This window comes from Candidatus Sulfotelmatobacter sp. (genome assembly GCA_036500765.1).
GTDB lineage: Bacteria > Acidobacteriota > Terriglobia > Terriglobales > Acidobacteriaceae > Sulfotelmatobacter.
The window spans coordinates 1-49,172 of record DASYBM010000007.1 but is presented as its reverse complement, the minus strand read 5'-3'; the positions used below and the strand labels follow the sequence as shown (position 1 = coordinate 49,172).

Genomic DNA, 49,172 nt, shown 5'->3' with positions numbered 1-49,172 from the left:
ATCGACGCTCCGGTTTGGCACCTCGATGTCGGCTCATCGCATCCTGGAGCTGTAGAAGGTTCCAAGGGTTAGGCTGTTCGCCTATTAAAGCGGTACGTGAGCTGGGTTCAGAACGTCGCGAGACAGTTCGGTCCCTATCTGTTGTGGGCGCAGGAGATTTGCGAGGACCTGTCCTTAGTACGAGAGGACCGGGATGGACGAACCTCTTATGTTCGAGCTGTCACGCCCGTGGCACCGCTCGGTAGTGAAGTTCGGTTGTGATAACCGCTGAATGCATATAAGCGGGAAGCACTCCTCAAGATGAGATCTCCCAACCCGTAAGGGATAAGAAGGGCCCAGGTAGACTACCTGGTTGATAGGCTGGAGGTGGAAGCGCAGTAATGCGTGTAGCTTACCAGTACTAATCGCCCGTTCGGCTTGACCATAAAATTTACTCGGTGCAGATGAAGCTTCTAGCTGCTAGCTTCTAGCTCCTAGCTAGAACCTGAGCAGAGGTAAGAAGTTCAGCAGAAGCTTCGCGCCGACGAGCTTTTATAAAGCTAGCCGATGTAATCAGTAACTGAAATCGGAAGTAAGCAAGATGAAAGTAAGTTACACCCAATCTATTCAGTTGTGAGGTTTCGTCCTCACGATCTTTGAAATTCTGCTCTTAGCTTTTGGCTCTTAGCTTTTAGCTCAGCTTCGCTGGGTTCAGGCTTTGGGTGGAAGCTGAGAGAACTCAAGTTTGCAGCGCCGAAATGCTGGAGGGATGCGCACCAAGCGTGCGCCAGCAAGGCAAAGCTAATAGCCAAGAGCTAATAGCTAAAAGCTGCTGAAGACGTCGGTAATCATACCGCGGGGGATCCACCCGTTCCCATCCCGAACACGGAAGTTAAGCCCCGCTGGGCCGATTGTACTGCACGCGAAAGTGTGTGGGAGAGTAGGTAGTTGCCGGCATAAATAAAGGCCACGCTCAGAAATGAGCGCGGCCTTTTCCTTTTTCACGATGGACCTTCCGTTTGCCACTATCGCTTCACTATATCCAGATCCAGAATGACAGTGCCGGTCGTTGCTTTGCCGTCGGTTGTCAGGGTATTCACCACGAACTGCTTGTGACCGGGGATTTTCGTGACCGAGACAGGTACAGGCACCTTTAGGTTCTTAGGCTTCGCTAACGGCCCATTGAGCAATACTGTAGTCTGTTCGAATGTCACATTTACGATGTTGACCTTTGAGAAATCGGCGGTGAATGTGACCGTTTCGCTATCTCCAGCATAGAGAAAGGGGGGCGATGCCGTTGCCTTGGCGGTTCTGTCGGAAGTTCCCGAGTCGGACGGCAGAGACAGGTCCCAAGCGACGGGCAGATTGTCCGTAATTGTGTAGGCTCCCGACGCGGGATACCAACTGATTTTGAGGCTCTTCTTGGGTGCGGATTCGAGATGAAGGAGGGCCGTGGTATCGCTGAGGATTCTGAAGTTCGCTGATGTCAGTGGTAGAGGGCTGGCTTGATCGACGTAAGCATAGAGGTAGTACTCCACTACGCAGACAGGCGCGGGGACGCACGTTTTGTGAAGAAAGGTGCGGAAGCCCGAGCCCGAGACAGCATAGTCAGCCGAACTCGGAGCCGCGCCGGCGGGTGCAGCGACGATGTCTGCTGTCGTCGGCTGAGTAGGGGGTATGGCCCCAGCTCCGGGAGCGCTGTCGTTTGTAGCGGACGAGAGCGAGGTGATGCTGGTAAAAGCCGGTCCGATGTCGATGGTTGATGTTCTGCTGAAATTCCAAGCAGGATCGCGCACGAGAAAAGTTTGCGCGCTCCGCAACGAATCGGTGGTCGCCACGAACTCATAGGTGCAAGTGGCACCGTGGTCATTGTTTGGAGGGCACGGATTGATTTTTGGATCGACCGGTTTCAAGAACGGCTTCGGTTGCACTCCGTAGACATCATTTCCGATCAGCAGCAGCGGACGGATGGCCCCATCGAGCTCCTGACCCTCGGCATCTCTCTCTAGGTAGTGTTCACCGTATTTCAATTTCAATTGAACGTGGGAGTTCCCATCAGGATATGGCACGGCACGCAAAGAAGCCTCAGTAATACCGCATTCGCTTTCTTTCTTGCTTTTCGTTGAAACCGCAAAGTCAGTGGTCTGTCCATTCTCTCCCAAAAGTTGAATGCGACCGTTTTGCAGCAAGTCATGAGCTGGCGCGAAAAACTGAATCGTCTTGCCATCGAACGCGGTGGGAGGAATATTGGTTCCCGCAGTCATTACTGTCATTCCAGAGGCGAAAAAGTCACCGCTGGCGACCATTTTCAGAGTGCCGTTTCCCACGTCATCCCAAGTGACATTGTGTACGCGCAGCGGATTCAAAATGGACACCGCATCCTGAACGCGAGTCCAGCTGCAACTACTCTGAAACACGGGACCCACAACCTGACGCTTCTCGTTATACTCCCGCCATCGTGTCTGGACATATACCGCGGGTGCGAAGCCATCTTCGTTTAGTGTTGTCGGCAGCGCCAGCTGCGCGAATACCTCCCGCGGGCCGGCAGACACGTATTCCGCTCCGAGCACCGGACGAAACTGCCAACCGAACATGATTGATGCATTGTCAAGGTAATTTCGATCACCCTCCCATGTACTGGGGCATTCGTGCAAATATTGTTCCTTCACTATTTCCTCGGTTTCTACGGCAAAACGCTCGGGAAATGGTGGTTTCAGATCGGGGACGGTCAGATTTGGATATTCCAACGCGACCGTATCGGTATCTTTTGCCAGGTAGAGGCGGTCTTTCGATTTACCGGTGCTGAATCCGACGTTAACTTGTTCGATGACAGCCCCGGCGCCGAACGCTTTTTGATTGCTGGTGATCTTGGCAACGTTATAAGTCTTCTGAGAGGGCAAGAGATTGACGACGCTCACGTTTCCGGTACCAGGCACAAAATGCCGGTCTGTCGTCGGATGCGGAACGATCACGACCCGGACTTCAGCGACCGCATGCTTGAATTGCCGCGGAGGGGAAAGGGAGACCTGAAAGCCAATGGTGGTCTGTGCCCGCGCCGCGACAGCCCTCGAATTCTTCAATAAAAACTGGTCCGATTGCGACCCCTGCAAAAGCATCTGGTACATCTGCAATTGAGCGTTGAGTTGCACTTGCTCGGCCAGCATGTCGGCCGCCGAAACGCTCAAATTGGTTGGTGCGGAAAAAGGATTAGCGGTCGGTGCGGTTGGAACTGTGGGCGAAAGTGAAGGACTGGTGGTCACCACCTGCGTGGCTTGTGGAGTACCGTTGGTCGTAGTGAGGGTCGCGTTTGGAGGCGGAGTGCCGGGGGTACCCGTACCTGGAATCTGGGAGCAAATTATGCTTGGAGTAGTTGTGGAGGTCCCAGTAGGCCCCCCGTTTGTGTTAACACTCGAGGCCGCAGAAGTGCTGGACACGTAGTAGCCGGACGGGCACTGGGCAGTGGCGCCCACGATCTGCACCTGTGTAGGCAGTTGTGTGCAGGTCACGCCTGTACTGCTTATTCCTGTGGCCGCAAATCCCGTCGGGCACTGCCCGCTCTGGATCACGCTGGGAGGTAGAATTGTGCTTCCAGTGTTCGTGGTTGTCGCTATGGATGGCGTGGCTGCCGTGGTCACTTGTGCCGCGAGATAGGAGACGTCCCGAGTTACTCCTTGGAGCGTGCCATATGCGTTGGTGATCGCAGTCGCGTTCCATGGGGAGATCGCGGCCAACTGTTGGGCCGCGGCGTTCAACTTACTGCGCAACAGAAACGAGTCGTAAACCTTGGGCGCTCCAACATGGATTCCATTGGCGGGGTCCTCTGTAAGTTTGAGAATCGGAATATCCACATCGATCGATTCAGGCGGACTATCTTTGTCTTCGTATTGCAGAGAATACTCACGGCATCCGGACGCCTCCTCATAAACCTCAACGTGATAGTTGCTGATGTCCCTGGATCCGAAGGTAAGACTGCTCATTTCTTTTTTGACTGGCGTTCCGTTGATGGCGAAGGCGAGGTGTGAGGGTGTGTCAAAGAGTGCGCTCTTGATCTTTAGCCCTTCCTTTGTTGCGCGAAAACCCTCAACCCAGTGAGGGCTGGCAGTGGTGCCAGTATTTACCAGCAGCGTCCGGTAATAGCACAGGGTGGGCCGTTGTATCGGATCATCGTAATCTTGTGCGTGCTTCTCTTGGTCTCCGGGTCTAGGCTGACAGGTCTCTCCCGCCTCAAGAAGCAAAAAATGGCCGAACTGGGGGAGGTTTGTGAGATCAAGAGAACCATCAACTGGCTGTGGCGCGTACTCCCGGTATCGCACCTGGACGAAAGGCCTAGCTTTGTCCTTCTCACCACATGGCGGATACTTCGATGATCTCAAAGGTACCTTCCGGATGGCATTGAGGGGGCGAAGTTGATAGGGGAACTGAAGACCAACGCACTCAGGGGTTAACCCTACTTCTTCTGCGGATTGTCGAGTTATAAAAAGAAGATCGGCCGGACCCGTAGTTATCAAGTTCGCTTCGATTTCCAAGCCGAGTGTTATTTGAATAGTTCTAGTTGGATAATCCGTAGATGGAAGTGTTGAAGTAGCCGTATATACAGGCAGAATCCATGCAGGAAGTTCAGTAATAGGTGCAGTTGGCAAGTCAGGCGGTCCAGCTATTTGTGCTACTAACTGCACGGGAAGAAGAACCAAAGAAGCGATCAAAAGGTGAAATCCAAGTTTCATCTATAACCTCACAGAGCCCGGAGCGCCTCTTTTACCATGACGGGATGTGGTTTGCAAATCCAACTGTAAGATCGGCAGGTGAGTAACAGTCGGGGAAAGACGGGAAGTTCACCGCTCTCTTCTTGAAGGTCCAGGCTGGCGAGTGTGCACTTACTCCCGTTTCTCTGAGCTAGCCGTGTTCGACGCGCGCCTTTATGTCCGAGTAGGCTGCATCGACGAGACTGTTTAGCGCGGAGGCGTTTGTAGGCTTTCCTGGACTCAGCTTCACATGGCGCATGAACCTGCCGGTGCCCTGCAACAGGCGGGCCGGATCGGGCAATGCTGCGCCGTGAAAGAATCCTACGTTTACGTGCGAAGTGAATACGTTGACGTAGCCGAAGGGCGCATCTCCCAAGCATGCAACCGGACAGCCGTCATGCAGAAGCTCGCGGACTTCGTCGCCGCATTGTCGCATCACCTGAAACCACTGATGCGCGATGGCTCCTAATTCACCTGCATGCTGTTTCATCCACGCATCGATCGCGGGATCGCGCTCGACGGCGCCGTTAAAGCGCAGAAATTCCGCTCCTTTCGTCGCTCTGCCTTCTGCCTTCGAGAATCTGTTGCGCAGCACGTTAGCTCCAACCTTTTCGCCCCGACATTTTTTCACACCCCTCCATTTTTTCCACACCCTTCCTATGTTTATCCAGCTTGACTGAGAAATACTTCAGGTCACAGAAATCTGATTAGCTTTTTCTTTTGTGGTAGGCTCCTTTGAAATGATTTTAAGGAGGCGTGCTTGGTTCCCAGCAAGATCCTCGATCTGAAGGCATTCGTTCCGGCCCGGGACTTCGAGCTTTCGCGACGTTTCTATGGCGACTTGGGCTTTCATGAGAACTGGGGCAATGATCAGGTGTGTGAGTTCGAATTGGAGGGTTATCGCTTCCTCTTACAGAACTTCTATGTGAAGGATCATGCCGGGAACTTCATGATGAGCCTGATGGTCGAAGATGCGGACAAGTGGTGGGAGTTCATTCAGAGCGCTGGTCTAGCGAAGAAGTACGATCTTTCGATGGCGAAGCCGCCAGCGTTGCAGCCGTGGGGACTGCGCGTGCTTTATATGAGCGATCCGACCGGCGTGCTGTGGCACATTGCAGATCGACCCAAGCCGCGACCGAAGACTGAGGAATCTACCTGTTGAAATATTCGCGCAGTTAAAACAAGAAGCAGGTTCCTCACCGAGCTTTGCCCGGTTCGGAATGACAAAAATGAAGCAAGTTCCTCCGAAGCGTCGCCCCGCCTGAAAGTCAAACTCCCTCCCTCTCGCGAAGTACGCGAGAGGGACGGGGCAATCGGACTTGTCGAAGGCTCACGCTGCGGTTTGTTGTTGGTAGGCCGGGACGAAGGACTCGGCTACGAAAGTCTCGTAAGTCGTGGGTGTGGTGTTCTGGGGTGTGCGCGGTTCGAGGGGGCGCATGTGTCCGGAGTTCATGGCAGCAGTCATTTCCAGGAGTATGCGAGCAAATTGCTCGGACATTCCCATTTGCACTACGATCGCCCGAAATTGATCGTCGGGCGCCTGGACGTATTTGACATCGGGCTTGCCGATGGCTTTGCCGATAATCGTTGCGACTTCGATGTAGGTGAGATCGCGTTGGCCTAAAAGCTCGCGGGTTTGCTTGCCGCGCGGTTTGTCCGAAGACGATTTGCTCAGCAGGGCTTCGGCCGCAGCGGCTCCAATGTCGCGCGTGGCGATCATGGGAATTTTAAGATCCGGACGCAGAGGAGTAGCGACAAATCCCATCTGCCGAATCGCGTTCGCCTGGGGGAGCGTGTTTTCCATGAAGTAACCGGCGCGCAGACAGAGCACATTCGCGCCTTCGATCTGGTTGAGCTTTTGTTCGAGATTGTGCAGGCCGACGACAGGGCCGGTTCCGCCGGCCTTATCGGCTCCTATGCTGCTGAGGACGACCACATTTTTGGTTCCGGCATTTTTGACGGCGGACGCGATCGCGTCGCTGACGCGATTCGAATAGCCGAGCGGGTCAGTGCTGGTGGTATTGGGTGGAATCAAGACGTAGGCCGAATCGGCTTTGTCGAAGGCTTTGGCGAGAGTCGCGGCGTCGGTGACATCGGCGATAAAGGTCTCCGCACCCTTGGCCGCGAGACCCTGCAAATGGGCTGCGTTTCTGCCCACGACGCGAACTTTCTGTCCGCCGGTGAGAAGTTTGGTCGCTACTACGTGTCCGGTGTTTCCGCTTGCTCCGAGAATGACGTACATAGACTTACCTCCGTGCGAGTTTGGATGCGACAGGCGGGGCGTCGGACTCGCCCTCTCCCGCGACCATGAGACTAGAACTTGGAGCGATCACTCCTGGTGGCTCACCCTTTCACGTAAGAATCGAAATCCACCTTTCACGTAAGAGTCAAAATCCCCATGTCTCGCGAAGGAGGCGAGACATGGGGCACCCGGCTTCAGGTTTTCAGCTCGGACTACTGCGCGGGAGTCGAGGGTGAAGTTGGAGTTGGGCCTTCGGCGGTTACTTCTGCGGTCGCCACCGGATTGATCTTCACCGTCGAGAGAATCTGCTCCAGGCGGTTGAAGACTTTGTCGCGATCTACGTGCCTGGTGACGCCCTGGCCGGACGCGACTGTGGTGACGTTGAGGGCGAATTCGTAGCAGGCTCCATTCTGGAAGACGTGAAAATATTTGGAGTCGCTCTGGCGCGTGCCTTCGCCGCTGACGGCTTCGGTGGCATGGAGTTCGAGATCTCCGAGCATCAGCATGGAGTATGGTGCAACGTTGGTCGTGGGATTCGCAGAACTCTTCTGGTCGGTCCTCGCCTGATCGGCCTTCGCATCCACGCTGTTCGGATCGGTGCTCAGCGTAGGCTGTGCAGAGGCTGACTGAGTTTCCGACTTCGGCGAGTCTTGTTTCGCAGCTTCGGTGGACGAGGTCGACGCCATCGCTGGTTCGGATGAGGCCGGCGGCTTCGGTTGCGGCACCGCAAACTCGGTGCATTGATCGGCGGTGACGTTCTTGTTGACACTGACGTTGAAGAATGCAGACGAGAAGTCGGAGTTGGCGAAGCTGGTCTCGGGCAATTCGACGGCGGCGAGAGCGACTCCGCCGGGCTGTAGGAAGTTCATGGCGATGGGATTTTCGGCCAGCAGTTCGGTAGCGGCGTTTCCGGTTTCAATGGCGTAGCGGCGCGGATATTCGAAGGTCAGGCCATAAGTTTGATCGGTATAGTTCGCGGTTGCGGGCTTCTTGTGAACGATTTTCTTTACCGGCTTCGGAGCGGGCTTGGTCTCGGCCAGCAGGGTTGCTGCGGGCGTTGACGAAATCGGGCTTGCGGACTGCGTGACCGGAATCTGGTTGTTGGAGCTTACGGGCTTCGGTTGATCGTTGTTGCTCGAGCAGCCGACGGTTAGGGAGCAGACGATGAGCACGGCGGCGAAGATGAACGCGCCGACGTGTTTGGTAGCTAATCCTTTGCCCCAGGTTACGGACTTGCGAGTTGCGATGCTGCGAATTGCGTTGATGCGGGTCATGATGGTTGCCTCCTGCCGACTCGCGGCGATTTATGGAATGCATCGCAGGAGCCAGAGTTGGGGCATTGATTTGGCGAGGGTTAGGGCCGAACGCTGCGTTCGTGACGTGGCGTGGCGAACACGCTGTGGGCGCGGCAACACGGCGAAGCGGAGTATTCCGTGATGTAAAGTCAAATTCCCGCTTCTCCCAAAATCGAGGAGAAGAAGTGCGGCACCCGGAGGCTTCCTGAATACTTCGGTGCGCGGAGGGTGGGTTTCCGTTATCGTGGTCGCGACTGGAAACGCTGGAGGGACTCGATGAGATGTGGGCGGATCGGTGCGAGTTTGGGTTTTGTTTTGTATTTGTGTGCTGGCGTGGGGTGGGCGCAGAGTGCTGGGCACGTTTCGGGGCAGGCAGCGGAGAAAATCATAATCGACACTGACATTGGCGATGACGTGGACGATGCGTTTGCGCTGGCGCTGGCGGTGAAGAGTCCGGAGTTGCAGGTGCTGGGCGTCATGACGACGTTTGGGGATACGGAAGCGCGGGCGAAAATTGTCGACCGGTTTTTGGGCGAGGTGGGGCGCGCGGACATTCCGGTGCTCGCCGGGAAGGCGACGGCGACGAAGAATCCGATGTCGCAGAGGAAGTATGGGGATTCGCATTTTGCGAAAGCGACGCATGGCGATGCGGTGGAATTCTTGCTGGAGGAAATTCGGAAATATCCGGGAGAGATTACGCTGATTGCGATTGGTCCGCTGATGAATGTTGGAGCGGCGATCGACGAAGACGCGGCGACGTTTCGGAAGCTGAAGCGCGTGGTGCTGATGGGCGGATCGGTGCGGCGCGGATACGGGGATTTGGGATATACGGTGGCGGTGCCTCCGATGCCGGAGTGGAATATTTTAAACGACGTGGCGTCGGCGCAGAAACTATTCGCCTCGGGCGTGCCTTTGTTTGTGATGCCGCTGGATTCGACGCAATTGAAGATGGATGAAGTGAAGCGGGCGTTTTTGTTCAGCCAGGGGACGGCGGTGACCGATCAACTGACGGTGTTGTATCACTTGTGGGGACAGGAGACGCCGACATTGTTCGATCCGATGACGGTGGTGTTTGTGCTGCGGCCGGAGTTGTGTCCGGTGCTGGGGTTGCATATTCGGGTGGACGAGAAAGGATTTACGCGAGAGGAACTGGGGCCGGCGAATGCGAAGGTTTGCCTGGAGTCGAACTCGGAGGATTTCTTCCGATTTTATTTGAAGAGAGTCGCAGAGAGGTGAGAAAGCCCAAAAGCCTTAACCACAGAGGGCACTGAGGACCACAGAGGTCATCCCGCGCGCGGGTTCCCATATAATCGAGGGACTCCTTATGGGGGCCATTCTGGAGCGGATTATCGCGGCAGCGCGGGTGCGCGTGGCGCAGACCAAGCGCGAGGCGGATTTGCGGGCGATGGAGAAGCGCGCGGAACAGCATGTGCCGCGCGGGTTTCGGCGGGCGCTGGCGGCGAAGAGTCGAGGCGGGATCGCGGTGATTGCGGAGTTAAAGAAGGCTTCGCCATCGAAAGGACTGATTCGGGCGCATTTTAATCCCGCGGAGTTGGCAGCGGAGTTGGAGACCGCGGGCGCGGCAGCACTTTCGGTGTTGACCGATGAGGAGTTCTTTCAAGGCTCTCTGGAGAATTTGCGGATGGCTTCGGCGGCGGTGAAGATTCCGTGTTTGCGAAAAGATTTTATTGTGGATGAGTTTCAGTTGCTGGAGGCGCGTGCGAATTCGGCTGACGCGGTGTTGCTGATTGTCGCGGCGTTGTCGGCCGAAGAGTTGAGTTCGCTGACGGCAGCAGCGCGGCGTCGCGGACTGGACGTTTTGTGCGAGGTGCACGACGCCGGAGAGCTGGCGGCCGCATTGGAAACAGGATGCGATTTGATTGGCGTGAACACGCGGGATCTGCGGACGTTCAAAGTCGATCTGGAGACGGCGTTTACGCTTTCGGAGAAATTCCCTGCTGGCGTGGTGCGCGTGGCGGAGAGTGGAATTCATTCTCCCTCCGATGTGAAGCGGCTGCGAGCGGCGGGGTATGACGCGTTTCTGGTGGGAGAGTCTTTGATGCGGGCGGAGCGGCCGGGAGAGGCGCTGCGGGCTCTCGTTGCAAGTAGTGAGTACCGAGTACCGAGCGAGCGTTAGGGCCGCGCTCACCGTTTCTATAGAGAATTCCTGTTGAGGCCGTAGGCTGCGCACGAGAACGCGAGGTCCTTCGACTGCGGTTTTGCTTCGCGTTCCGCGAAGCAAAATCCTCGCTCAGGATGACAAAGCAGGGAGATCGGCGCGCTGAGGACTGAGGACCGAGAATTGCTTCTATGACGTGGGTGAAGATTTGTGGGATGACGAATGTGGAGGATGCGCTCGTTGCCGTGGAGGCAGGTGCGGATGCGGTTGGATTTGTCTTTTATGAGAAGAGTCCGCGGTATGTGAGCGTGGAGGCGGCCCGAGAGATTGTGGAGAAACTGCCGGAGAGTGTGGAGAAAGTGGGAGTGTTTGTGGACTCTGAGTCCGAGGCGATCCGCGCGGTCGTGATGGGCGCGGGACTCACTGCTGTGCAGTTGCACGGAGAGCGCTCGAAGGAGAGCGTGGTGGGTGATCCACGGAACTTAGCAGACTGCGTGGCGGCTTCGAAAGCCATTCTGGTTATTGACGGGGATTCGTTGATAAAAGAAGGGTTCTTCATGATGGATGATGTCCGTGAGAAAGCCTTTGCGGTGCTGCTGGATTCGCGATCCAACGGAGAGGCGGGTGGTACGGGAGTGACATTTGACTGGGAACCAGCGCGCGCTATGGCGCAGATGGTTAGCCTGCATGTGCCCGTCATTGTGGCCGGTGGATTGACTCCTTCGAATGTTGTCGACGCGATGACGATTTTTCTGCCGTTTGGAGTGGATGTGGCTTCTGGAGTCGAGGCGCGACCGGGGAAAAAAGATCCGGGGAAGGTGCGGGCGTTTGTGCGGGCGGTGCGCGACTTCGATCGGAAGGCGGGTTAGAGAATGGCTACGGTTCCACGAATTACGAGAATCAAACCCCCCGCCCTAGCCGCAAAAAGCGCGTCTAGGATGGGTCACCCTCGCGAGCATCGCAACTCTCGCGTTCCTGTTTCTGCGAATGCGCCGGGGCGGTTTGGGGTTTATGGCGGGCGGTATGTACCGGAAACTCTGATGGCGGCGCTCGAGGAACTGGAGCGCGAGTATGCGCGGGCCAAACGCGATCCCAGATTTCAGGCGCGTCTCACGGAGTTATTGCGAACTTATGCGGGGCGTCCGACGCCGTTGTTTTTTGCGCGGCGGCTTACGCAGAAGTTAGGCGGCGCGAAGATTTATCTGAAGCGCGAGGATCTGCTGCACACCGGGGCGCACAAGATTAATAACTGCCTGGGCCAGGGGCTGCTGGTCGAGCGGATGGGGAAGCATCGCGTGATCGCCGAGACCGGCGCGGGGCAGCATGGCGTTGCGACTGCTACCGTGTGCGCGCTGCTGGGATTTGAGTGCGTCGTGTACATGGGCACCGAAGATATGCGGCGGCAGGAGTTGAATGTATTCCGCATGCGGCTGCTGGGGGCGGAGGTGCGCGGCGTGTCGTCGGGGTCGTGCACTTTGAAGGATGCGATCAATGAGGCGATGCGCGATTGGGTCACCAATGTGCGCACGACACATTATTTGTTGGGGAGCGTGCTGGGGGCGCATCCGTATCCGACGATGGTGCGAGATTTTCATCGGGTGATTGGGCGCGAGGCGCGAGCGCAGATTCTGAAAGCCGAAGGGAAATTGCCGGCGGCGATTATCGCGTGCGTGGGTGGCGGATCGAATTCGATTGGGATTTTCTACGATTTTCTTGAAGATAAGAAAGTTCAACTGATCGGCGTGGAGGCGGGCGGGCGCAGCGAGAAACTCGGGGATCATGCGGCACGGTTTCGGGGAGGGTCGCCGGGCGTGTTGCAGGGCACTTACTCTTACGTGCTTCAGGATTCAGGTGGACAGATTGCGTTGACGCATTCGGTGTCGGCGGGGCTGGATTATCCGTCGATTGGGCCGGAGCACGCGGCGTTGCGCGATGCAGGGCGGGCGGAGTACGTTCCGGCGTCGGATGCGGAAGCGCTGGCCGCGACCACCTTGCTGGCGCGGACGGAGGGAATCATTCCCGCACTGGAGTCAGCGCACGCGGTGGCCGAGGTAGTGAAGCGGGCTCCGCGCATGAAGAAATCCGATGTCGTGATTGTGAATGTGTCGGGGCGGGGCGATAAGGATATCGGAATTATGCGGGAGAACCTAAAGCTCGATTGACGATTGCAGATTGCAGATTGCGGATTGCGGAGTGAAAGACCAGGGGTCTCAATGGTTTCAATCTGTAATCCGCAATCGTCGATCCGCAATCCTTCCTATGCCTTTGACTTTTTACAAGAAGCCGGCGCTGGTGGCGTATGTGACTTGCGGGGATCCCGATCTCGCGACGACGCGGGAGATTGTGCTGGCGGCGATTGAGGCAGGGGCGGATGTGGTCGAGCTGGGAGTGCCGTTCAGCGATCCAGTGGCGGATGGGCCGGTGATTCAGCGCGCGAGTGAGCGGGCGCTGGAGCGGGGGACGTCGCTCGCGCAGGTGCTTACGCTTGCAGCCGAGGTACGCGAAAATGCGCAGTCTACGGGCTTGATCGTGTTTTCGTACTTGAATCCGATTCTGCGAATGGGAATCGAGAAATTTTGCAGGGTCGCGCGCGCTGCGGGTGTGGACGGCGTGCTGGTCACCGATCTTCCGGTGGAAGAGGCCGGGGAATATTTGCGGGCCATGCGGGAGTACGATCTGGCTCCGGTGTTCTTAGCGGCACCGACTTCTTCTGATGAGCGGTTGAGAAGAATTGCGGCGGCTTCTCGAGGATTTGTATATGCGGTATCGCGGACCGGGGTGACGGGAACGCGGCAGGAGTTGGCGGACGATGCGCGCAAGTTGGTGCGGCGGTTGCGGCGAGTGACGAAGTTGCCGCTGGCGTTGGGATTCGGGATTTCGACGGCGGCGCAGTTTGCGGAGGTAGGAGAGTTCGCCGACGCGGTTGTAGTGGGGAGCGCGATTGTCGAGACGATCGAGCGGAATCGTGGGCGGGAGGCGGGGGCCGTAGGGGAGTTCATCAGGGAGCTTTCAGCCATCAGCTCTCAGCCATCAGTTGCGGTGCGGTGAAGAACGCGTACTTGCTTGTGGAAAGAAAAAGCAGGCTCCTCGACTTCGCATGATTTCCCGCTTCGCGGAAAATCAGCCTTCGCTCGGAATAACAAAGTGTGTTTGAGGTCGGTATAGCTGGCGGCGCTGAGAGTTATTTTCATGGATATCGCAGATTGGCGCAAGAAAATCGACGAGCTCGATCGGAAACTGGTGGAGCTTTTGAGTGAGCGGGCACGGGCTGCGGTCGAGATCGGAAAGCTCAAGCGCGACACTTCGATGCCGATCTACGAGCCGGACCGCGAACGGATTGTGTTTGAGAATGTTCAGGAAGCGAATCGGGGGCCGCTGGCGGGGCGAGATCTGGTGCGGATTTATGAGCGCATCATCGATGTGATGCGCAATGTGCAGAAGGAAGAAATTGTGCAGAAGAGCGCGGCGCCGGAGACGGAGTTGGATTCGGAAGTGAATGATTGAGCGGCAGAGTTCTGGCGGCGAGAAACAGCAGGTTCCTCGACTTCGCATGCTTTCCCGCTTCGCGGAAAATGATGCTGCGCTCGGAATGACATTGTGTTGTAAATAGGCTGGAGCCAGAGGCTAGACGCTAGGAGCTGTTTTCTATGATTGTGGCGATGCAGGAAGGCGCGGACGAGCAACTGATTCAGCAGGTGATTGAGCACCTGGTGAAGATGGGATTTGAAGTGCACCGGTCCACGGGAGCGCGAATGACTGTCCTCGGGGCGGTGGGATCGGGCATTGATTTCGATATCCGCATTCTGGAGTTGCTCCCGGGAGTGCAGGAAGTTCACCGCATCAGTTCCCCGTACAAATTGGCGGGGAGAAGTTTTCGTCCTGAGGGGACGGTCGTCAAGTTGCCGAACGACATCAATATCGGCGGAAACGAAATTGTGGTGATGGCGGGGCCGTGCTCGGTGGAGACGCGAGACCAGATATTGTCTACGGCAGAGGCGGTTGCGAAGGCGGGGGCGAAAGTGCTGCGCGGCGGGGCGTTCAAGCCGCGAAGTTCTCCGTATTCGTTTCAGGGGCACGGGGAAGATGCGCTGAAGCTGCTGCGCGAGGCGGGAGAGAAGTTCAAGTTGCTGGTGATCAGCGAGGTGATGGAAATCTCGCAGATTCCGTTGATGCTGCCGTACGTAGATATTTTGCAAGTGGGCGCGCGTAACATGCAGAACTTTAATCTGCTGCGCGAGCTGGCGAAGGTGCGCAAGCCGGTGCTGTTGAAGCGCGGTATTGCCGCGACTTTCGAGGAGTTGTTGCTGTCGGCTGAATACATTATGGCGGGCGGGAATTATGAAGTGATTCTCTGCGAGCGCGGCATTCGGACATTCGAAACGTATACGAGAAATACGATGGATATCTCAGCGATTCCGATTATCCATAAGCTATCGCATTTGCCGATGACGGCCGACCCGTCGCATGGTACCGGACGGCGCGACAAAGTGGCTCCAATGGCGCGGGCATCGGTGGCGGCGGGCGCGGACGCGCTGCTGATTGAAGTGCATTGCGATCCGAACAAGGCGTGGTCGGATGGGGCACAGTCGCTCTTTCCCGAGCAGTTCGCGAAGTTGATGGACGAGTTGCGTATGATTGCGCCGGCGGTGGGAAGAAAGATTGGGTAATTGGGAAATTTAGTAATTGGGTAATTTTAAGACCTGCGAACATTTTGTTTTCAATTCCTCAATTATCAAATTTCACAATTACTCAATGTTTATGGCGATTCGGCAAATCACGATCATTGGGACAGGGCTGATTGGCGGGTCGCTGGGGCTTGCGCTCAAGAAGCGAAAATTTGCGGGACGGATTGTCGGGTGCGATCACGAAGGGACGCTGGAGCGAGCGCGGATGCGAGGCGCGATCGATGCGGGGACGGTGAATCCGGGCGACGCTGTGCATGGGAGTCAAGTAGTCGTGCTGGCCACTCCGGTGCTGGCGATAGTGGATTTAATCGAGCGAGTGGGAGCGGTGCTGCCGGCGAAAACTTTGCTGACCGATGTGGGCAGCACGAAGGCCGCGGTGGTCGACCGCGCGGTGAAGGTGTTTGGGAAAAGTGCGGGGAAGCGGTTTTTGGCGGGGCATCCGATGGCAGGGAAAGAAATGAGCGGAGTAGATTACGCGGACGCGGATTTGTTCCAGAAGGCGGTGTGGTTTCTGTGTCCGCTGCCGGGGCAGAAGTTACTGGGGCGAGACTTGGCAGAGCAAAGCTTAAATGATGGCGTGTTCGCGGAGTTTGCGGGATGGATCGACGCGATCGGGTCGCGGATTGCGATGCTGCCCGCGGAAGAGCATGACCGGCTGTGCGCCTGGATCAGCCACGTTCCGCAGATGATTTCGACCGCGCTGGCGGCCGCGCTGGTCGAGGAGTTTGGAGATGAGGCTCCGCTTTTGCCGGCGGGCGGTCGCGCGCTGCAGGAGATGACGCGGATTTCGGCGAGTCCGTATTCCATGTGGCGAGATATCGCGATGACGAACAAGACGAATCTGGAAAAGGCGCTGTGGAAAGTGGAGCAGCGACTGGCCCACATTCGCGAGAATCTGGCGACGCGGCAGCTGGCGGAGGAATTTGAACAGGCGCATGCGCTAAGGAAGATTCCAGAAAAGAAGAGATAGGGGCGATTGAGTAATCGGGTAATTTTGTAATTGCGTAATTGAAAACCTGAAACAGACTGCCCTTCCTAAATTACTCAATTACCAAATTACACAATTACTCAATTTCCTTTAGAATTCTTCCGCTATGAATAAAGTTGTGGCCAATGCGGATGAGGCGATTCGCGATGTGTTTGACGGCGCGACCATCATGATCGGTGGGTTCGGATTGTGTGGGATGCCGGAGAATCTGATTCGCGCGCTCGTGCTCAAAGGTACAAAGAATCTGCGGACGATCAGTAATAATGTCGGGATCGATGGCGTGGGCAATGGTTTGCTGCTGGCGGCGGGGCAGATTGTGCATCATATAGGGACCTATGTTGGCGAGAACCGGTTGCTGGAAGACATGGTGCTGAAGGGCGCGATCCGGCTTGATCTGGTGCCGCAGGGAACGTTTTCCGAGCGGATTCGCGCGGGGGGCGCGGGGATTCCGGCGTTTTTTACTCCTACCGGCGTCGGCACGATTGTTGCGGAAGGGAAGGAGACGCGCGAGTTTGATGGACGGCTGTATGTGATGGAGCGCGGGCTGACGGCGGACTTTGCTTTTGTGAAGGCCTGGAAGGGCGACCGCGAGGGGAATTTAATTTATCGGAAGACGGCGCGGAATTTTAATCCCATGATGGCGACGGCGGCAAAGGTCACGATTGCGGAAGTGGAGCATGTGGTGGAGGTCGGCGAGTTGGATGGGGATGCGGTGCATACGCCTTCGATTTATGTGAAGAGGATATTTCAGGGGGAGTTGTACGAGCGGAGGATTGAGCGGAGGACAGTGAGGAAAGGCGTCGTTGGCCAGTAGTCGTTGGTCGTTGGCCAAAACGACTGCACCGTCGGCATTGGCTAACGACGAACTGCGAACGACCAACGACTAACGATCAACGACTATCGACAGCCATGAACAAGCCAGGCAAAGACCTCGATAAGCGCGAGCGCATTGTGCGGCGGATTGCGCGCGAGTTGCGCGATGGGTTTTATGTGAACCTGGGGATCGGGATGCCGACGCTGATTGCGAATCATGTGCCGGAGGGGATGGAGGTCACACTGCAATCGGAAAATGGGATGTTGGGAATTGGGCCGTATCCGTTCGAGGGAACGGAGGATTCGGATCTCATTAACGCCGGGAAAGAGACTGTGAGCGAGATGCCGGGGACGTCTTATTTTTCGTCCGCGGATTCGTTTGCCATGATTCGCGGCGGGCATATTGATTTAAGCGTGCTTGGAGCGATGGAAGTGGATGAGGCCGGGAGCATCGCGAATTGGATGATCCCAGGGAAAATGGTGAAGGGGATGGGCGGGGCGATGGACCTGGTCGCAGGGGCGCGGCGCGTGGTGGTCGCGATGGAGCACACGACGCGCGAAGGGGCTCCGAAGATTTTGAAGAAGTGTACGCTGCCGCTCACGGGGGTTCGCGTCGTCGACACGATTGCGACGGAGATGGCTTACATTCGCGTGACTCGCGAGGGGCTTGTTTTAGAGGAAGTCGCACCGGGATTGACAGCCGAAGATGTGCAGCGGGCGACCGAGGCGCGGCTGATTGTTAGTCCGGAGTTGAAGGTAATGGAGAGTTAGAGAGTTCTTCAGCGGCTAAAGCCGGCGAGCGCGAAATAGCTCTCGCGGCACGACTCGAAGTCGTGCCCTTCCCGCTCGTGCTCAACCCTTCTCGTGCGCTCAAAAAGACAACGCTCACGCGGCGCTGAAGCGCCGCTCTTCCACATAATCCTACGAGATTTATGCGGCTGCGATTCTGCGGATCAGATCTTCTTGTTCTTGCTTGCTTTCGGCACCGATGGTGAAGGCGTCGAGGACTCCTAGCGACAGGGCATACTTAAGAGCTTCGTCCCGGCGATTGCGCAGCGTGCCTTGGCCCAGAATTTTCATTCCGACTACCGCCTTCCCTGCCGCTTTCATGGTTCTCAAAACCCCTAAAACAGTCTCAGGGTCGGCGTCCATGTAAGCGCCTACGGGGTTCATGCGAGCCAGGTCGATTTCCACCCACGGAGATTTCGCGGCGGCGCGCAGGGCCTCGATCGAGTGGCAGGAGCAGCCGTGGGTGCGGATGATTCCCTTCTGTTTGGCTTCGGACAGCACGTCCATGGCCGAGCGGTAACGGTCGGTCCAGTCGGACTCGGTGACGCAGTGCATCAGGCAGATGTCGAGATAGTCGGTGCCGAGCTCGCGGCGGAAGCGGTCGAGATCGGCGCGCATGCCGGCCGCGTCGCGGGCCCAGGATTTTGTGAGGACGGTGACTTTGTCGCGGGGCACATGCTTGAGCGCCTCGGCGACGTGAGGATGGCTTCCGTAGGAGTCGGCGGCGTCGAAGAAACGCAGGCCGTGATCGTATCCATTGAGCAGCACGGCCGCGAGGCCTTTGACGCCGAGGTCAGTTTGGTGCGAATGATGGCCGACGCCGACGGTGCCGGTGCCCATGGCGAGGCGGCTGGTCTTGATGCCCGTATTGCCGAGAGTGACGGTGTCGTAGGCAGCGAACTTCTTGCCGAGAGTCTGCTCGCCGATTGCACTGAGGATGGATTTGGAAGTGAGCCAGACGGCTCCCGCGGCTGTGGTGGAACGGATCAGGAATTCGCGGCGACGCATGCGTCCTCCTTGGATGGTGGCGCTGATATGAGGCTACCACCGGTAGGTAGTGGCTGGGAAGCGGGACGGAATGGAGCGGCGGATGCCCTTCGACAAGCTCAGGGCAGGCTCTCGTCGGCGCTGCGAAGCATTGAGCGCCGGCAGCGAATATGCGCTTTGCGCACCCCCGGACGACGGCGTTCCAATCAGATTCGGAATGGCGCGGCTAGCAGGCGGAATGGAAGAGTGATAGCCAGGAACACAACTTCGAGCACGCCGTGTACGGCGACGCCGATTATGCGGAATGGCAGCAACATCAGCCAGACGAACGGATAGGCGATGAGAGCGAACAGGGCCAGCGGCCAGCAGACAACGAATAGGATGCACCAGAGTAAGAATGTGAACATGGCTGAGACCTCCCTCATCGATTGTACGTACGATGTGACGGAAATGTTCCCCCTTCAAGATTCGGGTACTGCGAAAAGGCCGGGCTGCGCTCGGCGGACGGCCGAGGGCGGCCGCCCCCACACATTCTTCTTCCGCTAGTCCACCGAGCTATTACTCGAATTGTTTGCGGAAGGCCGCTAATTGCCGCTGGACTTGGGAAAGCTCTTCGCGGAGGCGGGAGACTTCTGCTTCCAGCGCGGCTACGCGGTCGGCTGTAGGGTTGGTGTCGGCAGTCGCGGGCAGAGCTTGCCCTGAGCCGGTCGAAGGGAGTGCCCGCGCCACACGTGCACTTTCTTCCGATTCTGGCGGTTCGCCGGAGAACAGGTGCGTGTAGCGGGATTCTTTGGTGCCGGGTTGGCGAGCGAGAACTCGGGCCAGCGGTGGCTCCCGCTGAGCGAGGCGGTCGAGAGTTGAGAGTACATCGTCCAGCGCTTCGAAGCGATACATGCGGTCGGTGCGGCTGCGAAGTTCGCCGGGAGTTTGTGGTCCGCGCAAGAGAAGCACGCAGACCACGGCGACTTCGCGGCGATCGAAGTTGAAGGCTTCCTGGAGACGATGTTCAAACTTGGTGACGCGGCTGTCGGCGCCGCTGGCTGGACCGGCGAGACGCTTCTCCTGCAAAGTGGCGAGAGCATCACGCACGGCGGGCTCATCGAGGGCCATGACCGGGTCCCGATTATTTTTCTGGTTGCAGGCGTTGACCAGCGCGTTGAGCGAGAGCGGATAATAGTCGGGCGTGGTGATGTCTTTTTCGATCAGGGAGCCGAGGACACGGGTTTCGATTGTGGTGAGAATCATAAGTTCGGTCGTCGGTCGTCGGTCGTTAGTCGTTAGCTTGAACCATGTCCGGCTGCGGCCGCCCACCCAGGCGAACGACTAACGACCAACGATCAACGGCCAACGACAGAGGACTGACGACCGACGACTTGAATTCTAGAATAGCGCCGTCTCTCTTCGCTTCCAGGGCTTGCCTTTTTCCTGGGTGATTTTTTCCATGTCCCCGACGTAGGCTCCGGCTTGCGTGAGTACGTGGTGCAGGTCGTTGCCGATGCTGATGAAGGTGAAACCCTTCTCCAAGAATTCTCCGACGCGGGCGGTGCCGAAGAGAAACAAGCCGAGGCTGACGTTATTCTTGCGCGCGTGATCGATCAGTTTTTTCGTGGCGGCGTCGAGTTCGGGCGAAGTGTACATGTGGGGGAACTCGTATTTGTTGTAGAGGCCCATCGACATGCAAAGATCGTTCTGGCCGAGAAAAAGAATATCGACGCCGGGGACGGCGGCGATTTCGGCGATGTTCTCGATGCAGGAAGCGGTCTCGACTTGCAAGGCTACGATGCCTTCGTTGTTCCAGCTTCCGGCGTAGCCGAGCAAGCCGCCTTTGTTCATGCTGCGCTGCGGGAAGTAGACCGAGCGCGTGCCCACAGTGGGATATTTCATGCAACTCACTGCGATTCGCGCTTCGTCAGCGGTATTGATGTAGGGGACGAGGACGCCGTCGGCGCCCAGATCAAGCGACTGCTGGATGCCGGGGCGGTCGTCGTATCCACCGACGCGGACGAGCGATTTTGCGCCGCCATTGGAGATGCCGCTGAGCATCGCCGAAAGTTTTTCGTAACCCATGGGGCCGTGCTGGGAGTCGACCAGCAGCCAGTCGTATCCGCTGTGCGCAAGTTGCTCGGCGAGGGTGGGGCTATGGGCGTTGAGGAACAGGCCCATCTTTGGCTGTCCGGCGCGGAGTTGCTTTTTGAATTCGGATCCGCTGAGTGCGGCGTCGGGCATAAGGAATCCTCCTTGGAATCGAATTGAAGAGTGTAACGCATGGGGTGAATCAGGCGGCGAATGCGCGATAAATTTTCGCGGGGTGTGACCGGGGGACAAGAGAAACGGATGTCTCCCTTGCCGTGGCATTCGCTCCGGCCGCGCTCGGAATCACAAAGCCAGGAAGTCGGCTTGGAATGACAAGAGTTCCAGGGTGCGCCTATATTGTGGGTTACGCAAGGAGGTCACCATGCGGCTGCTTTTGAATTGGGTGCTGAGCGCGTTGGCGGTGTGGATTGTGGCGCAGGTTGTGCCTGGAGTCCATGTGAACGGAGCCAGGGCAGCGCTGATCGCGGCGTTGATCATTGGACTCATCAACGCGACGATTGGCGCTGTACTCAAAATTATTACGTTCCCTTTGACGCTGCTGACACTGGGTGTGTTCTGGTTTGTGATCAATGCGCTCATGCTGGAATTGGCTTCGGCGCTGCTGGCTCCAGGATTTCAAGTCCGCGGATTTCTGGCCGCATTTGTGGGAGCGATTGTGTTGAGTGTGGTGAACCTGGTGTTGAAGGCGATCGTGATGCCGTCGAGAGATGAGAAGTAGCGGCTCCGGGTTTCCGCCCAAACGAAAAGCTTGGAACGCAAAGGACGCCAAGAACGGCCGTTCAGAACGTCTGGAAACTTCGGAGACTTGGAGCGCAGGTTTGGTTACGGAGTCGCGCGTTTTCGCGGCTTGAGTGATTCCCAATCTTCATCCGTGAGAAGTCTTCCAAGATTGCTGAATTCGCCGGCGCCTTGTATGAATTCTCCGCCGTCCATGCGAATCACTTCGCCGTTGATGTAGCTGGAGCCGTCGCTCACCAGAAAAGCCGCGAGATTGGCGAGCTCTTCGACCGTGCCGAAGCGGTGGAGCGGATTGCGGTCGAGGGCAAGGGTTTCAAGTTCGGGGCGCGGCAGGACGCGGGAGAACGCGCCTTGCGTGGGAATTGGCCCGGGAGCGATGGCGTTCATCCGGATGTTTCGATTGCCCCATTCGACGGCAAGGCTGCGAGTGAGGGCTTCGACTCCCGCTTTCGAGACGGCGGACGGAACAACGTACGCCGAGCCGACAGGCGCGTAGGTGGCAGAGATACTGAGGACCGTGCCAGAGTGAGCGGACTTGAGCCAGTGGCGTCCGCAGGCCATGGTGCAGTGCAGTGTTCCCATGAGCACGATGCCGATGACGGAGTCCCAGGCGCGCGGGGAAAGTTCTTCAGTGCGGGCGATGAAGTTTCCGGCAGCGTTGTTGACCAGGATGTCGAGCGGAGCGGTGGCCCAGATGGAATCAATCATTGATTCGACGGCGTCGGGATTGCGGACATCGCAGGGAAAGGCGTGGATGATGCCTTTTGCAGAGAGTTCTGCCGAGGTTTCTTGGAGGACTTCTTCGCGGCGGCCGCAGATGTAGACTTCAGCGCCGAGTTCCAGGAAGCGCTGGGCCATTCCTTTTCCCAGGCCAGTGCCTCCGCCGGTGATGAGGATGCGCTTGCTGTTTAGCAGATCGGTACGGAACATAGTTATCCCCGCTAGGAGCCGACGCTGAGAAGATTATGGTTGAACCCGTCCGCGATCCAGCAACAGTATTGTAGCCTTGGCCCCTCCGCCGCCGGATGGTCCGAATACTCCGATAATCATCAAGTCATTCAGACTCCCGCATCGTTTCTGAAAGTGCCGAAAACCTAGGTCAACATATCTCCACTGCGTCGATAAGTCGAATCGACTCGTTTCCTCTCTAAGAAACTTATCTTTATCATCCGGAACAAGATTGCAGTCGAGGGTAAATGTCAGCTGGTCTCCCGCCACGTTCCCCCGGAACCATAAGGTCATCCCATTGGGGGCATGAGCAAAGTTTTGCCCGAACACCTTCGATATCGACACATTCACCCGCGTTACGCCTTTTTTGGCCGGCGGGATTGGTAAACTCACGCATGTAGGCCGATCCGAATGGCAGTCAGTGGCCCGGGGCTTGCGGTCGGTACAAAGGAGCTCTGGGACAGAAGGCGCGGCATTAACAACCTCCGTTGGCCTCTTTGACTCCATAAACTTCGCTGTGGTGCTAATACCCGCATAGGTACCTCCCACAACTCCAAATGCCCCGACGGTCGTCCATACGAGAGCACGCCAAGTCGAGCCAACACTTCCAATGATAGAAGACGCACCTTGTGCCAGCGCGAATACACCAGACGCAGTGAAAATTACTGTAGCGAACAGCACGTGTCCGGGTACTCCAACGCCGTGTCCGTGCTTCCACAAAAAGTATGTATACACGGCTCCGATAATGAGAGTCAGGAAGGCTCCAATCCCGCCTTCGGTCTTGCGAGGGCGATCCCTCTCGTTCTTACCGTATTTTTCAATCTCCCCTGTCGTCGGGATATGGATACGATGATCTTCTTGTCTTTTTTCACGGGCCAATCTCCGCCAAGCAATAACACCACCAACAGCCGCGCCGAACGCGACTGAAAATCCAAAAAGAAATTGGCCCACGACCTTCCACACTTCAGGGTGGGCGAGAAGATGTATTCCTCGATTCAGCAGGGTATGCCACCTCAGGTGCAAGTTGAGCTAGGTCGTCGTCATTGTACGACTCTGAGAAAGATCACCGAAGAGCAATGCCTTGCTCTGAAATTGTTCAGGGAGGCAGCGCAATTGCCGGAGCGGGCGGTGCTAGAAGGCGCACGCGACGCGAAAGCCGTAGTCGGCGTACTGGAAATCCGGCGGGATGCTGGAGCGGGTGGAGCAGCGGGCGACTTTGATGTGGTGGCGCCATGAGCCTCCGCGAGAGGACTTGCGCGCGGGCTTCAACGGGCAACTTTCCGGTCCTTGCGGGTTAAGCTCGGGCGATGTCGCGTAGTAATTCGGATCGTACCAGTCGCTGCACCACTCGTGGACGTTGTCGCAAATATCGTAGAGGCCGAAGGCGTTGGGGGCGTAGCGGGCGACGGACTCGGGACCGGTCTGCCAGCGTGTGGCGTAGTCGGGAAGAGATTGCGGCGGATCGTCGCCCCAGGGGAAATTCTTTTGTTCAAGGCCAGCGCGGGCGGCGAGTTCCCATTCGGCTTCGGTGGGCAGGCGGTAGGGGCGGGCAGTTTGCGCGCTCAACCATTCGCAGTATTTCACTGCTTCGTGCCAGGAGACTGCGGTCACAGGTTGTTGTGGATGATTGAAATTTGAATCATGCCAGAACGGCGTCGTCGTGGTTCCAGTCGCGAAGAGGAATCTGGAGTATTCGGCGTTGGTGACTTGTGTGGCGGCCAACTTGAATGCGTCGACCCAAACGCGGTGGATGGGGCGCTCGCAATCCTGGCCGGTGTTGGAGCCCATCAGGAACCATCCTGCGGGAATGGTGACCAAAGACGGTTCGAGCGCTTGGGATGGAGCTTCTGACTGGGCCGGCGCGATCGTCATGACTGTTTGCCGCATGTGCCGTAAAGTTTATCAGCGCGGGCGGGGATAGAGGGAGGAGGATCACGATGGCGTGGCCCTCCTTCAGAAGCTTGAGCGCGCTCGTCCGACGATTTCCGCGATATTGTTTTCTTGGAATAGGCGGATGGCGGCGATGCCGGCGGCTCCGGCTTCGAGGCAGGGGTGGGCGTTCGCCAGATTAATACCGCCGAGGGCGAGGACTGGGATTTTGGTCTGGCAGGCCTCGTGGAGAAGAGCGAGGCCCGCGGGGCGCACGTCTTTTATTTCGCGCAGCTTTTTTCCGAAGACTGGGGCGAAGACGGCAAAAGTTGCGGAGTTCGCCGCGGCTCGCGCTACTTCCTCCGGGGTGTGACAGGAGACGGCGATCAGCGGATCTTGTGGCGAGACTTGACCGACGGAAGTGCCCGCTCCACACTTTTTCCAGATCAAGCTTACATCTTGCGGTGAGATATCATCAGATCGAAGGTGAATGCCGTCGGCTCCGACCGCTAGTGCAACGTCCGTGCGCGAGTTGATTAAGAGATTAGTTCTCAGTTTTCTGTTCTCAGTTCTACATTGCCTGATGATGGCGACAGCTTCTCTGGCCAGAGATTCCAGATCGCGCGCGGATAGATCTTTTTCGCGAAGCTGGATGTAGTCAACGCCGGCGCGGGCGGCTTCGGAGATCTTGCCCAGCAGGCGTCGACATCGAACGGATTCGTCTCCGGGAAAAGCGGTGCGGTCGGTGATGTAGTAGAGAAGGCAGGTCGCCGACATCGGCATTTCAGTTTAATGCAGTCGCGAGATACTGAGGAACAGCAGATTCCTCGGTTGCCGTCGTATTCGCTCCGGTTGCTCTCGGAATGACAAAGAATACTCGTCTTTTCGCGGCGCTAAGCGCCGCTCTTCCACAGGATATTGCCCTACGGTCTGGTCTTCGCGATTTCCGGCATCACTTCGCGTTCTTTCTTCGGCGCGCCGCCTAAGTGATGTTTCGTCAAGCCGTCGCGCAGGTACTCAAAGGCGTCTTCGGGGGTATCGACGATTTTGAACTGGTTGAGGTCGTCGGGAGAAATGGTGCCGGCGTCGACGAAGGCCTGGAAGTTCAAGATGCGGTTCCAGTACTCGCTGCCGTAAATGACAACCAGGATTTTCTTGGCCAGCTTGTCGGTCTGGGCCAGCGTGAGGATTTCGAAAAGCTCGTCCATGGTGCCGAAGCCGCCGGGGAAAATCACGAGCGCCTTGGCGAGATACGCGAACCAGAATTTACGCATGAAGAAATAATGAAACTGAAAATTCAGCGCCGGCGTGATGTACTGGTTGGGACTCTGCTCGAAGGGCAGTTGAATATTGAGGCCGATGGTTTTTCCTCCGGCTTCGTGGGCGCCTAGGTTGGCAGCCTCCATGATGCCGGGGCCTCCGCCGGTGGTCACGACGAAACGGCGGCGGCGGGCTGGAATCTGGATCGACCAGGTGGTCAGCATGTGCGCCAGACGGCGCGCGTCTTCGTAGTAGCGTGCCATGTCAACGCCTGCGTGGGCGCGTTTCAGATCTTTTTGCAGTTGTTCGGCGGCCGTTCCGGCATTGTTTTTTTCGATCGAGGCCAGATTCCTGGCGGCGTCGGCATGTCCGTGAAAGCGCGCTGAACCGAAGAATACGACGGTGTCCTGGATCTGCTCGCGCCGGAAGCGGGCCAGAGGCTCTTGATATTCGGCCAGGATGCGGAGAATGCGTCCGTCCGGGCTATTCAGGAAAGGCTCGTTCTGGTAGGCAACGGCGGCAGATTTGAGCTGGTCGGTCATAGTGGAGTCTCGTTCTGTGTTGAGAATCGTGTGTCGTCCCCTTTGGGGACTCGGTTACATCCGCTTAGGGCCTAAGCCGGCACTGCCGTGCCGGGCTGGGCTTTCACATGCCGCCGCTACGCGGCTGCAAATCAGAGTTACTGCGGCTCGTGGTAGTGGAGCGCCTCCCAGAAACCGATCCAGATGTCGAGCAGGCCCAGTCCGCTGCAAATTCCGCGGAAGAAGCCGTTGGAAACTATGTCGCGGAGCGCTGGAAACGAGAGCAGCAGGTAGTTATCGGTCCATTCCGGAGTCCACGGCAGAATGATGAGCAGGACCCCGGCCACGGCGCTGATTAATACAAAAAGAAAGACGGAGATGCGATGCATCCAGACTTGGAAGGCGCTCTCCGGTGGCGGCGCTTCCTCCTCGAGCGGCGGTGCGAGAAGCGTCGTGCTCGACTCGGCGGGCGGCGGAGTGGGTTTGGGCAGATTGCCGGAAGAGTTGGAAAGAGGGGCGGGATCGGTCACTCGGGGCAACTCCGGCGCCGCGAAGATCCAGCATGGGAGTCACGGCGCGCACAGGACCCCGGGCAAGCAAAATTGGGGACAAAGGCCATCGGGTTATTCTACGACTTCAGGGCCTTAATGCGCTCGGCGACGTCGCGGTAATCGATGTTGCTGCCATAAACGTCCATGAAATGTTGCAGGGCGGAGGATTTGTCGCCGGCGGCTTCGTAGGCGGAGGCCAGCTCATAATGCAGCGCAACGCGAGTCTCCCCATCAATGCGGGGAACCTCGAGAGCTTTTTGATACCACCGGATGGCCGCTTCGGGCACGCCTTTTTCCAGGAAGCACTGCGCCAGCCAGGTATAAGTCTGCATGATCTGCGGAAAGGGTTTGCCGTGATCGAAGGACTGGCAAGCCTTTTGCAACTCTCCGATCGCTTCATCGAGCAGGCCCATTTCGCGGAAGGCGATGCCGAGGTTGTAATGGGTTTCGGGATCTTCATCGGCGGAGGCGACATCGGCTTCGAGATCCTGCTTGAGTTCGCCGAACATTTCGGCAAGATCGACTCCCGCATCTTCGCTAAACGGTGAAGACTTGGCTGATGAATCGATTGGGGCGGGCGCAGTCATGGCAGCGGATGGTGTGATGAGACCGGCCGACGGCTGCGCAGCGGGCGATGCTGGTGCGTGCCATGCGATGGAGGCTGCGGCGGGCGGCGCGGAACTTTGAGGCGCAGCGAGAGGCGCAATGGGGGCCACATGATTGGCTGAGGCTGAAGCGGCAGCGCTGGCGGCGAGCGGCGGAGTGGTTTTCGCTCCTCCAACCGACGCGGCCACCGTTGTTGCGGCCAGTGACGGCTGTGCGACTGGAGCGGCTGCCAGGAAGTCGGCACCGAGGGACGCTTCGATATCGGCGACGAATTCCCCCAAAGCTCCGCCCGCGACCACCGGTTCGGTCTGTGCAGACGTGGCAGGGAGATGTATCGCCGGCGCGGGCGCGGTTTGCGGCGCTGCGGAGGCGGCACCTGCGCCGGGAAGGAAGCTCTCTCCTGGTGAACTTTCAAGATCGGAAACAAATTCGTTCAAACGGCCGGGTTGGAGTTCCGGTTCGGAAACGGCCAGGGAAGGCGGCGGAACGGCTGGCGGAGCCGGCTGTTGCACCGCCGGGGAAACTCTCTTGGGGGCCGGCTTGTGAATGACCGGTCTAGGAGCAGCCGCGACTGGAGGTTCCTCGGCTACTGGAATTTCCTCGACAGGAATCTCTTCGACCGCAGGAGCTTCCGGCACGGCGGCGGTGACGGCCTCTTCTACCGAGACCGGAGCGTCGTCGACGGCGAGGTCCGCGACCGGAACATTCTCAACTTCGACTTCCAGAGCTTTGACTTCCGGAGCTTCGGCTTCGGCAACTCCTACTTCGGGGGCAGTGTTTGGGCTGACTTCGGCGACGACGACTTCGGGAGCCTCGACTTCGAGAGTCGGAATATCGTCGGCCGTAAGCTCTTCGACCACAGGTTCGACGGCTGCGGGAGCATCTTCTTCGGCCGCAGCCTGAATAGCCGCGTCTACTTCGGAGCGAAGCTCGGCCAACTTAGACTGATCGCTGGTCAGAGTCTGGAGTTTGGCCAGCGCTGCCAGCGCCTGCTCGGGCATACCGTGACCGAGATAAAAGCGGATCTCTTCGACGGTCTCATCGCTCTTGGTCGAATCCTCCTCGCGAGACTTTTCGACTTTGATTTTGCTGGGCGCGGCAGCCTTGCGAGTAGGGGTAGGTTTGGCCACTTCGACCGCTTGGGGCTCGGCCGCCAGTTCCTCTGCCGGGGTCTCGGCCTCGACGGCAAGCGAGTCATCCCATTCGGAAGAGAGGTCGATTTCGGCATCGGCGGACGGCTCCGTGGTGGCCGAGGCGGATTCGTCCACGACGGCGAACTCGGGCGCGGCGGCTGTGGGCCAGGGCGAAGCGGCTGGCGCGGACTCTTCTGCGACCGCGACTTCTTCCACCGTGACTTCGCTGGTAGCTTCCGCGGAAGCGTCTGCGACGGAAAATTCCGGCACTTCGGATTCGGGAGCTTCCTCGACCAGAGACTGCCGGACGACATGGCCGCTACGAACTGTTGCAGGAGCATCCAGAAAAATGTGTTCTTCTTCGGACGCTGGCCCGGGCGGCGGCGCCGACGAGCGTTCCTCATAGCGCTCGGCTAACTCGCCGTAGCGCGTGGCTTCCTCTGGATATCCGCCTTCGGAGTAAACGGACTGCAAAGTGCGGCAACACACCGCAGCTTCGGCAAAGCGCCCGGCGCGCGTGTGCAACGCAGCGAGACGCTGATTGATGCGAAGATCGCTGGGCGCCAGCGGCAACGCCCCGACCAGGGGCCCGAGTGCCTTGGCGGGCATGTTGTAAGAGATGAAGAGTTCCGCATCGGTCAGGGCAGAGCGGATGGAGAGAGAAATTTCGTCGGTGTAGTGCTGGTGAACGGCAGGCGCGGTCGCTTCGAGGTCGTCAATGAGGACGACGGCTTCGTCCGGCGTAATCAGCTTGCCCCCGGAAGTGCCGCCAAGCTGCCCCGCCACCTGCTGGTAATTCTGCATGTGCAGGGTGTTCTGGGGCTCGAGGGTAGCCAGGCGCTGATAAAGGTCGCGAGCGCGGGGCAAATCGCCGGCCTGAACGCTCGCGTGGGCCAGCAGTTCGAGAACTTCGGTGACGTGAGTGTTCTCTCCCGCTTTGTGGAACAGGTCGAGCAATTTTTGCAGCGAGTCGGGATTGTCGCGGACATGCCCGATGATGGCGTGCAGGCTTTCGAGAACTTTGTCGGAGTTCTCGGCCAGCAAGCGTTCGGCGTGCTCGTCAAAAACTTGTAACGCGGTCTCGTATTGGCCGGCTTGCATCAGAGCTTCGGCAAAGCTGGAAATTGCCGGCAGATCGTTGTGCACGGTCAGCAGTTTGTTGGCGATGGTGCCGGCCTCGGAGAGTTGTCCGGCCTGCAAATAAGCCTTGAATAGATCGCGAAGGCCATCGGGATGAGAATCGATGTCGGAGATTTTTTGCAGGGTGGCGACGGCGCCGGCAGCATCGCCGGACTCGATCATGTTCTTCCCCTGCATGAGTAATGCATAGGTATTGCCGGGATCCAGCGTCAACATGCGCTGCAGAATCTCTTCCGCACCGCTGAGGGACCCCTTGGAGCGCAGGCTTTCGGCGGCGGCCGAAAAAATCTGCCAGGCTTCCGTCTTCTTGCCCAGACGAATGTAGACTTCCGCCAGGCGAACCCGCATGCCGCTGTTTTCCGGATCCATCTCCACAATCTTCTGGAAGATGCGGACCGCATTTTCGAGTTCATTTGCCTTTAGAAATTCTTCCGCCACCTGTAGATACTGAGCGCGGGCGTCATTAAACAGGCCCTGCTGGCTGTAAAGTTCTGCCAGTTTCAGCAAGCTTTCGAGCGACGGCTGGAGCTTGCAGATCTTCTTGTACATCGCGATGGCTTTGACCGTGAAACCCTGGCTGGCATAGGCATCGCCGACGGTTTTGAAGCAGGCTGTGGCTTTATCGGTCTCGCCAAGGCGGGAATAAAGGTCGCCGACAGTGTTGGTGACCGTGAGATCCTTGGCATCGTTTTTGAGAACTTTTTCGTATTCGGCGATGGCGTTCTGGAGCTTGCCCTGCTGGACATACTTCTCCGCAGCGCTGAGTACCTTCTGCTTGTTGAACCCGAACAATGCCATAAGAATGCCGAACTCCAGAGCTTGGTCTGACTACAGAAGTCTCAACTACAAAGATCGAACTACTAAAGATCGAACAGCTAAAGATCGAATGACAAAGCCTTAGAAGCAGAATCCCCCTGAACGTTCGGGGAACTGCGCCCGGGTATTGTCCCGAAGGTCATCTGACAGATTGGCGGATGGACCTGCCGGACAAGGCCAATTGTACGTCTGGACGTCATGAACCGTATGGTTACCAAGGGTTACCGAAAGGGAGTGTACGAACGGGTTACCAAGGGAATCAGGGGAAGGAACGGCTGGGCCAGATGCTTGTGCAGTCTGGCTGAACAGGCTGCGGAAAAAGTGGTGGGAATCGAATTTGTTGATGACGCTGCACAGGCAAAGCTGATAAGAAGAGGCATGCCTGGATCGGACGAGCCGAAGGGAACTGTATTCAGCTATGTAAGCGCCGAGTAATGGGTCGCGGCTGATCATCGTTGCGCCCCAATTCGGATTATGACGGACGCGGGCTTGGCGACAGTTATGGGCCGTGCTTCGATGAGCTGAAGGACCGAGATTTTCCGTTCGCATGGAAAACAAGAATCACAAGCCGCTCCGACTCGTCGCGCTGGCCACGCTCTCTCTCGTTTTGGCTGCGACCTCGATAGCCCAGAAGCAAGATCAGCCTCTCTCGCTCGCCGACTGTTATCGCCTCAGCGAGCAAAATCAACCCGACCTGGCCACTGCGGAAGCCGAAGTGCACGTCGCTGAGGCCCATCTCAAGGAACGCCGCTCGCCCTATTTTCCGCACCTCAGCTTCGGCGCGTCGCACAACCAGCAGACATATAACTACGCTCCAGTGCCCGGCACCTCTCTGGCCACTGCCAATACCGAATACAACGGCGAGCATTGGTCGACTTCTCCGTATTACTACACGGGATTGAATTTCAGCCAGAATATCTATGATTTTGGATTGACTCGCGGTTCGGTCGAACGCGGCAAAGCGGAACTGGCACAGGCGCAGGAAAACCGCGACCGGGTCCGCCAGGAAACTCTGCTCAACGTACGTAACGCCTATTTCAGCGTGCTGGCCGCGCAACAATTGGTGCAGGTACGGCAAACCGCCGTTCAGGATCAGAGCCGGCACCTGGACCAGATCCAGGCATTCTTCCAGGTCGGGCGCGTTCCTAAGATCGACCTGACTCGGCAAGAAGTACAGGTCGCCAACGCCCAACTCGATCTGGTTCAGGCGCAATCCGATCTCACGGTCGCGCAGGCGGTCCTGGCCACGGCGATGGGTCTGCCGGTTAAGCGAACATTTAGCCTCGTCGATGTATTGGGAACCGCCCAGACGCTCGACCGGGTTGATAGCTATCTTAGCCAGGCGCAGACCCTGCGGCCAGATCTAGGAGCGTTGCGAGAAGTGGTCATCGCGGCGCAAGGGGACATCGTTTCCGCCCGCTCCAACTTCAAGCCGCGGCTGAATTTCACGAGCTTCGCCGATTTTGAGAACCTGAAATTCCCTTTGATCTGGAACGTTGGATTCGGCGAGAGCCTGCTGCAACCCCTTCTTTCCGGGGGCTTCAACCGCGCTTTTCTAAACGAAACCGAACAGGCCAAGAGCGCCGCGGAGTCGAACCTGAAATCAGCCGTGCTGCAGGTCGATCGCGAAGTCTACACCGACTACGCCAACACAACGGTCGCCCAGCAGCAGATCGATCTGGCAACCAAAGCCGATGAGGAAGCGCGCGAGAATCTGGCGTTCGCCGAGGGCCGCTACTCGGCAGGAGTGGGAAACATTATTGAATTGACCGATGCGGAATTATTGGCTGCCACCGCGGGCGCCCAGGTCGTCACCGCCCGCTACAGCTATCAACTGGCCTATGGGCGTCTCCAAGTCGCCGCAGGCAGCGATCCCAGCGACTAATAGATCCCGGCCACTAATATTAGGGAGTATTGTCATCCCGAGCGGAGCCGTTCTTCAGGCGAAGAGAGGGATCTCCCGCTCCTCAGCTCTCGCGCGTAAGCAAAGCCACGCTCGCGGCGCGTAAGCGAAAATCCTACTCCTGCACATCATCCAGCAGCGACCGCAGCTTCCCCGACCGCGAAGGATGGCGCAACTTCCGCAGCGCCTTGGCTTCGATCTGCCGAATCCGTTCGCGCGTTACGTCGAACGACTGCCCGACTTCCTCGAGCGTATGCTCCGAGCCGTCATCCATTCCAAACCGCATGCGGATGATCTTCTCCTCGCGCGGACTCAGCGTGCGCAGCACGTGCGCCGTGCGCTCCTTCAAATTCACATTCAGGACCGCCTCGGCCGGAGACATCTTGGTCCGGTCTTCAATTAGATCGCCGAGATGCGAATCGCCTTCTTCGCCGATCGGCGTCTCCAGCGAAATCGGCACGCGCATAATCTTGCGAACCTTCCGCACCATTGCCTCAGGAATGTCCATCTGCTTGGCAATCTCCGCTGAGGTCGGCTCGTGCCCCGAAGCCTGCACCAGTTGCCGCGAAGTGCGAATCAGCTTGTTCACGACCTCGATCATGTGTACGGGCAGCCGGATCGTCCGCGCCTGGTCGGCAATCGCCCGGCTGATGGCCTGCCGGATCCACCACGTTGCATACGTAGAAAACTTGTAGCCCCGCCGGTATTCGAACTTGTCTACCGCTTTCATCAGCCCGACGTTGCCTTCCTGAATCAAGTCCAGAAACTGCAGTCCGCGATTGCCGTACTTCTTCGCGATCGAAACCACGAGCCTTAGATTTGCTTCGATCAGCTCGCGCTTGGCCTGCTCCGCGTTCATGTCGCCCTGAATCATTTTGCGCTGGGTGCGCTGCAAGTCCGGAAACGTCATCCCGGCTTCATCTTCCAGTCGCTTGATCTCGGCGCGATGGGTCCGCTGCGCCGCGCGATAATTTTTCTTGAGCTCCTCGCTGCGCGTGCCGGAAATCTTCGCTTCCAGAGTCACGAACTCCCGATCCAGCGCGCGCATGACTTCGATCGTCTTGTTAACGCGCTCGATCAACCGCTTGCGCTCGGCATGATTCAATCCCAGGTTCCGGATGATCAGAGAAATCCGTACCATCTCGCGCCCCAACTGCCCGCGGCACTTCCGGTATTCCCTCGGCTTCTTCTTCGCCGAAATTGTCGCCAGCCTTTCCGTCAGCCGCAAAGCCGTTTTGTAGTGCTTTCCCAGTTGGTCGATGCGTCCGGTCATCTCGTCGACTCGATTCTGTACTATCTCGTCGGTGACCTCTTCCTCATCGAACACGACCAGGTCTTTGATGGACCGCAGCCCGCGCTTCAGATCCTCGCCCAGCGCGAGCACCTGCTGGATCACAATTGGAGACCGCGACAGAGCCTTCATCGCGGTCACCTGTCCGCGCTCGATGCGCTTGGCGATCTCCACTTCTTCTTCGCGGGTCAGAAGCGGCGAGGCGCCCATTTCGCGCAGATACACGCGCACCGGGTCGCTGGCTGAATCCGGCGCGCCCGGAGTCAGATCGAGTTCGACTTCCTCGCTATCCTGCGCCAATTTCTGCTCGAGCGCAGAGTACGGCGAATGCGCATCGCCCTCCACAACATCCAGCCCGCGGGATCCAATGGACCCCAGCAGATCATCCACATCCTGTGGAGAATGAGTATCTTGCGGCAAGTCGTTTGCTTCGTCGTCGGCCACTACTGGTTTTCGACTCATGGGAATTAATCGGTTCTTCGCGTCCATCGCCGACTGAGAATGCTTCTTCGCTGCTTCTGTAGAGAGAAGGGAACTTGGCTGGTCGAGCGTGGCAAGTCCAACAGAAAGCCTGACTCAAAAACGTTCAAAAAAGCGTTCAACAGACAGCTTGGAACGAAGCGCTTATTTGAAGATAGCACAGCCGCGACAGCATTCCTAATGGGGGAAAATTGACCAGTTTTTCGGGCGATTTGAGGCTTGAAGTTCGAGGTCTGACGCCAGAGGCTTAAGACCTACCAGTTGCGGACCGCGGACCAAAGAGTCCGGCAACCCAGCTTCCCTTCCCGTCCTGGTCCGGCAAGGTACAAAAGTAAGTCCTAGATCGAAAAAATTAACATTTCTGTGGTCCTATCCGCGTTATCGTGATTTCATAAGAGTTACTCGCGATGAAATTCTCTTCCTGCGTGTTCCTGGTTCTGTCGCTCTTCACGGGGTTCGCTGCCTGCCAGGGAGCGACCGCTCCATTGCAGCCAGCCAGCAGCACGATTCGTTTACTTACCGTGGACGAGATCGTCAGCGGCATGGTTGAGAGAAATCTGGAACGCGCCCGCGCCTTGAGCGCCTATGAGGGTACACGAATCTATCGCCTGGAATATCGCGGCTTCTTAAGTTCCCACAGCGCCGAGATGGTTGTCGATGTGAAATATCGCTCCCCAGGAACAAAGGAATTCAGCATCCGCTCAGAAAAAGGGTCGAAGGTGATCATCGACCGAGTATTCAGCCGAATGTTACAGACGGAGCAGGATGCGCTCAGCCAGGAGAATCAAAATCGCATCGCGCTCAACCCGAACAACTACCGCTTCACCCTAGCCGGCTCCGAATCGACGCCCACAGGTCCAGCCTACGTTCTTATTGTCGAACCGCTCAACGATAACAAACTGCTATACCGGGGTCGCATCTGGGTCGACGCCGAGGACTTCGCAGTCGTGCGCGTGGAAGGCAGTCCCGCGAAAAACCCCTCATTCTGGACGAAAGAAACTAAGATTGAACAGATCTACGCCAAAGTCGGTAATTTTTGGCTTCCGGCCGCCAATCAAAGCAGCAGCGACATCCGTCTCGGCGGCCACGCCAACTTCACCATCGAGTACCGCGACTATCAAGTCACGTCGGCCGCGCCCTTGAGTACACCTCGTGAAGCGCGGGATCCAAATCGGGTCGCCCCCCTTCAAGAATCTCGTTAACACATCGTTCCGCCGGAATAGGTGACGGAAAAAGTTTGTGTTTCAGCGCCTTTCCAGCCGGCCTATAGGGCAGTAAAATGGCTGTATGACCAGCCATGCTAATGAATCTTCTTCGATTGCCGAAGTCTGTGCCAGCGTAAAGCGTCTGGGATATGGCGTCAGCGAGCATATTCGTCTCTACGGTGAGGAGTTTGAGGTAGTCTCCGATCCGTTTCCTGAAGCTGACGGTATTGCGGTTCGCGTGAAAACCGAAAAGGACGCCGCGATTCGGGTGGTTCGCCTGCCCGCAACCGTCCTTCGGAGCGCCAAGGGACGAGAGTCGAACGCTGCGTGACTTCCGCCCTCACGATTCTTGACGGCGAAGCATCGGTCGTTCCATGACGTGACGGAATATTCCCGCTCGTCGGTAGATAGCTCTGCCTCGGTCTTCTCCAGTCTGGATTCGCATCCAGTGTGGATTCGCTGATCGTAGGCAAAAGGCCCGTCGGCAACCGGCGGTAACGTCTGGACATCTATGATTTCATGCCAACCAAGGTAAATCGCCAATCCGTGGACCTGTCGTCCTATCCCCATCTGGTGGTTATTTATTTGGGGATGCGGGTCAATCGGCTCACGGGATTGAAAACGCTGTTTGGCTTTGGGCCCAAGATCGCGGCTTCGGTCGGCGCACAGCCCGACGGGCTCCTGTTGCATGAAAACTTTCTCTTCTCTCTGTTTCCGCCTCATGTGGGTATGCGGCAGTACTGGCGCGATATGGATTCACTGCTGGCCTGGACAAGGTCGGACCCGCATCGGCAGTGGTGGAAGGCGTTCTTGCGGGACTCCGAGGGTACCGGCTTCTGGCATGAAACATACCTGATGACCGGCGGCATGGAAGCCATCTACGACGATGTGCCCGAACCGATCGGCTTCATGAAATTCGCGCCCGTGGGAATGGCGCGCGGGCCGATGTTCGGGGCCGCAGCCCGTGCGCATTCCGCCGGCGGAGGCGAGCCGGTGCTGTCGGAATCCGAACTGTACGAGTCATAGCACGTGCGGTTTTACCTAATCAGGGCACAAGAATTCCCGAATCGGAACCCGCTTACCCATTTGCCATATCGGATAACCTTTGCCTCGGTCGCAGGTACGTCGAATAGCCATCTTGTAATGTCCCGCCCCGCTTTGCCGATCCTTCAATAGAAGGCGCCTAAGAAGTCGGATCCCAATCGTTCGCCTGCCCAGTAGGTGCTCTTCATGCTCTCCACGACTTACATTCTGGGAACAAAGGCGAGAGGTTAAGTTGATGATGACGATGAAGATCGATGCGAACTTGACCCTAACCATCCGCGTGGGTGCGCGAATCTGCGCGGTACCTCTTTCCGATGTCGTGGAGATCATGCGCCCACTTCCAGTAGAGCCCTGGACGGGCCCGACAGATGTGGTTCAGGGTTTGTCGGTCATCCGCGGAGCGCCCGTTCCTGTGGTCGACCTGGGAAGGTTACTCGGCGCTTCGGATAAAAGTTTAAGCACACGACTTGTTGCCATTCGCGTGGGGGCGCGTCGAGTCGCTCTCGCCGTCGATTCGGTGCTTGGCATTCGTGAATTCGCACCTGTGCTCCGCAGCCAGATGCCTCCCTTGCTGCTTGACACGCGCACGGATTTGGTCGAGGCCGTTGGCGCCTTAGATACCGAGCTGTTTACGGTCTTGAAGACCTGCCGCATTGTGCCCGCGAAGGTCTGGGAAGCGCTTCCGAGGCAGGAAGCCTGATGGGATCGTTTGGACATGCCGAGTTGGACCACTTCCGAGCGATCATTGCAGGCCGACTTGGGCTACAGTTCGACAATGGAAGGTCGGATCGCCTGGCAGAGGTTCTCCGCCTGCGACTTGATGCACAGGGAGCGGGAAACGCCGCTGCTTACCTCACGTCGATCATATCCAGTGCCAACGGGCGCGAGGAACTGCGGGCACTGGCGGCTCACCTCACCGTCTCCGAGACATATTTTTTCCGCTGCCCAGATCACTTTCGTGCGCTTCAGGAGGTTGCTTTACCGTCTCGGATTCGTGCCAGGAATTCGCACCGGCGATTACGCCTCCTCTCGGCCGGTTGCGCCTCCGGTGAAGAGGCGTATTCGCTGGCGATTCTCCTAAGGGAGCATTTTTCCGAAGTCGCGGGTTGGGACCTGAGCATTGTCGGCATCGACCTCAACCCCACGATGCTGGCTAAGGCCAATGCCGCCCGGTACAGCTCATGGTCTTTGCGGGAGACGGCAGATCCGATGCGCAATCGATGCTTTCGCAGGGAAGGCGGAGATTTTCTTCTGGACGAGCGTTTTCGCCGAATGGTGTCCTTTGAAGAACGGAATCTCGCCGTGGAAGGCGCTTCCGACTGGGCCATGGAGCAGTTTGACATCATCTTCTGCCGTAACGTCATGATGTACCTGGTTCCGGATGCCGTACGGGTGGTAGTGGCGCGGCTGACGCAGGCTTTGGCTCCGGCAGGTTTTCTTTTTCTTAGCCATGCCGAAACCCTTCGCGGACTCTCGCGGGATTTTCACCTGCGCCACACCCACGATACGTTTTACTACCAGAAGCGAGAAGGGACGAATGCAATCCCCGAACCGCCGCAGGCCCTCGCGCCCAACCCGCAACTTCCGATCGCCAGCCTCGATATCTCTTGGGTGGACGCAATTCGGGTAGCGTCGGAGCGTATCAACAATCTGTCGCAGAACTCCAGCCGTCACGTCGAGGCCAATCCCTCCCCGGCTCGCTTCGAGAAAGGGGCAGGCCAGCGGGGCACGGCTCAGTTCGGTTTCGTCCTCGAACTTCTCCGGCAAGAGAGATTTCAAGCCGCGCTGGAAGCATTCAACGGCCTGCCGTCGGCGGCCACCGCGGATGGCGATGCCCAGCTTCTGCGTGCCGTCTTGCTGAGCAATTGCGGAGATGTCTCCGCAGCGCTGACGGTCTGTGAACAAATCCTTTCGTTGGATGATCTGAATGCAGGAGCGCACTATGTGGTAGCGCTCTGCCGCGAACATGCCGGCGACTACGCCGGGGCCATCGAGCATGATCGGGCAGCCATTTATCTGGATCCTGCATTCGCAATGCCTCACCTGCACCTCGGGCTCCTGGCCAAACGGCGGGGAGATTTAGCGATATCCCGCCGTGAGCTGGAGCAAGCCAGAACGCTCCTGCCGGGAGAAGACGCTTCCCGGCTCTTGCTACTCGGCGGAGGATTCGGGCGGGAAACGCTCATGGAGTTCAGCCGGGCGCAGCTCTTCGCCTGCGGAGGAACACCATGAATAAAGAAATGCACAAGGAAATGAGTTCGCAATTGAATCGCCTCGCCGACTTGCGCAGCGCATTCGATCGAACATTCCAACTGCCTTATCAGGCTAAGAGCAAAGATGTCGAAGCAATGATCGCTTTCCGCATCGCGGGCACGGCACTGGCTGTAAGAATCCAACACATTACGGGAATTATGAAGCGAACGGTCATTCTTCCGGTTCCCAGCATTGTCCCCGAACTGCTTGGGGTTGCGGTCGTGCGCGGCGGGTTAGTTCCAGTCTTCAATCTCGCCACTCTTCTGGAGCTTCCTGCGAGTGGTGAACCGCAATGGTTCATGCACATGAATCGGGAGACGCCGGTTGCATTGGCATTTGATCGCCTGGAAGGGCGGATCGAAGTGCAGCGATCGCACCTTTATGCGGACGAGACATCTTTGCGGCGCAAGCATATACACCAACTCGCCGAAGTGGGATCTGTAGTTCGGGCCGTGATCGACGCTTCGGCGCTTATGGAATCGATCCGGCAATGCGCTGGCCCGCACGTGCCAGCGAAGGAATGACGGCAATGGCGCAGGTATGGATGTTTGAAAAGAAGGAGCAACGAAATGTGGACATTCCAAAGGAAAATTACAGTCGGCTTCGCCCTGGCTTTCATCCTCCTGGCGGCGATCGGCACCATCTCCTATTCCGGCACTAACCGGCTCATGCAGACCAGCTATTGGGTCACTCACACTCATCAGGTGCTTGAGGATCTCGCCACTTTACAGGGCCTCATGAAAGACGAAGAGGCAGGTCAGCGCGGGTATGTAATCACGCAGAACGAAAGCTATCTCGATGACTACCATAACGGCACCGAAGGAATACCCCGAGTCCTTAGCGAACTGCGGCAGCTGACCTCGGACAATCCTCACCAGCAGAGCAGGCTCGACCAGTTGGCGCCGCTGATCGCCGCAAAAGAGACGGAACTCAGGCAGACGATTGAACTGCGCCGCAAGGGGGATGAGGCGCAAACCTTGAAGATCGTCAACGGCGGCGAAGGCAAAAGATTCATGCAACAGATCAGGGAGATCGCGGCCCAAATGGAGGGCGAAGAGAAGGAGCTTCTCAAGCAGCGCGCCGAAGAAGCGGAAATGACCGCGAGCACGACCCGAAGAACCATCATTTTCGGCACAATCGTCTGCTTGTTGCTGACGATTTCCGTGGCCGTCTGGATTACGCGCTCGCTGACCCGGCAAATCGGCCAAGCTGTTTCTCACGTGCAAAACTCCTCGACCGAACTCCAGAGCACAGCCAATCAGCAAGCCACCGGCGCGCGCGAAACTGCGAGTGTGATGAATGAAGTTACTACCACCATGAGCGAACTGCTGGTCACTTTCCGCCAGATCTCCGAGAGTGCGCAGCAAGTGGCGCAAATGGCGCAGCAGACCGCGATGGCAGCGCGTGGAGGAGATGAAACGGTGGTCAAGATGCAAGAAGCGATTGGCGGCATCCGGCGACAGGTTGACGTCATCGTCGGCCACATGCTGGATTTGGGCAAAAAGTCTCAGCAGATTGGCGGCATACTCGAAATCATTAACGAACTGGCGGAGCAGACCAACATTCTGTCGATCAACGCCACCATTGAAGCGGCTGGAGCGGGTGAGGCCGGAAACCGGTTTGCCGTGGTCGGAGATGAAATCAGAAAATTGTCCGAGCGAGTAACCGGATCCACCCGAGAGATTCGGAGCCTGATCGAGGAGGTCCGGGCTGCGGTCAACACCACTGTCCTGGCCACCGAAGTGGGATCCAAAGCGGTCGACGCCGGGCTGCAACACTTTGCTGAAGTCACACGCGGTTTCAAACAGATTGCCGGCCTCGTCGTCACCAGCACGGAAGCGGCACGCGAGATCGAGATCAGCACCAAACAGCAGATGACTGCGGTCGAGCAGGTCAATACCGCGATCAAAGACGCTGCCGAAGCGACTCGCGAGACGGAAGCGAGTTCAAGCCAGACATTGCAAACCGCAACCCAGTTGGCCCATCTCTCACAAGATCTTTCGCGCATTGTACAGCCTCTTGCTAAGGCAGCCAGCGCATAGGCAGATATGGCAAAAGATACTTACAAATACTTTCGCGTCGAATCCCGAGAGTTGATCGAGAAACTCACTCGCGGCATTCTCGACCTCGAAAACGGAGGGAAAGATGAAAACCTTGTCCCGAGCCTGCTTCGATTTGCGCACACGCTCAAAGGCGCATCGCGGGTAGTCAAGCAGCCGGCGATTGCTGAAGCCGCCCATGCCGTGGAAGAAATCCTGTCGCCCTATCGCGAAGGCAGACTTGCTGCGTCTAAGGAACACACCGGTGAAATGCTGCGACTGCTGGACCAGATTACGGTCAAAGTTGCGGGGCTAGAACGGCCTGGGCTAGAACGGCCTGGGTTAGAACGGCCTGGATTGGAACGGCCGATCGAGCCGGGCAGGGCAGCACCCGCGAAACCGCGTTCGGAAGAACCCCTGGAGACGGTGCGTGTCGAAGTGGAAGAAGTTGAGGCTTTGCTCAACAGGCTCTCCGAGGCGAGCGTGCAGATCACCATAATTCAGAACGAAATTGAAAAGGTAAGGCAGGCAAAGCAACTGTCCAGTTTGATCGTCCGCCGGATTCATTCGTATGGCGTCCAGCTGAATGGTTCTGCGGCGGGAATTGGGTCGCTCGCGGAACAATTGTTGGCCGCGCTCGAGAGTGTTGAACGCGATCTTGGCATCGGGGTCGAGCGCGCGCAACGGGACCTGAATCAGAGTTGGGAACGCGCCAACCGGCTTCGCCTGATGCCGGCCGCTACGATTTTTTCTCCCCTGGCCCGAGCGATACGGGATGCCGCAGTCGCCCTCGGTAAGGAAGTGCAGTTCTATCCATCGGGCGGCCATGTTCGCCTCGATGCCCACGTTCTGGTGCTCCTGCACGAGGCGCTGTTGCACCTGGTGCGCAATGCGGTGGCGCACGGGATTGAAATCCCGGAGGCCCGGGTTGCAACCGGCAAGCCCCCCTCCGGCCGTATCGATCTAAGTGTCCAGCAGAGGGGCAGTCGCGTGGCCTTTGTTTGCCGCGACGACGGCCGGGGCATTGACGTAGAAGCCATCCGCCGCGCCGCAATCAACAAAGGTATCGTCGCCGCCGCCGAAACCGACTCTCTGGGACTTGACCAGGCGATTGAGTTGATTCTCCGCGGCGGAGTCAGTACCGCCGGGACGGTCACGGGAATTGCAGGACGCGGAGTCGGTCTGGACGTTGTTCGCGATGTAGTGACACGACTGAAAGGCGAGATTTCGATCGAGAGTGCGCCGAATGCGGGTACGAACGTAGAAATCCGCGTGCCGGTTTCGATGACATCGGTTGCCGCTCTGATGGTGGACTCGGCTGGAGTGAAGGCTTCCATAGCCCTGGATTGTGTGCGTGAAGTCCTGCGGCTTCCCGAACGCGGAATCGTGGCTTCGGGAGCTCACGAGTCGATTCCATATCAGGGTCAGGCGATTCCATTTCTCTCGCTGTCGCAGGCGCTTGGCCGTCCCGTTTCATCCGCCAACCCTGGCGAGCGCCGGTCCGCTGTGATCGTAAGGTCTGGTCCCGCGCTGGCAGCGATTGGCGTGGGAGCGTTGCGCGGGACCAGCACCGTAGTCGTGCGTTCGTTATCAGCGCTGGCAGGGGGTGCGCCCTCGATAGCAGGCGGGTCCGTCGATGCCGATGGGAAACCGTTGCTGGTCCTTGACTCCGCAGGGCTGGTCAGGGCAGCCCAGACCGGCTCGGGGGCGACGACCTCGGCAGATGAGGTCTTGCGCGCGCCGATTCTGATCGTGGACGACTCGTTGACCACCCGCATGGTGGAGCAGGGTCTTCTCGAGGCGGACGGACATAAGGTCGAACTCGCGTCGTCGGCAGAAGAAGCTCTCGACAAAGCCCGAACCCGTCGCTATGGGCTGTTTCTCGTTGATGTCGAAATGCCCGGCATGAATGGCTTTCAGTTCGTAGCGCGAACCCGGCAGGATCCTGTGTTGCGCAAGATACCCGCGATTTTGGTGACCTCGAGGAATGCTCCCGAGGATAAGCGTCTCGGGGAGGAAGTCGGAGCCTCCGCCTACATCGTGAAGAGCGAGTTCGACCAGGCATATTTTCTGCAAACCATCCGGAAACTGACGGAGTAGGCGATGGGAACCGTTCGTGTACTGGTCGTCGAAGATTCTCTGACCGTCCGTAGACGGCTGGTCGAAGTGCTCAGCGCCGACCCGCAGATGGAGGTTGTGGGCGAGGCAGGAGACGGGAAGACGGGCATCGAACTCTGCCAGAAGTTGCGTCCCGACATCGTGACCCTCGACATGATGCTTCCCACGATGAGCGGCCTGGAGGCAACCGAATACATTATGGCGTACTGTCCGACGCCAATTCTTATTGTGTCGTCTTCGACCAATCGCGGGGAGCTGTTCAAGACTTACGATGCGTTGGCGGCCGGCGCACTGGACGTTCTCGAAAAGCCGAACGGTCACGATAACGGCGTTTGGGAGCAGATATTCATCTCCAGAGTCAAACTGATTTCTCATGTCAAAGTAATCACCCATCTGCGGGCTCGTCTTCCCAATCGTCCTCCCAATAGATTGTCGACGGCCCCCCTCCCGAACCCCGTCGTTTCGGAGAAGGTCGAGCCCGGCGTCCATCGACTGGTGGCCATTGGAGCCTCAACCGGAGGGCCGGCAGCGTGTCTGCAAATCCTGCAAAGCCTTCCACCATGCTACCCGTTTCCGATCCTGCTGGTGATTCATATCGGGCAGGCATTCAGCACGTTTTTCGTAGAGTGGTTGGAGAGCCAGTCTCCCCTTCCGGTCGCCTACGCGACGGACGGAGAGCTACTGCCACCGATCGGACAAGCGAGAGTGCTCTTAGCGCCACCCGACCGTCATCTCGTGGTTTGCAATGGACGTATGCGGCTCACGTCGGATCCAGAACGCCATTCGTGCCGACCCTCGATCGATGTCCTTTTCGAGTCTCTGGCCCAGGAGATCGGCAAACAGACCATTGCTTGTCTTCTGACGGGAATGGGAAAAGATGGCGCGACCGGGCTGCTTTCGATCCGTCAGGCCGGAGGGCGAACGCTAGCGCAGGACCAAGCGACGTCGATTGTGTTTGGAATGCCGCAGGAGGCAATTCGTTTGGGGGCGGCGGAACGGACACTTGGCTTGCAGGAATTCGCCCCAGCACTATTAGCCCTGGCCGACAACAGCCAATGGAGAAAAGCATGAAGCCCACCGTTCTCATCGTAGACGATAGCCTGACCGTGAGAATGGATTTGCAAGAGGCATTTGAGGCCGGTGGCTTTGCGACAACGGCTTGTGAAGTATTGGAGGCAGCACGCAACGCTCTCGCCCAGCAAACATTTTCCCTGGTTGTTCTCGATGTCATGCTCCCGGACGGGGACGGGATTGAATTGCTGCGGGAGATCAAGAGCACGCCTGTTACTGCGGAAATTCCGGTTATTTTATTGTCTACCGAGGGGGAGGTGCACGAACGCGTGCGCGGACTGAAAACCGGAGCCGACGATTATGTCGGCAAACCCTACGATGCTGCCCACGTAGTGGCTCGCGCCCGTCAATTGGTCGGCCTTCCGGAACATGATCGGGACGCGCAACCGGGGCGCAGCTTGTTGCTCATCGATGACAGCGCGACATTTCGCAATGAGTTTCAGTCGGTGCTTGAAGGCGCAGGCTACGAGGTTCTGACGGCTGTAACCGGCGAAGAGGGATTGCATACTGCGGTCGCCATCCGGCCTCTGGCAGTTATCGTCGATGGCGTACTGCCCGGCGGCATGGATGGCGCAACCGTGATACGCCGTTTAAAACAGGATGTCCTCCTCCGCGACACACCTTGTCTGATGTTGACCGCCTCGGAAACACCGGGTGACGAGTTGCGTACGCTCGATGCCGGAGCGGACGCCTATGTGCGCAAAGACGAGAATATCGAGGTAGTCCTGGCGCGAATCGCGGCGCTATTACGAACGGGACGCCAGTCGGTGGTTGTCGATCCCAAAGGCTCGACGCTGCTCGGTCCCAAGAAGATTCTGACGGTTGACGATAGCGCCACTTATTTGCATGAACTGGCGGATGAACTGCGCGACGAAGGGTACGACATTATTTTGGCCGGCTCGGGAAAAGAAGCTCTTGAACTGCTTGAGGTGCAATCGGTCGATTGCATTCTCTTGGATCTCATGATGCCGAATCTCTCGGGCAAGGAAACCTGCAAGATCATCAAGAAGCGGGCAGCCTGGCGGCAGATTCCACTGGTAATCCTGACGTCGGTGGAAGAGGCGCAAGCGCTGGTCGAAGGCATCAACGCAGGTGCGGACGACTATGTGCCCAAATCCGGCGATTTCGAAGTGTTGAAGGCCCGAGTACGTGCACAACTGCGCCGCAAGCAGTTTGAAGACGAAAATCAGTCGATCCACGAGAAGCTGTTGGCAAAAGAACTGGAAGTGGCCCAGGCCAAGGCGGCTCAGGAAATTGCCGAGACCCGCGCATCTCTAACCGATGAACTCCAGAGAAAAAACCAGGAACTCGAAACCTTCACCTATTCTGTCTCTCACGATTTGCGTGCGCCGGTGCGTGCTCTCCACGGATTCAGCCAGATGTTGCGGGAGGATTTCGCCGGGCAGTTGCCCCCGAAGGCTGAGGAATATTTGTGCAAGATCCAAGAGGCGGCAATACGGATGGGTAACCTGGTGGAAGCGCTTCTACACCTCTCCAGATTAGATCGGGCGACGGTGAATTGCGAATCGCTTGACCTTTCCCAAATGGCGCGAGCCATCGCCGAAGAGCTGCAACAATCGGAACCGGAGCGGCAAGTTGACTTCCTCATCGAGGATGGACTCATCATCGAGGCAGATCGCCATCTTATCCGGGCGGCGCTCGACAACCTGATGGGGAACGCCTGGAAGTTTACTCGCAAGCAACCGCACGCGCGGATTGAAGTAGGCGCCGCGCCCAAACCGGCAGTCATGACTTATCTTGTTCGCGACAACGGAGCCGGCTTCGATCTGGCTTACGCTGACAAGTTATTTGCACCCTTTCAGAGAATGCACCGGCAAGCCGACTTCCCTGGCACGGGAATTGGGCTAGCCACAGTCCGCCGCATTGTCGAGCGACACGGGGGGCGAGTGTGGGCGGAAAGCCAAGTTGGACAGGGTGCCACCTTTTCATTCACCCTGGCTTCGAGTTCGATTCCGTCCGAGGAAAAATAAAACCGACTAGCTCAACCGCAAACAAGCGCAGAACGCCCTGAAGCAAACCCCAGTTTTGGACAACCCGACCACCAAGGTGCAAAGCTCATGTTAGAAATTAGAGCGGTTGCCGCCTTGAATGAAATTGTGCGCCGATGGGATGAAAACTGCTCTCGAGCGTTTAGGCACGCTACACTATCGAAGGATGAGGCTGTACTTTTCATCAGAGATTCATACTCGCCTGACCTTACGATGGACAAGATGACAATATCGTAATGTGGTTGATCCGCTCTAGCGAGGAATCATCGTTATGAAGCGAGAGCAATTCGGCCCCACTCTGCTTTCCGTATGCCTCTTCTGCGCCGACCTTCGTTCCGGTATCCGCGCCGGAATCCCGCGTGCCGATAAATTTTTATACGGAGCCGGCCTGCTGCTCTGCCTTGAGTCCCCATCGCTGGCACAGGTTGACCGTGCGGGATTGACCGGTACGGTCACCGATCCCTCGGGTCGCGTCATGACGCAGACCCAAGTCACCGCGATGCACCCCCAACCGCCTGCCGCAGGCGGTCTGGAGCGGTGCAACACAGAGCGCGAACGCTTCAGGCTTCGGCAGTATCGTCCAATCCGTAAACACTACAACCCCGGTCAGCCCGGTAGGCACCGGGACTCCACCCCGAGATTCAGCTCGCGCTAAAAGTTGCTTTCTAAGCTCCAGCCTCCGATCAATTCAACAGCCCATAAACGACTAAACTATTCTGGGTGCCAATGAAGACCTTTCCATCGGCCGCGATCGGGGTCGCGAAATGCGCCAGCGGAGGTACCGTGTCTCGGCCGTTCGCCGCCTGTTTGCTCGTGTAGAGGGTCTTTAAGGTGGTCGCATTCAACGCCATCAACGGTCCGCCGCCATTGATGAACCACAGGATCCCGTTGGTATTACCATTCGCCGTGAGAATCGCGTGACCACCACCGCCCATCTGGGCTGATTGAACAGAAGCCGGCGTTATCAGCATGCCTGCGCTGAGAGTATAGGCATACACGGGGCTGGATTGGCCGGTAAAATAAACGGTATTGTTCCAATAAACCGGGGTACCACTCTGCTTGCCGGCACCTTGGGGCAATTCCTGGATGATCTGGGTGTCGGTCGTCGTGCAACTCGTGCACAGTTGGCCCATGTTGTCCCGATTCAAAACATAGAGAGTTGCTTCCTTGCCTGCGGCGATCGCTTCGTGGGGGTAGGGGCCGGGCTGGTCGGGTAGGATCAACACGCCATCGTCCAGATCCATGTCCCCCTGAGAAAGGGATTGGTGATTGTAGGGAGTAAACCAGTCCGCCAGACTGAGGACGTTGCCGCTCTGGCTCAGCTTGAACACGCTGGTGGACAGGTTCGTGCCGGCGGCGTAGTAGCCTTCCCCAGTTTCGCCGTAGACATTTCCCTCACTGTCAGCGGAGAGGCTGGCACCCTTTTGCCAAATGGAAGCCAACTCCTTGCCCGGTTCGACCGTAATGCTCCCCGCCGGTTGAAGTGTGGCCGCATTGTAAGCCAACACCCATCCCTGACTGTAGTTGTTGTTGCCATTGGAGCCGAAACCTATATATACATTGCCATTGGCTAACAAGAGGCCCGGCCGATTCATCTCGTAGAGATCGGCGAAGATCGTGGTCTTCCCGTTGAGCTTGTAGGTCGCGGAAATAGTACTCGGGCCGCCCAACTTTTCCAACCCGCTGGTCACGTCAAGTGCATGCAGCCGATGCACCACATTGCCGCTTTCATAGGTCTCCGCAACCAGGTAAAGAGTATTAGTGGAGGCATCGATCACCGGAGTAGAAATGATGCCTAACTCGCTCCAGCCCGTGGTTCCGGTATCTTTCTTTACCGTCGCCGGAACCGTGGTGGCGCCGGCTGGGCTGTAGGTCAGTATGCTGGTCTGCCACAGTGGGGATGTCGAAGTGCTGTCGGCATCGAAGGCGTAGACGCTGTCGTTCATAGTCGCCACGTAGACCACGTTGTGCACGCCTTGACCGGCAATGCCGATTTGTGGCAGATAGAGAGGCTGTGCCACAACGAAACCGTCCACCGGGAAAGTGGCTAGTTTGCCGAACTGCACGCTATTTACGTTGGATGGAGTCAGGATCAACTCGGTCGTGTTGGCGCTGGTCAGCGAATTATTGTAGTGCCAGGTAGTGACGGCGGTCGGCACAACCGATGGCGTTGAGGGAGAGGGGGGCGTTGGCAATTTCCCAGGGGAAGCCTTCCCGCCCGTAGCCAGCGCGGTTGAAGCCGCGCAGACGGCGAAACTGAGCGAGCAAACAGAGATCCAAATCAAGCGCGAGGCAGTCTGTTTGCCGGAATATCTTCCGAAATACAGATCGAGACTGTTCCGGCCAAAGCGCGTTGCAGACTTTCCTCGCCAGAGCAGCCCACGCCATAAACCAGTACTATCCCCGCGAAGTTGCAGATTCATGACCGAATTCCCTCCCAAGGTCGTACGCATCGTTGCGAATTCTTTCCGGCACGTATTAAACTTCACTGCCGACTGCCAAGTCCAATCCCGCACCTGACCCGCAAACGAACAAGAATCGACCGTCCTCAAACTGCGACAAAGCAGGCAGGGAAGCAATAAGGTGGTTCGAGTATGGGGCAGGCGCCATGCCGAGTGGGTGCCGCGTTAAAACGGGACTGAAGCTTTCTTGCCCAAGGAGATTGATAGCAAACAGTTTGTCGCGTCCGATTTTCCCGGCATTTACGATCGTCTCCATGCCGCACAGGCCGGTACCTAAGGTGTTCTTCCGCTCTACCTACAAAACTTGCTTTAAGAAATTTACTCTATGGTTCGCGGGAAATCATTGTGGTAATGATGGCTAGACTCGCGAGCTTGCCTCAACAATCCTTAGGGGTCTAGCTCCAGATTACGGCCGGACTTCAGCATGCACGCCGAACCTCCAACTCAAGTTCACTCACCGGCGTCACTGCTGAGACGCGCCATCGACCTTTGGCCATACCTTTTCATCGCGATTTCCGTCATTGGCTTCGCCTACGAGGCCCTGAGTCTGGCCCGCTAGGACCGAACCTGTTGGGCGAACAGCCCTTGCCGCCGTCTCGGCGGCAATCCCTAACCCCGAGGGGCGTGAGTTCGTGTATGGGGTTGGCGACAAAGATCGCTTTGACTTGAAGAAGATCGAGAGCGGCGAAAAGCGTACTATGCCCCTAAGGTTCCCTTCTGGATTGAACCGTACCAGTTTGTTTTCCATGCAAGAAGGTCTTCACAAGTCTCTTCGCCTCCTCCGCTGGTAGTGTATCCAATTGTTCGAGCACCTCACGTTCTTTTGCGGCGGCACGATCGGGGCGGCGGAGGATAGGGGTATGGGCTTTTAGTCCGAGGGAGCGCACTTTCTCCACTTCCCGCGCCAGCGCCGCGATCGTCGGCGCGTCGAACACACTCCGCACCGGCATCTCTACCTCCAGCACCCGCCGCATCCGCGCCG

General features: G+C 57.6%; 41 protein-coding genes and 2 rRNA genes. 26 read left to right on the top strand and 17 right to left on the bottom strand.

Translation table 11 applies throughout. The features are described from left to right. Positions 1-425, top strand: a 23S ribosomal RNA gene (locus tag VGM18_11825); the annotation flags it as partial. 394 nt (positions 426-819) lie between these two features. Next, positions 820-936: ribosomal RNA gene (rrf, locus tag VGM18_11820) — 5S ribosomal RNA — on the top strand. Between the two features lie 68 nt (positions 937-1,004). On the opposite strand, the gene VGM18_11815 is transcribed toward rrf, so the two are convergent. Both VGM18_11815 and VGM18_11810 read right to left on the bottom strand, forming a co-directional pair. Further along, entirely contained in the window at positions 1,005-4,703 is a 3,699-nt protein-coding gene (locus VGM18_11815; protein HEY3973686.1) for a hypothetical protein, read from the bottom strand. 169 nt (positions 4,704-4,872) lie between these two features. Further along, positions 4,873-5,316 (bottom strand): DUF1801 domain-containing protein, encoded by a 444-nt coding sequence (locus VGM18_11810; GenBank protein ID HEY3973685.1) that lies wholly within the window; start codon positions 5,314-5,316, stop codon positions 4,873-4,875. Between the two features lie 165 nt (positions 5,317-5,481). Between VGM18_11810 and VGM18_11805 the strand changes: the two genes are divergently transcribed. Further along, complete coding sequence (locus VGM18_11805) at positions 5,482-5,883, top strand: VOC family protein (protein HEY3973684.1); 402 nt, start codon at positions 5,482-5,484, stop codon at positions 5,881-5,883. 168 nt (positions 5,884-6,051) lie between these two features. On the opposite strand, the gene VGM18_11800 is transcribed toward VGM18_11805, so the two are convergent. Both VGM18_11800 and VGM18_11795 read right to left on the bottom strand, forming a co-directional pair. Continuing rightward, complete coding sequence (locus VGM18_11800; GenBank protein ID HEY3973683.1) at positions 6,052-6,963, bottom strand: NmrA family NAD(P)-binding protein; 912 nt, start codon at positions 6,961-6,963, stop codon at positions 6,052-6,054. A gap of 212 nt (positions 6,964-7,175) precedes the next feature. Beyond that, on the bottom strand, positions 7,176-8,237 hold the full coding sequence (locus VGM18_11795) for a hypothetical protein (GenBank protein ID HEY3973682.1): 1,062 nt from the start codon (positions 8,235-8,237) through the stop codon (positions 7,176-7,178). 297 nt (positions 8,238-8,534) lie between these two features. Between VGM18_11795 and VGM18_11790 the strand changes: the two genes are divergently transcribed. The 10 genes from VGM18_11790 to VGM18_11745 all read left to right on the top strand — a co-directional run bounded on the left by VGM18_11790 (position 8,535) and on the right by VGM18_11745 (position 17,634). Next, entirely contained in the window at positions 8,535-9,494 is a 960-nt protein-coding gene (locus VGM18_11790) for a nucleoside hydrolase (protein ID HEY3973681.1), read from the top strand. 88 nt (positions 9,495-9,582) lie between these two features. Beyond that, entirely contained in the window at positions 9,583-10,395 is an 813-nt protein-coding gene (trpC, locus tag VGM18_11785) for an indole-3-glycerol phosphate synthase TrpC (GenBank protein ID HEY3973680.1), read from the top strand. Between the two features lie 173 nt (positions 10,396-10,568). Then, the gene (locus VGM18_11780; protein HEY3973679.1) at positions 10,569-11,246 is read left to right on the top strand and encodes a phosphoribosylanthranilate isomerase; all 678 of its coding nucleotides are present in this window, start codon (positions 10,569-10,571) and stop codon (positions 11,244-11,246) included. Between the two features lie 69 nt (positions 11,247-11,315). Beyond that, positions 11,316-12,539, top strand: a complete 1,224-nt coding sequence (gene trpB / locus VGM18_11775; GenBank protein ID HEY3973678.1) for a tryptophan synthase subunit beta — start codon at positions 11,316-11,318, stop codon at positions 12,537-12,539. Between the two features lie 97 nt (positions 12,540-12,636). Beyond that, complete coding sequence (gene trpA / locus VGM18_11770) at positions 12,637-13,425, top strand: tryptophan synthase subunit alpha (protein ID HEY3973677.1); 789 nt, start codon at positions 12,637-12,639, stop codon at positions 13,423-13,425. A 141-nt stretch (positions 13,426-13,566) separates the two neighbouring features. Continuing rightward, entirely contained in the window at positions 13,567-13,881 is a 315-nt protein-coding gene (locus tag VGM18_11765) for a chorismate mutase (protein HEY3973676.1), read from the top strand. A 143-nt stretch (positions 13,882-14,024) separates the two neighbouring features. After that, positions 14,025-15,044, top strand: coding sequence for a 3-deoxy-7-phosphoheptulonate synthase (aroF, locus tag VGM18_11760; protein ID HEY3973675.1), 1,020 nt, complete (start codon positions 14,025-14,027; stop codon positions 15,042-15,044). 91 nt (positions 15,045-15,135) lie between these two features. Beyond that, positions 15,136-16,032, top strand: a complete 897-nt coding sequence (locus VGM18_11755) for a prephenate dehydrogenase (protein ID HEY3973674.1) — start codon at positions 15,136-15,138, stop codon at positions 16,030-16,032. A gap of 124 nt (positions 16,033-16,156) precedes the next feature. Next, on the top strand, positions 16,157-16,864 hold the full coding sequence (locus VGM18_11750) for a CoA transferase subunit A (GenBank protein ID HEY3973673.1): 708 nt from the start codon (positions 16,157-16,159) through the stop codon (positions 16,862-16,864). A gap of 95 nt (positions 16,865-16,959) precedes the next feature. Further along, positions 16,960-17,634 (top strand): CoA transferase subunit B, encoded by a 675-nt coding sequence (locus tag VGM18_11745; GenBank protein ID HEY3973672.1) that lies wholly within the window; start codon positions 16,960-16,962, stop codon positions 17,632-17,634. 159 nt (positions 17,635-17,793) lie between these two features. Here VGM18_11745 and VGM18_11740 read toward each other — a convergent pair whose 3' ends face one another. From VGM18_11740 to VGM18_11725, 4 genes are all read right to left on the bottom strand, one after another. After that, complete coding sequence (locus tag VGM18_11740; protein HEY3973671.1) at positions 17,794-18,660, bottom strand: aldo/keto reductase; 867 nt, start codon at positions 18,658-18,660, stop codon at positions 17,794-17,796. A 185-nt stretch (positions 18,661-18,845) separates the two neighbouring features. Next, complete coding sequence (locus VGM18_11735) at positions 18,846-19,046, bottom strand: hypothetical protein (protein HEY3973670.1); 201 nt, start codon at positions 19,044-19,046, stop codon at positions 18,846-18,848. Between the two features lie 151 nt (positions 19,047-19,197). Next, positions 19,198-19,884, bottom strand: coding sequence for a YceH family protein (locus VGM18_11730; protein HEY3973669.1), 687 nt, complete (start codon positions 19,882-19,884; stop codon positions 19,198-19,200). A 135-nt stretch (positions 19,885-20,019) separates the two neighbouring features. Then, the gene (locus VGM18_11725; protein ID HEY3973668.1) at positions 20,020-20,865 is read right to left on the bottom strand and encodes an aldolase/citrate lyase family protein; all 846 of its coding nucleotides are present in this window, start codon (positions 20,863-20,865) and stop codon (positions 20,020-20,022) included. 229 nt (positions 20,866-21,094) lie between these two features. Here VGM18_11725 and VGM18_11720 point away from each other — a divergent pair, with 229 nt between their 5' ends. Beyond that, on the top strand, positions 21,095-21,451 hold the full coding sequence (locus VGM18_11720; GenBank protein HEY3973667.1) for a phage holin family protein: 357 nt from the start codon (positions 21,095-21,097) through the stop codon (positions 21,449-21,451). A gap of 104 nt (positions 21,452-21,555) precedes the next feature. Here the strand turns inward: VGM18_11720 and VGM18_11715 are convergent, their stop codons facing one another. From VGM18_11715 to VGM18_11690, 6 genes are all read right to left on the bottom strand, one after another. Continuing rightward, positions 21,556-22,401 (bottom strand): SDR family oxidoreductase, encoded by an 846-nt coding sequence (locus VGM18_11715; GenBank protein ID HEY3973666.1) that lies wholly within the window; start codon positions 22,399-22,401, stop codon positions 21,556-21,558. 1,149 nt (positions 22,402-23,550) lie between these two features. Beyond that, positions 23,551-24,291 (bottom strand): SUMF1/EgtB/PvdO family nonheme iron enzyme, encoded by a 741-nt coding sequence (locus VGM18_11710; protein ID HEY3973665.1) that lies wholly within the window; start codon positions 24,289-24,291, stop codon positions 23,551-23,553. An 81-nt stretch (positions 24,292-24,372) separates the two neighbouring features. Further along, on the bottom strand, positions 24,373-25,065 hold the full coding sequence (locus VGM18_11705; protein HEY3973664.1) for a thiamine phosphate synthase: 693 nt from the start codon (positions 25,063-25,065) through the stop codon (positions 24,373-24,375). A gap of 146 nt (positions 25,066-25,211) precedes the next feature. Further along, positions 25,212-26,090: a TIGR00730 family Rossman fold protein gene (locus tag VGM18_11700; protein HEY3973663.1), complete on the bottom strand. Its 879-nt coding sequence runs from the start codon at positions 26,088-26,090 to the stop codon at positions 25,212-25,214. Between the two features lie 137 nt (positions 26,091-26,227). Beyond that, positions 26,228-26,599 carry a hypothetical protein gene (locus VGM18_11695; protein HEY3973662.1) on the bottom strand — a complete coding sequence of 124 codons (372 nt, stop codon included), beginning with the start codon at positions 26,597-26,599 and terminating at the stop codon, positions 26,228-26,230. A 98-nt stretch (positions 26,600-26,697) separates the two neighbouring features. Further along, positions 26,698-30,297, bottom strand: coding sequence for a tetratricopeptide repeat protein (locus VGM18_11690; GenBank protein ID HEY3973661.1), 3,600 nt, complete (start codon positions 30,295-30,297; stop codon positions 26,698-26,700). Between the two features lie 565 nt (positions 30,298-30,862). On the opposite strand from VGM18_11690, the gene VGM18_11685 reads away from it, so the two are divergent. Then, positions 30,863-32,200 carry a TolC family protein gene (locus VGM18_11685; GenBank protein HEY3973660.1) on the top strand — a complete coding sequence of 446 codons (1,338 nt, stop codon included), beginning with the start codon at positions 30,863-30,865 and terminating at the stop codon, positions 32,198-32,200. 133 nt (positions 32,201-32,333) lie between these two features. Here VGM18_11685 and rpoD read toward each other — a convergent pair whose 3' ends face one another. Further along, positions 32,334-33,971 (bottom strand): RNA polymerase sigma factor RpoD, encoded by a 1,638-nt coding sequence (rpoD, locus tag VGM18_11680; GenBank protein ID HEY3973659.1) that lies wholly within the window; start codon positions 33,969-33,971, stop codon positions 32,334-32,336. 425 nt (positions 33,972-34,396) lie between these two features. On the opposite strand from rpoD, the gene VGM18_11675 reads away from it, so the two are divergent. The 11 genes from VGM18_11675 (at position 34,397) to VGM18_11625 (ending at position 46,383) form a co-directional block, all read left to right on the top strand. After that, a complete protein-coding gene (locus VGM18_11675) occupies positions 34,397-35,191 on the top strand; it encodes a hypothetical protein (protein ID HEY3973658.1) in 795 nt (264 codons plus the stop codon). An 85-nt stretch (positions 35,192-35,276) separates the two neighbouring features. Beyond that, positions 35,277-35,525, top strand: coding sequence for a hypothetical protein (locus VGM18_11670; protein HEY3973657.1), 249 nt, complete (start codon positions 35,277-35,279; stop codon positions 35,523-35,525). A gap of 188 nt (positions 35,526-35,713) precedes the next feature. Further along, the gene (locus VGM18_11665; GenBank protein ID HEY3973656.1) at positions 35,714-36,220 is read left to right on the top strand and encodes a DUF4188 domain-containing protein; all 507 of its coding nucleotides are present in this window, start codon (positions 35,714-35,716) and stop codon (positions 36,218-36,220) included. Positions 36,221-36,473: 253 nt separating this feature from the next. Then, positions 36,474-36,938, top strand: a complete 465-nt coding sequence (locus tag VGM18_11660; GenBank protein ID HEY3973655.1) for a chemotaxis protein CheW — start codon at positions 36,474-36,476, stop codon at positions 36,936-36,938. Beyond that, positions 36,938-38,470: a CheR family methyltransferase gene (locus tag VGM18_11655; GenBank protein ID HEY3973654.1), complete on the top strand. Its 1,533-nt coding sequence runs from the start codon at positions 36,938-36,940 to the stop codon at positions 38,468-38,470. The genes VGM18_11660 and VGM18_11655 overlap by 1 nt, the downstream gene beginning before the upstream one ends. After that, positions 38,467-39,015 carry a chemotaxis protein CheW gene (locus VGM18_11650; protein HEY3973653.1) on the top strand — a complete coding sequence of 183 codons (549 nt, stop codon included), beginning with the start codon at positions 38,467-38,469 and terminating at the stop codon, positions 39,013-39,015. Before VGM18_11655 ends, VGM18_11650 begins: the two co-directional genes overlap by 4 nt. Positions 39,016-39,060: 45 nt before the next feature. After that, the gene (locus VGM18_11645; GenBank protein HEY3973652.1) at positions 39,061-40,533 is read left to right on the top strand and encodes a CHASE3 domain-containing protein; all 1,473 of its coding nucleotides are present in this window, start codon (positions 39,061-39,063) and stop codon (positions 40,531-40,533) included. A 6-nt stretch (positions 40,534-40,539) separates the two neighbouring features. After that, the gene (locus tag VGM18_11640; GenBank protein ID HEY3973651.1) at positions 40,540-42,630 is read left to right on the top strand and encodes a response regulator; all 2,091 of its coding nucleotides are present in this window, start codon (positions 40,540-40,542) and stop codon (positions 42,628-42,630) included. Between the two features lie 3 nt (positions 42,631-42,633). Continuing rightward, on the top strand, positions 42,634-43,719 hold the full coding sequence (gene cheB, locus VGM18_11635; protein ID HEY3973650.1) for a chemotaxis-specific protein-glutamate methyltransferase CheB: 1,086 nt from the start codon (positions 42,634-42,636) through the stop codon (positions 43,717-43,719). Further along, positions 43,716-45,710 (top strand): response regulator, encoded by a 1,995-nt coding sequence (locus VGM18_11630; GenBank protein HEY3973649.1) that lies wholly within the window; start codon positions 43,716-43,718, stop codon positions 45,708-45,710. The genes cheB and VGM18_11630 overlap by 4 nt, the downstream gene beginning before the upstream one ends. Positions 45,711-45,999: 289 nt before the next feature. After that, a complete protein-coding gene (locus VGM18_11625; protein HEY3973648.1) occupies positions 46,000-46,383 on the top strand; it encodes a hypothetical protein in 384 nt (127 codons plus the stop codon). A gap of 28 nt (positions 46,384-46,411) precedes the next feature. Here VGM18_11625 and VGM18_11620 read toward each other — a convergent pair whose 3' ends face one another. Continuing rightward, positions 46,412-47,887: a hypothetical protein gene (locus tag VGM18_11620; protein HEY3973647.1), complete on the bottom strand. Its 1,476-nt coding sequence runs from the start codon at positions 47,885-47,887 to the stop codon at positions 46,412-46,414. A 1,007-nt stretch (positions 47,888-48,894) separates the two neighbouring features. After that, positions 48,895-49,172, bottom strand: a 278-nt coding sequence (locus VGM18_11615) for a hypothetical protein (GenBank protein ID HEY3973646.1), incomplete at its 5' end; no start/stop codon positions are given.

Excerpts from the sequence above, each read along its gene's own strand:
- VGM18_11790 (HEY3973681.1), top strand. The coding sequence starts at position 8,535 with ATGAGATGTGGGCGGATCGGTGCGAGTTTGGGTTTTGTTTTGTATTTG.
- VGM18_11665 (HEY3973656.1), top strand. The coding sequence starts at position 35,714 with ATGCCAACCAAGGTAAATCGCCAATCCGTGGACCTGTCGTCCTATCCC.
- VGM18_11795 (HEY3973682.1), bottom strand. The coding sequence starts at position 8,237 with ATGACCCGCATCAACGCAATTCGCAGCATCGCAACTCGCAAGTCCGTA.
- VGM18_11780 (HEY3973679.1), top strand. The coding sequence starts at position 10,569 with ATGACGTGGGTGAAGATTTGTGGGATGACGAATGTGGAGGATGCGCTC.
- VGM18_11700 (HEY3973663.1), bottom strand. The coding sequence starts at position 26,090 with ATGACCGACCAGCTCAAATCTGCCGCCGTTGCCTACCAGAACGAGCCT.
- VGM18_11800 (HEY3973683.1), bottom strand. The coding sequence starts at position 6,963 with ATGTACGTCATTCTCGGAGCAAGCGGAAACACCGGACACGTAGTAGCG.
- trpC (HEY3973680.1), top strand. The coding sequence starts at position 9,583 with ATGGGGGCCATTCTGGAGCGGATTATCGCGGCAGCGCGGGTGCGCGTG.
- VGM18_11675 (HEY3973658.1), top strand. The coding sequence starts at position 34,397 with ATGAAATTCTCTTCCTGCGTGTTCCTGGTTCTGTCGCTCTTCACGGGG.
- rpoD (HEY3973659.1), bottom strand. The coding sequence starts at position 33,971 with ATGAGTCGAAAACCAGTAGTGGCCGACGACGAAGCAAACGACTTGCCG.
- VGM18_11655 (HEY3973654.1), top strand. The coding sequence starts at position 36,938 with ATGGGATCGTTTGGACATGCCGAGTTGGACCACTTCCGAGCGATCATT.
- VGM18_11630 (HEY3973649.1), top strand. The coding sequence starts at position 43,716 with ATGAAGCCCACCGTTCTCATCGTAGACGATAGCCTGACCGTGAGAATG.
- VGM18_11730 (HEY3973669.1), bottom strand. The coding sequence starts at position 19,884 with ATGATTCTCACCACAATCGAAACCCGTGTCCTCGGCTCCCTGATCGAA.
- VGM18_11625 (HEY3973648.1), top strand. The coding sequence starts at position 46,000 with ATGAAGCGAGAGCAATTCGGCCCCACTCTGCTTTCCGTATGCCTCTTC.
- VGM18_11660 (HEY3973655.1), top strand. The coding sequence starts at position 36,474 with ATGATGACGATGAAGATCGATGCGAACTTGACCCTAACCATCCGCGTG.
- VGM18_11750 (HEY3973673.1), top strand. The coding sequence starts at position 16,157 with ATGAATAAAGTTGTGGCCAATGCGGATGAGGCGATTCGCGATGTGTTT.
- VGM18_11705 (HEY3973664.1), bottom strand. The coding sequence starts at position 25,065 with ATGTCGGCGACCTGCCTTCTCTACTACATCACCGACCGCACCGCTTTT.
- VGM18_11690 (HEY3973661.1), bottom strand. The coding sequence starts at position 30,297 with ATGGCATTGTTCGGGTTCAACAAGCAGAAGGTACTCAGCGCTGCGGAG.
- VGM18_11740 (HEY3973671.1), bottom strand. The coding sequence starts at position 18,660 with ATGCGTCGCCGCGAATTCCTGATCCGTTCCACCACAGCCGCGGGAGCC.
- VGM18_11725 (HEY3973668.1), bottom strand. The coding sequence starts at position 20,865 with ATGCCCGACGCCGCACTCAGCGGATCCGAATTCAAAAAGCAACTCCGC.
- trpA (HEY3973677.1), top strand. The coding sequence starts at position 12,637 with ATGCCTTTGACTTTTTACAAGAAGCCGGCGCTGGTGGCGTATGTGACT.
- VGM18_11685 (HEY3973660.1), top strand. The coding sequence starts at position 30,863 with ATGGAAAACAAGAATCACAAGCCGCTCCGACTCGTCGCGCTGGCCACG.
- VGM18_11745 (HEY3973672.1), top strand. The coding sequence starts at position 16,960 with ATGAACAAGCCAGGCAAAGACCTCGATAAGCGCGAGCGCATTGTGCGG.
- trpB (HEY3973678.1), top strand. The coding sequence starts at position 11,316 with ATGGGTCACCCTCGCGAGCATCGCAACTCTCGCGTTCCTGTTTCTGCG.
- VGM18_11815 (HEY3973686.1), bottom strand. The coding sequence starts at position 4,703 with ATGAAACTTGGATTTCACCTTTTGATCGCTTCTTTGGTTCTTCTTCCC.
- VGM18_11650 (HEY3973653.1), top strand. The coding sequence starts at position 38,467 with ATGAATAAAGAAATGCACAAGGAAATGAGTTCGCAATTGAATCGCCTC.
- cheB (HEY3973650.1), top strand. The coding sequence starts at position 42,634 with ATGGGAACCGTTCGTGTACTGGTCGTCGAAGATTCTCTGACCGTCCGT.
- VGM18_11640 (HEY3973651.1), top strand. The coding sequence starts at position 40,540 with ATGGCAAAAGATACTTACAAATACTTTCGCGTCGAATCCCGAGAGTTG.
- aroF (HEY3973675.1), top strand. The coding sequence starts at position 14,025 with ATGATTGTGGCGATGCAGGAAGGCGCGGACGAGCAACTGATTCAGCAG.
- VGM18_11735 (HEY3973670.1), bottom strand. The coding sequence starts at position 19,046 with ATGTTCACATTCTTACTCTGGTGCATCCTATTCGTTGTCTGCTGGCCG.
- VGM18_11755 (HEY3973674.1), top strand. The coding sequence starts at position 15,136 with ATGGCGATTCGGCAAATCACGATCATTGGGACAGGGCTGATTGGCGGG.
- VGM18_11645 (HEY3973652.1), top strand. The coding sequence starts at position 39,061 with ATGTGGACATTCCAAAGGAAAATTACAGTCGGCTTCGCCCTGGCTTTC.
- VGM18_11710 (HEY3973665.1), bottom strand. The coding sequence starts at position 24,291 with ATGACGATCGCGCCGGCCCAGTCAGAAGCTCCATCCCAAGCGCTCGAA.
- VGM18_11670 (HEY3973657.1), top strand. The coding sequence starts at position 35,277 with ATGACCAGCCATGCTAATGAATCTTCTTCGATTGCCGAAGTCTGTGCC.
- VGM18_11720 (HEY3973667.1), top strand. The coding sequence starts at position 21,095 with ATGCGGCTGCTTTTGAATTGGGTGCTGAGCGCGTTGGCGGTGTGGATT.
- VGM18_11765 (HEY3973676.1), top strand. The coding sequence starts at position 13,567 with ATGGATATCGCAGATTGGCGCAAGAAAATCGACGAGCTCGATCGGAAA.
- VGM18_11715 (HEY3973666.1), bottom strand. The coding sequence starts at position 22,401 with ATGTTCCGTACCGATCTGCTAAACAGCAAGCGCATCCTCATCACCGGC.